Genomic DNA, 56291 nt, shown 5'->3' on the forward strand with positions numbered 1-56291 from the left:
CCCGCAACACGCCCTGACGCAGGCTGATATCGCTCATCGTCAGGCCAACCAGTTCCGAGACGCGCAGGCCGGTGGCATACAGCACTTCCAGCATCGCCTTATCGCGTAACTCCAGCGGCTGCTCCACCAGCGGCGCCTGCAGCAGACGTTCAACCTGCGCCTCGCTGAGATCCTTCGGCAACCGCTGCGGTAGCTTCGGCGAAGCCAGCAGCGCGCTGGGATCGTCCGGGCGAATTTTTTCCCGGTACAGATGCTGGAAGAACCGGCGCACGGCGCTGAGCAGACGTGCGGTGCTCGTTGCTTTGTAGCCGCCGGTTTGCCGCTCAGCCAGCAGCGCCTGCAGATCGTCGCTGCCGACGCTGGCCAGCGACAGGCCGCGATGGTGCAGCCACTCGACTAACATCGTCAGATCGCGACGGTAAGCGCTGAGCGTATTCTCCGCCAGATTCCGCTCCAGCCAAAGGGCATCGAGAAACTGTTCGATTTGTGCCAGATCCTGTTTCACATCGGCCTCTTTGTTCGTTATAGGGTCTCATTATGCCTTAAGAGGCCGCCTTTCTGGTACACTAGGCGCAATTCACGGCAAGAATTGAGACGTTTACGCGATGAATATAGGTCTTTTTTACGGCTCCAGTACCTGCTATACCGAAATGGCTGCGGAGAAAATCCGCGATATCATCGGCCCTGAGCTGGTGACGCTGCACAATCTGAAAGACGATTCCCCCGCGCTGATGAGCCAGTACGACGTACTGATCCTCGGCATCCCGACCTGGGATTTCGGCGAAATTCAGGAAGACTGGGAGGCGGTCTGGGAGCAACTGGATACCCTGGACCTGGAAGGCAAAATCGTCGCACTGTACGGCATGGGCGATCAGCTGGGCTATGGCGAATGGTTCCTTGACGCACTGGGCATGCTGCACGACAAGCTGGCGACCAAAGGCGTGAAGTTTGTCGGCTACTGGCCAACCGAAGGCTATGAGTTCACCAGTCCAAAACCGGTTATCGCCGATGGCCAACTGTTCGTTGGCCTGGCGCTGGATGAAACCAATCAGTACGACCTGAGCGACGAGCGCATCCAGAGCTGGTGCGAGCAGATCCTCGGCGAAATGGCCGAACACTTCTCCTGACGCCGCTTACTCCTGCGCCGGTTTTTGCAGCACCAGCCGGCGCAGATCGCGCCATTCTCCGGCATCCATGCTATCCGCCGCCAGCCACAGATGCTGCCCGCGCCGGGTATCGACATGGCGTAAACGCAGCAGCATACCGCTATTGATGACCCACGGCGTCCCGAGGATCTCCCATTCGGCGTTTTGCCAGCGAAGACGGGAATCGGTGAGCAGTTTTATCTCTCCGCGACGGGCATGGATCCGCCGCTGGCTGCGTACGCAGTCAAACACTACCAGCGACAACAGCAGCAGCCAGATCGGGGTGTAGCTTAGCGGCCAGGGAACCAACAGCACCAGCGCCGCCACAACGCCGTGGAGCAGCAGGGAAAACCACTGCGCGCGCCAGGAGATACGGAGATCAGATTGCCACAGGACCACGTTCCCGATTCCGTGTCTGAATTAAGGTTACCATCCGCTGCAGCTCCGCATCGGCCGGTTTGCCGTGGTTCATCAGCCAGTTGAACAGATCCGGATCGTCATTTTCCAGCAGGCGAATGAACAGCTGTTTGTCAGCGTCGCTGAGGGTATCGTACTCATACTCAAAGAACGGCATGATGGAGATGTCGAGTTCGCGCATCCCGCGGCGGCATGCCCAGTGGATACGTGCTTTATTGTTAATGTCCATGTTGACCTTCCAGCAGCAAAATATAGGTTAGTTTAACCCGTTTTCTGCCGTAACTTTACAGGAATATCGCTGAATGCGAGCATCCTTCCATAAAAACCATAAAATAATGATGGGCTTATTGATTCCCTGCGTCAGGCGGCTGTCTCACGCCAGCGCACAAATGGCCTGTTGAAAGCACTTGCAATGCACTATAGCTCTTTTACCATTGGTCACACACACTGCGTTAAGCGATTCAGGATATGACTATGGCTTTTACACCTTTTCCTCCGCGTCAGCCTTCCTCTTCCGCTCGTCTGCCGTTAACGCTGATGACCCTGGATGACTGGGCGCTGGCGACGATTAGCGGGCCGGATAGCGAAAAATATCTGCAGGGGCAGATTACCGCCGATGTGAGCAATCTCACCGATGCTCAGCATCTGCTTGCCGCCCACTGTGACGCCAAAGGCAAGATGTGGAGCAATCTGCGCGTATTCCGCCGCGACGGCGGCTTCGCATGGATCGAGCGCCGCAGCCTGCGCGACGTACAGCTGACCGAACTGAAAAAATATGCCGTCTTCTCTAAAGTCACCATCGCCGCCAACGACGATCTGGTTCTGTTGGGGGTGGCCGGCTTCCAGGCGCGCGCCGCGCTGGCGCCGCTGTTCGCTGCCCTGCCCGACGCGGCCGCCCCGGTGGTCAGCGAAGGCGCCACCAGCCTGCTGTGGTTTGAACATCCAGGTGAACGCTTCCTGCTGGTGACTGATGTCGACACCGCCAATCGCGTTACCGATGCGCTGCGCGGCGAAGCGCAGCTCAATAACAGCCAGCAGTGGCTGGCGCTGAATATTGAAGCCGGTCTGCCGGTTATCGACAGCGCCAACAGCGGGCAGTTCATTCCGCAGGCGACCAACCTGCAGGCGCTGGGCGGTATCAGCTTCAGGAAAGGCTGCTACACCGGTCAGGAGATGGTGGCGCGGGCGAAATTCCGCGGCGCCAATAAGCGCGCGCTGTGGACGCTGTCAGGGACCGCCAGCCGGGTGCCGGAAGCGGGGGAAGATCTGGAGCTGAAAATGGGCGACAACTGGCGCCGCACCGGGACGGTGCTTGCGGCGGTTCAGCTGGATGATGGCCAGTTGCTGGTGCAGGTGGTGATGAATAACGATATGGAGCCGGACAGCATCTTCCGCGTGCGCGACGATGCCGGAAGCCTGCGCATCGAACCGCTGCCCTATTCGCTGGAAGACGTGTAATAAAGCGTTATGACTCCCGGCTTGCGGCGCTCGCGCCTTAGCCGGGCTACTTGACTGCAAATACCGTAGCCACGGTAAGCGTAGCGCCACCGTGGGATTTCCAGGCCGCAGATAACCGTAGCCACGGTAAGCGCAGCGCCACCGTGGAATGTTTATCAGGACTGGCCGACGTACAGATAGATCGCCAGGAAGTGACACACGCTGCCGCCGAGCACGAAGCCGTGCCAGATAGCGTGGTTATAGGGAATACGTTTGCAGACGTAGAAGATGACCCCCAGCGAGTACACCACCCCGCCGACCGCCAGCAGCGTTACGCCGCCCACCGCCAGCTTCACTGCCAGCTGATAGACCACGATAAGCGACAGCCAGCCCATGGTCAGATAAGTCACCAGCGACAGAATTTTAAAGCGGTGCGCGATGGTCAGCTTAAACAGGATCCCCAGCAGGGCCAGGCTCCAGATGACGATCATCAGCCCCTTTGCCAGCGGTGAATTCAACCCCACCAGCAAAAACGGCGTGTAGGTCCCGGCAATCAGCAGGTAGATAGCGCAGTGGTCGAACTTTTTCAGCCACTGTTTCGCCCGCTGATGCGGGATCGCGTGATAGAGCGTAGAGGCGAGGAACAGCATAATCATGCTGCCGCCGTACAGGCTGTAGCTGGTGATCGCCGTCGCGCTGGCGTTGGTGTCTACCGCCTGCACCAGCAGCAACACGAGGCCGACAATACCGAACACCAGCCCGATCCCGTGGCTGATGCTGTTGGCAACTTCCTCTGCCAGAGAATATCCCTGAGTGATTAATGGTTTGCGCACCATATTTGACTCCGTGAAAACAAGAACGCTTTCATTGCCCACTTAGGGTAACTGAGAATGATTCCAGTGAACACCTGTTAGCTAAAATAAAACGATGTATATTTGTAAATACATTAAAATCATAATGTTACAATGTTATTTCAACTAACAGTTGTGCTGGTTTTATTTAAAGGCGTTTGAATTCAATAACATAAAACCGATCTTCCGCAGGATAGATTTCACTGATGACCTGCCGCAGTTGTTCGAGGGTCATATTCTCCTGTTGAGCATGCTGTTCAGTTAGCGTGTCGAGGGTCACCGTTGAGGTCGCGGTAACGGCGATAGTGCAGAAGTAGCCGTCATCTTCATAGCGTCCGACGCGCAGCACATCACCGGGCTTAAAGTGCGACTCCGCTGCATCGCGAATGGTGATCGTTTTGCGCCCGGCGAGGATGTCGTCCTGAAAACGCTGAAAAAAGGTAATGTCATTGGCCTGCATGATATAATTCCGTCCTGGTCATTATGAATTGTGAGTTCGCCACTGTGAGTATGTTCTCCCACGCCGCTGTCGCCAGTCTCAATAATCTTGAGATGATGGTCTATCACTATGTCATTAAGAATCGTGACAAAGTGATGTACATGACCATCCGCGAACTGGCCGAGGCCGCCGGGGTCTCCACCACCACCGTGTTGCGCTTCTGCCGCAAACTGCAGTGCGAGGGCTACTCTGAATTTCGCGTACGCTTTAAATTATATCTTGAGCAGAATGAGCCTCAACAGGCAAATATCGGCGCCAGCGAAATTATGAGCTTTTTTAAAAGCGTCAATAATGACGAGTTCGATGAATTACTCGAGCAGGCCGTGGATATTATTCTCGCTTCGGAACGTATTATTTTCGTCGGCGCCGGCACCTCCGGCGCGCTGGCGAAATATGGCGCACGCTTCTTTTCCAACGTCGGTAAATTCAGCAACCATATTGACGACCCCTATTTTCCGGTAACCAATGATATGGCCCGTAACGCGCTGGCGATCGTGCTTTCCGTCTCCGGCGAAACCGAAGAGATCCTGCGCTTCGCCAGCCAGTTCAGCCTGCACCGCTGCAAGGTGATGTCGATTACCAGCCACGAGCATTCGCGACTGGCGAAACTGGCTGATTTCAATCTCTCCTGGCACGTGCCGCAGACGCGCATCGGCGGCGTCTACGATATTACAACGCAAATTCCGGTGATCTATATCCTTGAATCGCTGGGACGTAAATTAGCGCGCAAAATCAGCTAAAAATAACAGCCTGTTTTTTCGATGTAACATATTACCTTTAGCGGAATTTGTTATATCGTGACATTCAATTTCGCTTTGCTAGACTCAATCGCAATAGTTATTCAGAGAGATTAGCAAAGATGAAAAAATTGACTCTTCCAAAAGACTTTTTGTGGGGCGGCGCGGTCGCCGCGCATCAGGTTGAAGGCGGCTGGAATAAAGGCGGCAAAGGCCCGAGCATCTGCGACGTGCTGACTGGCGGGGCGCACGGCGTGCCGCGCGAAATCACCCACCAGGTCGAAGCGGGTAAATATTACCCTAATCATGAAGCGGTTGATTTTTACGGCCACTACAAAGAAGACATCAAACTGTTCGCCGAGATGGGTTTCAAATGCTTCCGCACCTCTATTGCCTGGACCCGCATCTTCCCGCAGGGCGACGAAACCCAGCCAAATGAAGAAGGGCTGAAATTCTACGATGACATGTTTGATGAACTGCTGAAGTACAACATCGAGCCGGTGATCACCCTTTCCCACTTTGAAATGCCGCTGCATCTGGTACAGCAGTACGGCGGTTGGACCAACCGCAAAGTGGTCGATTTCTTTGTGCGCTTCGCCGAGGTGGTCTTCGAGCGCTATAAGCACAAAGTGAAATACTGGATGACCTTCAACGAGATCAATAACCAGCGCAACTGGCGCGCGCCGCTGTTCGGCTACTGCTGTTCCGGCGTGGTCTATACCGAGCATGAAAATCCGGAAGAGACCATGTACCAGGTGCTGCATCACCAGTTTGTCGCCAGCGCGCTGGCGGTGAAAGCGGCCCGTCGTATCAACCCGGATATGCAGGTCGGCTGCATGCTGGCGATGGTCGCCCTCTACCCTTATTCCTGCAAACCGGAAGATGTCATGTTCGCCCAGGAGTCGATGCGCGAACGCTACGTCTTTACCGATGTCCAGTTGCGCGGTTACTACCCGAGCTATGTGTTGAATGAATGGGAACGCCGCGGCTTCAACATCAAAATGGAAGACGGCGACGCGCAGATCCTGCGCGAAGGCACCTGCGCCTACCTCGGCTTCAGCTACTACATGACCAACGCGGTGAAAGCCGAAGGCGGCACCGGCGATGCCATTTCCGGTTTCGAAGGCAGCGTGCCGAACCCGCACGTCAAAGCCTCCGACTGGGGCTGGCAGATTGACCCGGTTGGCCTGCGCTACGCCCTGTGCGAACTGTATGAGCGCTACCAGAAGCCGCTGTTTATCGTGGAAAACGGCTTCGGCGCCTACGACAAAGTCGAAGCTGACGGCAGCATCAACGATGACTACCGCATCGATTATCTGCGCGCCCACGTCGAAGAGATGATCAAAGCGGTGACTTATGACGGCGTCGATCTGATGGGCTATACCCCATGGGGCTGCATCGACTGCGTCTCCTTCACTACCGGGCAGTACAGCAAACGCTACGGCTTCATCTACGTCAATAAACACGATGACGGCACCGGCGACATGTCCCGCTCGCGCAAGAAGAGCTTTAACTGGTACAAAGCGGTTATCGCCAGCAACGGTGAGAATCTGTAACTGACCGCCCTCTCCCGGCCGGGAGGGGGCAAATCACTTATCCGCCAGACACTTCTTTACAGCTTTACCATTGCCAAAACGCGTTCGCCCGATAAGATAGGCCGCGTGAATATTTGAGGCGATCATGATTAAGCGACAACGCAAAGCCATTCTTTTTGTCCTCCTGGCCTGTCTGGTGGTGCTGACCTGCACCGCCCAGCGGATGGCCGGGATGCACGCGCTGGTCATGAACCTCACCGCCGACAGCCCGTCGCTACAGCAAAACCCGGATAAGGCCGAGGCGCCGGTCACGCCGTGCGAGCTCAGCGCCAAGTCGCTGATGGCCGTTCCGCCGATGCTGTTTGAAGGGGCGCTGTTGGCTATCACTCTGCTGCTGGCGGTGCTGGCGGCGATCCCGCCGCGTATCGAACGCCAGTGGCCTCCCCGCGTTATCTCCCCACCCCGATTGCGGGTGCATCTGCGATTATGCGTCTTCCGTGAGTGATTAATTCTCCTGACAGCTCAGGTTAATTTATTACTTACGGAGAAAATTTATGTTTATGGTATTCAGGCGACTGCTGGTCTGCCTGCTTTGGCTATGGCTGCCCGTCAGCCAGGCCGCCGATAGCGGCTGGCTGCGCGTCGCCGACAATCAACACGCCAGCGTGCGCCTGCGGGCGCAAAGCGGAAGCAATGGCGACACCCGCCTGCTTTTAGACGTAGCGCTGGGAAAGGGCTGGAAAACCTACTGGCGTTCGCCGGGCGAAGGCGGCATCGCGCCAGCTATCGCCTGGCACACGCCGCTGGAGGTTAACTGGCGCTGGCCGACGCCGCAGCGCTTCGACGTCGCGGGTATTTCCACTCAGGGGTATCACGGCGACGTCAGCTTCCCGATGACCCTGCGCGGGAAAATACCGCCGACGCTTAGCGGCGTCCTGACGCTCTCTACCTGCAGCAATGTCTGCATTCTCACTGACTACCCCTTTTCGCTGGATATGACGGCTCCGGCGGGGGAGCAATTTAATTACGATTTCACCCGCGCGATGGGCACGCTGCCCCTGCGCGACGGTCTCACCTCGGCGCTTAGCGCCAGCTACGTCAGCGGAAAGCTGACGGTAACCGCCCGCCGCGATGCCGGCTGGCAGCAGCCAGCGCTGTTTATCGACAGCATGGAGGATGTCGATTTCGGCACGCCGAGTTTTACCAGCCGCGGCGATACGTTAACCGCCACCGTACCGGTCACCGATAGCTGGGGCGAAGCGGCGCCGGACCTGAGCGGCAAAACGCTGTCGCTGGTGCTGGCCGATAGCGGCCAGGCGCAGGAAAGCCAGATCGCCATCAGTGCCGGCAGTACCGCGCCGGGGCTGGCGTTAGGCTGGGTGCTGCTGATGGCGCTGGCCGGCGGGCTTATTCTCAACGTCATGCCTTGCGTGCTGCCGGTGCTGGCGATGAAACTCGGCTCATTGGTGCAAACCGAACGTCGTGAACGCGGCGCGGTGCGGCGGCAGTTCCTCGCCTCGGTATGCGGGATCGTCGTCTCCTTCCTGGCGCTGGCGCTGATGATGACCGCGCTACGCTTAGGTAATCAGGCGCTCGGCTGGGGGATCCAGTTCCAGAACCCGTGGTTTATCGGCGCGATGGCACTGGTGATGGTGCTGTTCAGCGCCAGTTTATTGGGACTATTCGAAATCCGTCTCTCCTCCAGCGCCAGTACCTTCCTCGCCACCCGCGGCGGTAACGGCTTGATGGGCCATTTTTGGCAGGGCGCCTTCGCCACCCTGCTGGCGACGCCCTGTACCGCGCCGTTCCTCGGTACCGCCGTGTCGGTGGCGCTGGTGGCGCCGTTGCCGCTGCTGTGGGGGATTTTCTTCGCCATGGGGATCGGCATGAGCCTGCCGTGGCTGCTTATTGTCGCCTGGCCGGGGCTGGCGCAACGACTTCCACGTCCAGGCCGCTGGATGAATCATCTGCGCGTGGTGTTGGGGCTAATGATGCTTGGTTCAGCACTATGGCTGGTTAGCCTGCTGACGATCCACATCGGCCGCACGCCGGTGCTTACCCTGCTGGTGATTCTGGCCATCGGCCTGCTATTGGCCACCGCCTGGCGCTACCGCTGGCGTACGGCGCTGCGCGCGGGCGCTCTGGCCATCGTTGTGGCGGGCGCCGTCGCCTTTGTCGTCCAACAGGACGGCCAGGGCCCGCGCCGCGACCGGGTTAACTGGCAGCCGCTCAGCGAGCAGGCTATCGCTAACGGCCTTGCGGAGCATAAACGGGTATTTATTGATGTCACCGCCGACTGGTGCGTGACCTGTAAAGCCAATAAATACAACGTGCTGCTGCGCGACGACATCCAGCAGGCGCTATCAGCGCCAGACGTGGTCGCCTTACGCGGCGACTGGAGCCGACCCTCCGCCGACATTAGTCAGTTTTTAACCGCACGCGGCAACGCCGCGGTGCCGTTTAACCAGATTTACGGACCGGGATTGCCGCAGGGAGAGATCCTGCCTGCGCTGTTAGACCGCGAACAACTTCTCGCCACCCTGTCCGCCGCTAAAGGAAAATAACATGAGAGCTATCACCGCCTTATTACTGCTGTGCGTATCGGCCTTCAGCTTCGCCGCGCCGGCGGAAAAACCGCAATCGAACGGTAATGACCAGTTAGCCCAGCTGCTGTTTAACGATCCGAATAGCCCGCGCACCGGCGCGAAAGAGCCAAAACTCACAATCGTCTCGTTTACCGATTACAACTGTCCTTACTGCAAACAGTTTGATCCGCTGCTGGAAAAAATCGTCCACGATAATCCGGATATTCAGCTCATCGTTAAGCTGCTGCCGTTTAAAGGGCAGAGTTCGGTGAATGCCGCTAAAGCCGCGCTCTCCACCTGGCGTCAGCAGCCCGATAAATTCTGGGCGCTGCATCAGCGGCTGATGGCAAAAAAAGGCTATCACGATGACGCCAGTATCGCCGCCGCACAGAAGAAAACCGCCACCGATGGCGTCAGTATTGATGACAAGACCATGGATTCGCTGAAGATGAACCTGATTTTGTCACAGGTGCTGAATATTCAGGGCACCCCGGCGACCATCATCGGCGATCAGATGGTGGCCGGCGCGATCCCTGCTGAAGACCTGGAGGGGCTGGTGAAAGAACAGCTGGCGAAAGCCCGTGGCCAGTAAAATCAGGCGCTGGCTGCGCGAGCTGGCGGTGTGGCTGCTGATTGGCGCGGCGGTGAGCCTGGCGGTGGATTATTTTCGCCAGCCCGCGCTGCCGCAAAACGTCAGCGCCACATCGCTGCAGACACTCGACGGCAGGACGCTGGATCTGAACGCCATGAGCCAGCAAAAGCCGCTGCTGCTGTACGTCTGGGCGACCTGGTGCGGAGTCTGTCGCTATACCACGCCGTCGGTGGCATCACTTGCCGCCGACGGCGGCAATGTGCTGACGGTAGCCCTGCGTTCCGGCGATAACGCCGCGCTGGAGAAGTGGCTGACCAGGAAGAAAATGACGCTGCCGACGGTGAATGACCCGAGCGGCCAACTGGCGCGGCAGTGGGATATCCAGGTAACGCCAACGCTGGTGGTCATTTCTCAAGGCGAGGTGAAGTCGGTTACCACCGGCTGGACCAGCCGTTGGGGAATGCGCCTGAGGCTGTGGCTGGCCTCCTGGTAGACCGTCGGTTTCCCCGGCTCGCGCTGCGCTTAGCCGGGCTACGGGTAGGCATCGTTGGGTAGCCCGGATAAGGCGTAGCCGCATGCGGGAAGGTTACCCGGCTCGCGCTGCGCTCAGCCGGGCTACGGGTACGCATCGTTGAGTAGCCCGGATAAGGCGTAGTCGCCATCCGGGAAGGTTACTCTGTAGGCCCGGCAAGCGCAGCGCCGCCGGGCAATAGACATCTATGGGTTATTTACCGCCCGCCAGTTCAAGAAAACTGCCCGTCACATACGACGCTTTGTCGCTCAGCAGCCAGGCAATGGCCTGAGCGACCTCTTCCGGCTGGCCGCCGCGCTGCATCGGTAGCGAATTTTTTACCCGGTCCACGCGTCCCGGTTCGCCGCCGGAGGCGTGCATCTCGGTATAAATCAGCCCCGGACGCACGCCGTTCACCCGGATCCCTTGCGCCGCCACTTCCAGCGCCAGCCCGGTGGTCAGGGTATCTACCGCCCCTTTCGACGCGGCATAGTCAACGTACTCGCCCGGCGCGCCAAGGCGCGAGGCCGCCGACGACACGTTAACTATCGCCCCGCCCTTGCCGCCATGCCGATGCGCCATGCGCTTTACCGCCTCACGACAACAGAGGAAGTAGCCGGTGACGTTGGTGGCCAGCACGCGGTTAATACGCTCGGCGCTCAGGCTCTCCACCGTACATTGGGTAAACAGGATCCCGGCATTGTTGACCAATGCCGTCAACGGTTCGCCCATGCGGTCAACCGCCTCAAACATCGCCATCACCTGCGCTTCATCGCTGATATCCGCCCGCAGCGCCGTGGCTTTGCCGCCAGATTCAACAATGGTATTGACCACTTCGGTGGCGGCGTTAATGTTGTGATGATAATTAACCGCGACGGTATACCCTTCCTGCGCCAGCAGCAGCGCCGTCGCCCGGCCTATGCCGCGGCTCGCGCCGCTAATCAGAGCTATCGCCATACCTTCCCTCCAAAAAATAAAGGCGCCGCAGCGCCTTTAAAAGTTTAGCTAATTCACCACTTACTGGTATTCGCTCATCGGCACGCAGGAGCAGAACAGGTTGCGGTCGCCGTAGACATCATCCAGACGTTTCACCGTCGGCCAGTACTTGTTGTGCAACCCAGCCGGGAATACCGCCAGCTCGCGGCTGTACGGATGGTTCCACTCGCTCACCAGCTCACCCTGGGTGTGCGGCGCGTTCACCAGCGGGTTGTCTTCCAGCGGCCATTCACCGGCTTTGACGCGGTCGATTTCCGCGCGGATCGCCAGCATGGCGTCAATAAAGCGGTCCAGCTCTACCTTGCTTTCCGATTCTGTCGGCTCAACCATCAGCGTCCCGGCAACCGGGAAGGACATGGTCGGCGCATGGAAACCAAAGTCGATCAGGCGTTTAGCAATATCCAGCTCGCTAATGCCGGTCTCTTCTTTCAGCGGACGAATATCGAGAATACATTCGTGCGCCACGCGACCATCGCGGCCGGTATAGAGCACCGGGTAAGCCTCTTTCAGCCGGGTAGCGATATAGTTGGCGTTAAGGATCGCGTTCTGGCTCGCCTGCTTCAGGCCTTCCGCGCCCATCATGCGGATATACATCCAGCTGATCGGCAGAATGGAAGCGCTGCCGAACGGCGCGGCGGAAACCGCGCCCTGACGGGTCAGCATACCTTCAATCTGTACCACGCTGTGGCCCGGTACAAACGGCGCCAGGTGCGCTTTCACACCGATAGGGCCCATACCCGGACCGCCGCCGCCGTGCGGAATGCAGAAGGTTTTATGCAGGTTGAGGTGCGAAACGTCGGCGCCGATAAAGCCCGGAGAAGTGATCCCGACCTGGGCGTTCATGTTGGCGCCATCGAGATAAACCTGGCCGCCGAACTGGTGCACGATCTCGCACACTTCACGGATGGTCTCTTCATACACGCCGTGGGTTGACGGATAGGTGACCATGATGCAGGAGAGATTCGCCCCTGCCTGCTCTGCTTTTTCACGCAGGTCGGCAAGATCGATGTTGCCGTTTTTGTCGCAGGCAACGACCACGACCTGCATACCCGCCATCTGCGCGGAAGCCGGGTTGGTGCCGTGCGCGGAGCTTGGGATCAGGCAGATATCGCGATGGCCTTCGTTGCGGCTTTCGTGATAGTGGCGAATCGCCAGCAGGCCAGCATACTCGCCCTGCGCGCCGGAGTTCGGCTGCATACAGACGGCGTCATAGCCGGTCAGTTTCACCAGCCAGTCAGAAAGCTGGGCGATCATCTGATGATAACCTTCCGCCTGCTCGACCGGACAGAACGGGTGCAGCTCGGCAAATTCCGGCCAGGTGATCGGGATCATCTCCGCCGCGGCGTTCAGTTTCATGGTGCAGGAGCCCAGCGGGATCATCGCCTGGTTCAGCGCCAGATCTTTACGCTCCAGCGCATGCATGTAGCGCATCATCTCGGTTTCGCTATGGTAGCGGTTAAACACCGGATGGGTGAGGATCGCATCGTCGCGCAGCATCGCCGCCGGGATCGAACGGCTATCCAGCGCCACGTCTTTATCCAGGGTATCGATATCCAGACCGTGATCGTCGCCGACGATGGCGCGGAACAGGTTCAGCACATCTTCGCGGGTGGTCGCTTCATCGAGCGTAATGCCAACCGCGCCGTGAATATCGCTACGCAGGTTAATCTGCAGCGCTTCGGCACGCGCCAGCACCGCAGCTTTATCCGCCACTTCGACGCACAGGGTATCGAAGTAGTGCGCATGACGCAGCTTCAGCCCTTTCTTCTGAAGGCCGTCGGCCAGAATATCGGTCAGGCGATGAATGCGGCCAGCGATACGTTTCAGGCCCGCCGGGCCGTGGAATACCGCGTAGAGGCTGGCGATGTTGGCCAGCAGAACCTGCGAGGTACAAATGTTGGAGTTCGCTTTCTCGCGGCGGATATGCTGCTCGCGAGTCTGCATCGCCATGCGCAGCGCGGTATTACCCGCCGCATCTTTCGATACGCCGATAATCCGGCCCGGCATGGAGCGTTTGAATTCATCTTTCGCCGCGAAGAAGGCCGCGTGCGGGCCGCCATAGCCCATCGGCACGCCGAAGCGTTGGGCGGAACCGAAGACAATATCCGCGCCCTGCTTGCCCGGCGCCGTCAGCAGCACCAGCGCCATAAAGTCGGCGGCGACGCTGACAATCACTTTGCGCGCTTTCAGCTCGGCGATCAGTTTGCTGTAATCGTGGATTTCACCGGTGGTGCCCACCTGCTGCAGCAGCACGCCAAAGACATCCTGGTGATCGAGCACTTTGTCGGCGTCATCGACGATCACGTCGAAGCCGAAAGTTTCCGCGCGGGTGCGCACCACGTCCAGGGTTTGCGGATGGACGTCGGCGGCAACGAAGAAACGGTTGGCGTTCTTCAGTTTACTGACGCGTTTGGCCATCGCCATCGCTTCGGCGGCGGCGGTGGCTTCATCAAGCAGCGAAGCGGAAGCGATATCCAGCCCGGTCAGATCCAGCGTGACCTGTTGGAAGTTGAGCAGCGACTCCAGACGGCCCTGGGAGACTTCCGGCTGGTAAGGGGTATAGGCGGTGTACCAGCCCGGGTTTTCCAGCATGTTGCGCTGAATGACCGGCGGCAGCTGCACGGCGGTATAGCCCATGCCGATGTAAGACTTGAAGCGCTTGTTGCGACCGGCAATCGCCTTCAGCTCCGCCAGCGCGGCGAATTCGGTAGTCGCGTCGCCCACCTGCGGTGGGGTCGCCAGCTGGATATCCTGCGGCACAATCTGGCCAATCAGGGCGTTAAGCGAATCCGCGCCGACGGTCTTCAGCATCTCTTGCTGCTGCTGAGCGTCCGGGCCAATGTGACGTTCAATAAAGGCGTCGCGGTTTTCAAGCTGACTTAAAGTCTGAGTCATGAGCGATGGTTCCTGAAACGTGCGGTGAATCGTGATTGTCTGACTGGTTTGCCCGGCAAGCGCTGATGCTTACCGGGCCAGAATACGCAAAATCATTCGCGTTGCAGGAAGGCGGCGACACAGCGACTCCCCGGGAGCTTACAAAAGTAAGTGACCGGGGGAGCCAGGAAGCCAACGCCCCTGCAGCGTGAAGGATGAAGCGTATTTATTCGTCTTCTAACAGAGCTTCATAAGCGGTCGCATCCAGCAGCGCGGCAACCTGCGCTTCGTCGCTGGCTTTAATTTTGAAGATCCAGCCGTCGCTATACGGGTCGCTGTTGACCAGTTCCGGAGAGTCGTTCAGCTCTTCGTTGACGGCAACGATTTCACCGCTAATCGGCGCGTAGATATCGGAAGCCGCTTTCACGGATTCGGCAACGGCGCAATCAGCGCCCGCTTCAACGGTGGCGCCCACTTCCGGCAGGTCAACGAAAACCATATCGCCCAGCAGCTCCTGCGCATGCTCGGTGATCCCGACGGTATAGGTGCCGTCTGCTTCTTTACGCAGCCATTCGTGTTCTTTGCTGTATTTCAGTTCTGCTGGTACGTTGCTCATCAATTCATCTCCAAAAAAGGGAAATCACACAATGGCTTTGCCATTGCGTACAAAACCAGGTTTAGTCACTTTTACCGGCATTTCACGGTTACGAATTTGCACCACCGCGGTGTCGCCAATCCCGGCCGGTACGCGAGCCAGCGCGATGCTGTAGCCCAGGGTCGGCGAGAAGGTGCCGCTGGTGATAATGCCTTCTTTTTGATTACCGTCGCTATCGGTAAAACGGACCGGCAGGCCGCCGCGCAGGACGCCTTTCTCGGTCATCACCAGGCCAACCAGCTGCTCGGTGCCTTTTTCGCGCTGCATCTCCAGCGCTTCGCGACCGATAAAGTTACGATCGGCGGGCTCCCAGGCGATAGTCCAGCCCATGTTCGCCGCCAGCGGGGAGACGCCTTCGTCCATCTCCTGGCCATACAGGTTCATCCCGGCCTCCAGGCGTAGGGTGTCACGCGCGCCGAGACCGCACGGCTTAACGCCAGCGTCCAGCAGACCGCGCCAGAAATCAGCCGCCTGCTCGTTCGGCATCGCAATTTCATAGCCCGCTTCGCCGGTATAACCGGTGGTGGCGATAAACAGGTCGCCGGACTGCACGCCAAAGAACGGCTTCATGCCTTCCACGGCCTGACGCTGCGCATCAGTAAACAGCGTTGCCGCCTTCGCTTTCGCCTGGGGGCCCTGCACCGCGATCAGCGACAGATCGTCGCGAACGGTAATTTCAAGGCCGTAAGGTTCAGCTTGTTCGGAGATCCAGGCGAGGTCTTTTTCGCGGGTGGCGGAGTTAACAACGAGGCGGAAATAATCTTCAGAAAGGAAATAGACAATCAGGTCATCGATGACGCCAGCGGAGGCGGTAAGCATTCCCGTGTAGAGCGCTTTGCCTGGGGTGGTCAGCTTCGCCACATCGTTGGCCAGCAAATAGCGCAGGAACTCGCGGATCCGGCTGCCGTGGAAATCGACGATGGTCATATGCGACACATCGAACATCCCTGCATCGCCGCGCACCGCATGGTGCTCATCAATCTGGGATCCGTAATGCAGCGGCATCATCCAGCCATGGAAATCCACCATGCGAGCGCCACATAGCGTGTGTTGTTCATACAACGGAGTCTGTTGAGCCATCTTTTCCTCATCGAATAAAACGGAACCAGCCACGAGATTGTCGGCGATTTTGCGCCACGAAATTCGGCGACGGCACCGCTGACGGACGCCGACGCAAACGTTCTCTTTTGCCTGAACTTACCACCGAACCCGGCGCTAAACCATAAGCTCATTCAGGGCATCACATTAGCTTATGACTAAAATCCGCCGAAAAGCCTACAGAGTTATTGACTGGAAAAAAGCGATTTATGCCACATAAAATTAACATCAAGCTTTCATCGATAAGGTAATGATGGTGTTTTATGCGATTTTACGGGCCTAATTTCTTTAACAAAAAAAAGAGCGCATTAATAAAACTAATGCGAAAAAAGAGGTGAAATTAGAATATTTCAAATGAGGGAGAAAACCCGGCACGCAGGCCGGGTAAAAGAAGTGTGACGGGGTTAACGTAACCAGGCGGGGAGATCGTTGAGGCCCATCGCCTGACGAATCAGCTGCGGTTTTACGCCAGGCAGCGAATCGGCCAGTTTGAGCCCCATGTCGCGGAGGAATTTCTTCGCCGGATGGCTGCCGGAGAACATTTCGCGGAATCCCTGCATACCCGCCAGCATCAGCGCGGCGCTGTGTTTGCGGCTGCGCTCATAGCGGCGCAGGTACAAATGCTGGCCGATATCTTTCCCCTGCGCATGCAGGCGCCTCAACTCGTCGATAAGCTCGGCGGCGTCCATAAAGCCAAGGTTCACCCCCTGCCCGGCCAGCGGGTGGATGGTATGCGCGGCATCGCCGACCAGCGCCAGGCGGTGGGCGGCAAACTGACGGGCATAGCGGCCGGTCAGCGGGAAAACTTCACGTTCGCTTGCCAGCTGGCAGAGGCCGAGGCAATTATCGAAGGCGATATTCAGCGCCTGGTTGAAAGTGGCTTCATCAGCCTCCTGCATCCGCTTCGCTTCCGCTGGCGACAGCGACCAGACGATCGAGCACAGGTGCGGATCGCTGAGCGGCAGGAAGGCCAGAATACCCTCGCCATGGAACGCCTGGCGTGCCACCGCCTGATGCGGCTCAGCGGTGCGAATCGTCGCCACCAGCGCATGATGGTGGTAATCCCAGAAGGTCAGCGGAATATCGGCCTTATTACGCAGCCATGAATTCGCGCCATCAGCGCCCACCACCAACCTCGCGGTCAACATGCTGCCGTCCTGCAGGCTGAGAAAGGCTTCGTTTTCACCCCACGCCACCTGCTGTAGTTCCGCAGGCGCCAGCAGGGTGACGTCAGCGCAGCGCTGCGCTTTCTGCCACAATGCGTGATGCACCACGGCATTTTCAATAATATGGCCCAGATGGCTAAAGCCCATGCTCTGGTCATCGAAGCTAATGCGGCCGAAGCTGTCTTTGTCCCACACTTCCATACCGTGATAGCAGCTGGCGCGCTGGGCGACGATCTCGCGCCAGACATCCAGCTTAGTCAGCAACTTTTCGCTGGCGGCATTGATCGCCGAAACGCGCAGCGCCGGCGGCGCATCGGCGGCCAGAGGCTGCGGCGCTGCTTTCTCCAGCACCGCGACGCGCAGGCCGCTGCCCTGTAAACCGCAGGCTACCGCCAGTCCCACCATTCCACCGCCAACAATGGCAACATCAACACTTTGCACGTTTTACTCCTTAACGGGGAACCCAACCGAGGGTACGCTGCGCCAGCGCATCGCGCGCCGGGGTAAATAAGTCCATGGCCATCAGACCGACGTTGCGCCCCGCCACCAGCGGCGCCCAACGGTTGGCAAACAGATGCACCAGCCCATCGGTGACACCGATAGTGGCGGCTTTATCACCTGCCCGCCGTGCCTGGTAGCGGCACAGCAGGGAATAATCGCCCACATCGTCGCGGGCCACATGCGCATCGGCAAGCATCTCCGCCAGGCTCATCACGTCGCGCAGGCCGAGGTTAAAGCCCTGCCCGGCGATCGGATGCAGCGTCTGCGCCGCATTACCGACCAGCGCCAGGCGATGCGACACCGCACGGGTGGCGGTGGTTAAGGCTAACGGATAGACGCTGCGCTTACCGGCATGGGTAATACGCCCTAGCCGCCAGCCGAATGCCTGCTGTAACGCCTGACAAAAATGTTCGTCAGACCAGCTCTGTACCTCGTCGCGCCGCGACTGCGGATGGCACCACACCAGCGAACAGCGCCCTTGCGACATCGGCAGCATCGCCAGCGGACCATGCTCGGTAAAGCGCTCGAAGGCGCGGCCTTCGTGCGGCAACGCAGTGCTAACGTTAGCAATGATCGCTATCTGCTCATACGGCTGCTGCTGCCAGCTGATGCCGCAGTGAGCGCCCAGCGACGAACGGGAACCGTCCGCCGCCACCAGCAGCTTACCGTTGATGATTTCGCCGCCCTCAAGCGTAAGGCTGACGCTCTCCTCGCGGCGGCTGACCGCTTCCACTTTCGCCGGACAGTGCAGGGTGACGCCCGGCGCCTCGCGCAGCAGACTAAACAGCCGCTGGCCGACATCGTGGAGTTCAACCACCTGCCCCAGCGCCGACAAGCCGTAATCGGCCGCCGCCAGGTTCACAAAACCAGCGTGACCACGGTCGCTGACATGGACCCGCTGGATGGGCGTCGCTCGTTTAGCCAGGGTCTGCCAGATACCAATGCGCGCCAGCTGCTGGCAGGTACCGGCCGCCAGGGCAATTGCCCGATCGTCAAAACCGGGATGGCGTGACGAATGCGGATCCTGCGCCTCAATCAGATGGACCGGCAGGGCACCGCCGGTCAAACGGGAGATGGCCAGCGCGAGCGTCGCCCCGGTCATCCCGCCGCCGACGATCAGCACGCTCATGACTGGCGCGCCGCCGCCATCAGCGCCTCGATCTCATCCGCCTTCTTCACCACGCTGGCGGTGAGATTTTCGTTGCCGTCTTCGGTAATGACGATGTCATCTTCAATACGAATGCCGATGCCGCGATATTGGGCCGGCACGTCGGCATCGGTGGCGATATACAGTCCCGGCTCGACGGTCAGCACCATTCCCGGTTCCAGTACCCGCGAACGGTCGGTGTCGTAATTACCGACATCGTGCACATCCAGACCCAACCAGTGGCTCAGGCCATGCATAAAGTACGGGCGGTGGGCGTTGTTGGCGATGAGCTCGTCAATCTCGCCTTTCAGGATCCCCAGCCGCACCAGGCCGGTAATCATAATGCGCACCACTTCCTGATTAACTTCATAAATGGAGGTGCCCGGACGATAAAGCTCCAGCGCGGTTTCCAGCGACTCCAGCACGATGTCGTAGATTTCACGCTGCGGTTTGCTGAATTTACCGTTAACCGGGAAGGTGCGGGTGATATCGCCCGCATAGCCGCGGTATTCGCAGCCGGCGTCAATCAGCACTAAATCGCCATCGCGCAGCTCGGATTCGTTTTCGGTGTAGTGCAGAATGCAGCCGTTTTCGCCGCCGCCAACGATGGTGTTATAGGACGGGAAACGCGCGCCGTGGCGGTTGAATTCATGGAGAATTTCGCCTTCCAGCTGATACTCGAACATGCCAGGGCGACATTTTTCCATCGCCCGGGTATGGGCAAGGGCGGAAATTTCGCCGGCGCGGCGCATCACTGCCAGCTCTTCCGCAGATTTAAACAGGCGCATCTCATGCACGATGGGCCGCCAGTCGATGACCGAGTTCGGCGCCTGCAGATTCTGGCGAGAGCCTTTGCGCAGTTTTTCGAGGGCGTTAAACACAATCTCATCGGCATAGGCATATTCACCCTGGGCGAAGTAGATAGCATCCAGGCCGTTGAGCAGCTGATACAACTGCTGGTTGATTTCGCTAAACGCCAGCGCACGATCCACACCGAGCTTCGCCGGCGCGGCATCCTGGCCCAGACGGCGACCGAACCAGATCTCAGCGGTCAGATCGCGAACCCGGTTAAACAGCACGCTATGATTGTGCGTTTCATCGCTTTTAATCAACACCAGCAGCGCTTCCGGTTCGTTAAAGCCGGTGAAGTACCAAAAATCGCTGTTCTGCCGGTAGGGATACTCTGAATCTGCGCTACGCACCGCTTCCGGTGCGGCGAAAATCAGCGCCGCGCTGCCTGGCTGCATCTGCGCCAGCAGCGCCTGGCGACGCGAGAGAAATTCCTGCTGAGTCATGACGCCCCCTGAACGAATTTTAGTTAGTGTAATGTCGGTTTGCGGACTTCCGGTGCGGTTGGCTGCTGACGAGAAAAAGTGTCGTGGCACAGCAGTGCGGCAACGCGGACATACTCGATAATCTCCTCCAGAGACATCTCCAGCTCTTCCTGATCTTCGTCTTCATCGTAGCCCAGCTGGGCAATATTACGCAGATCGTCAATCGCTTCCCCGGTCTCGTCTTTCACTTTATCCAGCTTCGGTTGGCTGACGCCAAGGCCGAGCAGGAAATGGTTGACCCAACCGGCGAGAGCGTCGGCGCGGTCGAAGACGCTTACCGCATCGCCTTCCGGCAGATACAGTTGAAAGAGGAAACCGTCGTCATCCAGTGAATCGCTGATGGCGGAATGCATGTTACGCAGCGCCTGGGCCAGTTCATGACCAAAGGCGAGCCCTTCGTTGGTCAGGTCGTGCACCAGCGGCAGCCAGCTGCTGTCCGTGTTGCCGCCGCACAGCAATCCGCTGATCAAACCGTGCATTTCGGCTGGGGTGAGGCCGACCCCTTGTTGGTTCAGTAACTGGTCTACATCGTTGTAACCAGGCATTTCGTTCTGTATAGACATGCGCATTCGTCATCGTTGGGAGGAATATTCATGATATGCTACCACTTTGGACCCTGGTGAACCAGAAAAGGGCTTGTATCCCTGCACCAGGGTAGCTATAGTGTCGCCCCTTCGCAGACCCAGGCTCGGATGTGAAGGCAGCGCAGTCAATCAGCAGGAAGGTGGCATGTCTGCACAACCCGTAGATCTCCAAATTTTCGGCCGTTCACTGCGAGTGAATTGCCCGCCTGAACAAAGGGATGCCCTGAATCAGGCAGCTGAAGACCTTAATCAGCGGTTGCAAGATTTAAAAGAACGCACTAGAGTCACAAATACTGAGCAGCTGGTCTTCATCGCCGCGTTGAACATCAGCTATGAGTTGACTCAGGAAAAAGCGAAGACCCGCGACTACGCTTCGAGCATGGAGCAGCGCATTCGGATGCTTCAGCAGACCATTGAACAGGCATTGCTTGAGCAAGGTCGCATAAGCGAAAGACCAGGGTCAAAGTTTGAATAACACTTTGCAGTTAACTGTGTTAGAGTAATTCCAGAACAAAATTTCTCTGAGATGTTTGCAAGCGGGCCAGTCCCCTGAGCCGATATTTCATACCACAAGAATGTGGCGCTCCACGGTTGGTGAGCATGCTCGGTTCGTCCGAGAAGCCTTAAAACTGTGACGACACATTCACCTTGAACCAAGGGTTCAAGGGTTACAGCCTGCGGCGGCATCTCGGAGATTCCCTTCTTTAGTTCGCATTATCCCAACACTCCTGTTTTCGGCTGCTGCCGCCCTGTATTACACTTCCTCGTACTGTTTCGCTTGCTCGTAATGAGACCTGTATGACCCTACAGCCTGATATCCCGCTCTCCAGACAGCATATTCGCCAGCAGATCCGCGAGCGTCGCCGCGCGCTCAGCCCGGAGCAACAGCGCCTGTTTGCCCAACAGGCCGCGGAGCGGATGATGGCCTGGCCGCCGGTCGTACTCGCTCATACCGTGGCGCTGTTCCTCTCCTTTGACGGCGAGCTGGACACCCAGCCGCTGATCGACCAGCTCTGGCGCGCCGGCAAACGGGTGTATCTCCCGGTGCTGCATCCGTTTAGCCCCGGAAACCTGTTGTTTTTACACTACCATCCACAGAGCCAACTGATAGTGAATCGCCTGAAAATCCGCGAACCGAAGCTCGATGTGCGGGACGTACTGCCGCTCGCTGAACTCGATGTGCTGGTGACCCCGCTGGTGGCCTTCGATGGCAGTGGCCAACGGCTGGGAATGGGCGGCGGTTTTTACGACCGGACGCTGCAAAACTGGCAGCAGTATCGCCTGCAGCCGGTAGGCTACGCGCACGACTGCCAGCAGGTGGATAGTCTGCCAAGCGAAGAGTGGGATATCCCGTTACCAGCGGTGATCACCCCGGGAAAAACCTGGAGTTGGTAGGTACGCGAGGACGAGAATTTCAGCCTGGAAAGTATTAACAAAAAAACGGGCAGGTACGCGACCTGCCCGAGAGGCAAAAATAATTAGAACAGCAGACGGGCGCGGATAGTCCCCGGGATCGCTTTCATTGCCTGCAGCGCCTGCTGGGCAACATCTTCTTCCGCTTCAATATCAATAACCACGTAGCCCATCTGCGGCGACGTTTGCAGATACTGCGCGGCAATGTTGATGCTCTGCGCGGCGAAGATCTGGTTGATGGCGGTCAGGACGCCCGGCCGGTTCTCATGGATATGCAGCAGACGGCGGCCGCCATGCAGCGGCAGAGAAACTTCCGGGAAGTTAACTGCCGACAGGGTTGACCCGTTGTCAGAGTACTTCGCCAGCTTGCCAGCCACTTCCAGACCGATGTTCTCCTGCGCTTCCTGGGTCGAACCGCCGATATGCGGAGTCAGGATCACGTTATCAAACTCGCACAGCGGCGAAGTGAAGGGGTCGCTGTTGGTGGCGGGTTCTGTCGGGAAGACGTCGATAGCCGCCCCGGCCAGATGCTTACTCGCCAGCGCATCGCATAGCGCCGGAATATCCACCACGGTACCGCGGGAGGCGTTGATCAGCAGCGCGCCCGGCTTCATCAGCGCCAGCTCTTCCGCACCCATCATGTTTTTGGTGGAGGCGTTTTCCGGCACGTGCAGGCTGACCACATCGCTCATGTTCAGCAGGTCGGAGAGATGCTGAACCTGGGTGGCGTTGCCGAGCGGCAGTTTATTTTCAATATCATAGAAGAAGACATGCATCCCCAGCGATTCCGCCAGAATGCCGAGCTGGGTACCGATATGGCCGTAACCGATAATCCCCAGTTTCTTGCCGCGCGCTTCAAAGCTGCCGACCGCCAGCTTATTCCATACACCGCGATGCGCCTTGGCGTTGGCTTCCGGCACGCCGCGCAGCAGCAGCAGCAGCTCACCGATGACCAGCTCGGCCACCGAACGGGTATTCGAGAATGGCGCGTTAAACACCGGAATACCGCGCTTCGCGGCGGCGTTCAGATCGACCTGGTTGGTACCGATGCAGAAGCAACCCACGGCAACCAGTTTTTCCGCCGCAGCGAAAATCTCTTCAGTCAGATGGGTACGGGAACGCAGGCCGATGAAATGGGCATCACGGATCGACGCTTTCAGCTGTTCGGAGTCCAGCGCGCCTTTATGAAATTCAATGTTGGTGTAACCTGCTGCGCGAAGGCTATCGATTGCCTTTTGATGCACACCTTCAACCAGCAGAAATTTAATCTTGTCTTTTTCCAGTGATACCTTAGCCATTTCCCCGTCCTGTTTTGTCTTAACTGATGTCGTGCTGAACGAAAGTTCGTCTCAGCAACATATCAAAAAAAACTATCGCGGCAATATGAACGTTTGCGTCGCCGTCCTGAAGAAATGTCATCCAGAGGGAAATGACAGGACAAAACACCAGAAAGAAGATTAATGGTAGCGTGTTAATCAGAATGGTTGCATAAATGTGACAGAAGTCACCAAATTGCACCAGGTGAAAAAATATTTGCGAGGGAGCCGACTGGCTCCCTGCGGACAGACTATTTTACGATGGTTTTCACGCCATCGGCCGTACCGATCAGTGCCACGTCGGCCCCGCGGTTGGCGAACAGCCCTACGGTCACGACGCCAGGGATGCCGTTGATGGCATTCTCCAGCGCGACAGCATCAAGAATTTCCAGGCCATGCACGTCCAGGATGACGTTGCCGTTATCGGTCACCACGCCCTGACGGTACTCCGGACGACCGCCCAGCTTGACCAGTTGACGCGCGACGGCGCTGCGCGCCATCGGAATGACTTCAACCGGCAGCGGGAATGCGCCGAGAATATCAACCTGCTTGGAGGCATCGGCGATGCAGATAAATTTATCGGCGACCGAAGCGATAATCTTCTCGCGGGTCAGCGCCGCGCCGCCGCCTTTGATCATTTGCATATGGCCGTTGATCTCATCCGCGCCATCAACATAGATCCCCAGGCGATCGACGCTGTTGAGATCGAAGACGGGGATCCCGAGGCTTTTGAGCTTTTCGGTAGAGGCATCGGAGCTGGAGACCGCGCCTTCAATCTGCCCCTTCATCGTGCCCAGCGCGTCAATAAAATGGGCCGCCGTCGAGCCGGTACCTACGCCGACAATGGTCCCTGGCTGTACGTATTGCAGCGCCGCCCAACCTACTGCTTTTTTCAGTTCATCCTGCGTCATAATTATGGTCCGAGATGTGAATGCCTGTGGCGCATTATAGAACATCGACAGTGGAAATGTCCCTGCGATGCAGATCACACAACTGAGCAGACCAATTTCGTCTGTATCAAATAAAAATTTATGTCATAGTGCGAGATAACGATTAGTTATGGGGGCACGCCAGAATAATGAAACGACCGGACTACAGGACACTACAAGCGCTGGATGCGGTGATTAGGGAACGAGGATTTGAGCGCGCCGCGCAGAAGCTATGTATTACCCAGTCCGCCGTCTCACAGCGTATTAAGCAGCTGGAAAATATGTTCGGTCAACCGCTGCTGGTGCGCACCGTGCCGCCACGCCCCACCGAGCAGGGGCAAAAGCTGCTGGCCCTGTTACGCCAGGTTGAACTGCTGGAAGAAGAGTGGCTGGGCGACGAGCAGACCGGCTCCACGCCGCTGCTGTTGTCGCTGGCGGTGAACGCCGACAGTCTGGCCACCTGGCTGCTGCCGGCGCTGGCCAATGTTCTGTCAGACTCCCCTATTCGTCTTAACCTGCAGGTGGAAGATGAAACCCGCACCCAGGAGCGCCTGCGCCGTGGGGAAGTGGTGGGCGCAGTGAGTATCCAGCCGCAGGCGCTGCCAAGCTGCCTGGTGGATCAGCTCGGCGCGCTCGATTACCTGTTTGTCGCCTCAAAAGAGTTTGCGCAACGCTATTTCCCGAACGGCGTGACGCGTTCTGCGCTGCTGAAAGCGCCGGTCGTCGCCTTTGATCATCTGGACGATATGCATCAGGCGTTCCTGCAGCAAAACTTCGACCTGCCGCCGGGTAGCGTCCCCTGCCACATCGTTAACTCATCAGAAGCCTTCGTGCAGCTGGCGCGCCAGGGCACTACCTGCTGTATGATCCCGCATCTGCAAATCGAAAAAGAGCTGAAAAGCGGCGAGCTTATTGACCTCACGCCCGGTCTGTTCCAGCGTCGTATGCTGTACTGGCACCGCTTTGCGCCGGAAAGCCGCATGATGCGCCGGGTGACCGATGCGCTTATTGATTACGGCCACAAAGTGCTGCGTCAGGATTAAATCGCCGGCATAAAAAAAGCCACTTCCCGGAAGTGGCTTTTTTGTTTCTATCGCTTACTGCGCTGGTTTCGGCTCTTCCGCCGGTTTCGCCGGCGCGGCGGCCTGAGCTGGCTGCAGCTCAAAGACCACGTCAACCTGGTCGTCAAACTGGATAGTCGCCTGCTCGTAGGTTTCCTGGGCTGAAACCGGCGCAGCGTCAGCGGCCTTCATCATACGCACCATCGGGCTCGGCTGATAGTTGGAGACGTGGTAGCGCACGCTGTAGACCGGCCCCAGCTTGCTGTGGAAGCCAGCCGCCAGCTCCTGTGCCTGATGCACCGCGTCATCGATCGCCGCTTTACGCGCCTTATCTTTGTAGGCATCCGGTTGCGCAACGCCCAGCGAAACGGAGCGGATTTCGTTCAGTCCCGCCTTCAGCGCGCCGTCCAGCAGGCCGTTAAGTTTATCCAGCTGGCGCAACGTCACTTCCACGGTGCGCACCGCCCGATAGCCTTTGAGAATGCTTTTCCCGTTCTGATAGTCATAATCAGGCTGGGTACGCAGATTCGCCGAGCTAATGTCTTTTTTGGCGATACCGCTCTTTTCAAGGAAAGAGAGATACTGCGCGACGCGATCGTCTGCCTGCTTTTTCGCCGATGCGGCATCTTTCGCCGCGACGTTCACTTCGATCGCCAGGGTGGCAATATCCGGAACCGCGGCAACGCTTGCTGTGCCTGAAGTCACAATGTGCGGACCGTCTGGCAATTCGTTTGCCTGTGCCGCCATTGTGCTAAATCCGAGTGCTGCCGCCAGGGCTAAGACTTTTAACTTCACTGTCGTTTCTCCATGTTACTTAAATCGCCCTTACGGGACGCATGCCAGCAAGCTTAGCGCGTACAGCAGGAAAGTCCATCGGACAACGCTTAGTTGAGCAACGCCAGGATATGGCCGACGCCCTCTTTTGCCAGCTGAAATGCAATAAACCACATGACGGCGCCGACCACAATATTGATGATCCGCTGGGCTTTGGCGGTACGCAGCCGCGGCGCCAGCCAGGCGGCTAACAGCGCCAGGCCAAAGAACCACAGGAAAGAGGCGCTAATGGTCCCCAGCGCAAACCAGCGCTTCGGCTCCACCGCCAGCTGCCCTCCCAGGCTGCCCAGCACCACAAAGGTATCCAGGTAAACATGCGGGTTCAGCCAGGTGACCGCCAGCATAGTTATAATGATTTTCCAGCGCCCCTGCTGCATCACCTCGGCGCTGGCGAGCTCAAGATTCTGACTGAACGCCGTTTTCAGTGCGCCGAAGCCATACCACAACAAAAAGGCCACGCCGCCCCAGGTCACTATCGCCAGCAGCCATGGGGATTGCATCAGCAGCGCGCTACCACCAAAAATACCGGCGCAGATCAACAGCAAGTCGCTGACCGCGCACAGCAGGGCAATCATCAGGTGATACTGACGACGGATCCCCTGATTCATCACAAAAGCATTTTGCGGGCCAAGCGGCAAAATCATTGCCGCTCCCAGGGCAAGGCCCTGAAAGTAATAGGTAAACATAAGGATTTTTCCGCTGTGTTCGAGAGTGGCGCTGACTATAACGCGAATGGATTATTAGCGGAAATTGAAAGTATTAATCATTAATAAGCTAAGCTAATAGTGAGCCATTAAAAAAGGCCGGCATGGCCGGCCTGACTCTGTCAGTGATGATTTACTCTGCTTTTTCCGGCAGTTGTACCACATGAACATCCATCTGCGGATACGGGAAACTGATGCCGTTAGCGTCGAAATCACGCTTAATACGCTCCAGCACGTCCCAGTAGACGTTTTGCAGATCGCTGCTTTTGCTCCACACGCGAACCACGAAGTTCACCGATGAGGCGCCAAGTTCGTTCAGGCGTACGGTCATTTCGCGATCGCGCAGAATACGATCGTCAGATTCGATAATCGAGGTCAGCAGCTGCTTCACCTTGTCGATATCAGCATCGTAGGATACGCCAATGATAAACTCATTGCGGCGCGCCGGTTCGCGGGAGAAGTTAATGATGTTGCCGGCGATGATTTTGCCATTCGGCACCACCACGATTTTGCCATCTGCGGTACGCAGGGTGGTGGAGAAAATCTGCACGTTCTGCACGGTGCCGGCGATACCGCCGAGATCGACATATTCACCCGCGCGGAACGGGCGGAACATCACCAGTAGTACGCCTGCGGCAAGGTTCGACAGCGATCCCTGCAGTGCTAAACCCACCGCCAAACCGGCGGCACCCAGCACAGCAATGACCGAGGCGGTCTGCACGCCTACCCGGCCCAGGGCGGCAATCAGGGTGAAGGCGATAACCGCGTAACGCACCAGCGCCGAGAGAAAATCAGCAACGGTGGCATCAATCTTACGCGCCAGCATCAGGCGGTTGACGGTGTTAGAGACGATGCGCGCCACGATCATCCCGATGACCAGGATAACGATCGCCGCCACGATGTTGACGGCATAGCTCAGCAGCAGCTCCTGGTTGCGTGCCAGCCACGTCCCGGCGTTGTTGATGCTATCGACAACGTTCAAATCTTCCATTTAACATTCCTTATGAATCCCCGAACGGGGAAGTAAATAACTCAGCCTGCAACAGGGCAGTCAGGTTATAGGGTAAACAATAAGTGCACGTTTTGCCAAATGGATCACAGTTTTCCTGCACGCTATCCTGTTGTTAAAGTAATAAAAAAGCCCGCATTGCTGCGGGCTTCAGGGTAAGAAACAGATTTTTCTTACAGAACGTCGATCGCGTTCAGCTCTTTAAATGCCTGCTCCAGACGGGTCACCATGGAAGTCTGTGCAGCACGCAGCCATACGCGCGGATCGTAGTATTTCTTGTTCGGCTGGTCTTCGCCTTTCGGGTTGCCCAGCTGGCCCTGCAGGTAAGCTTCGTTAGTTTTGTAGTACTGCAGGATACCGTCCCAGGTCGCCCATTGGGTGTCGGTATCGATGTTCATTTTCACTACGCCGTAGCTGACGGAGTCTTTGATTTCCTGAGCGGAAGAACCGGAACCGCCGTGGAAGACGAAGTTCAGGCTGTTGTGCGGCAGGTTGTGTTTCTTGGAAACATATTCCTGAGAGTCGCGCAGGATGGTCGGAGTCAGAACCACGTTACCCGGTTTGTACACGCCGTGTACGTTACCGAAGGAAGCGGCAATGGTGAAGCGCGGGCTGATTTTGCTCAGCTCGGTGTAGGCGTAATCCACATCTTCCGGCTGAGTGTACAGGGCGGAAGCGTCCATGTGGCTGTTGTCCACGCCGTCTTCTTCGCCGCCGGTGCAACCCAGTTCGATTTCCAGGGTCATGTCCATTTTGGCCATGCGCGCCAGGTATTTAGAGCAGATTTCGATGTTTTCGTGCAGGGACTCTTCAGACAGGTCGATCATGTGAGAAGAGAACAGCGGTTTACCGGTAGCGGCGAAGTGTTTTTCACCGGCGTCCAGCAGACCGTCGATCCACGGCAGCAGTTTCTTCGCGCAGTGGTCAGTGTGCAGGATAACCGGCACGCCGTAGTGCTCAGCCATCTGGTGCACGTGGTGCGCGCCAGAGATAGCGCCGAGGATAGCAGCACCCTGAGGAACGTCAGTTTTCACGCCTTTACCTGCGATGAACGCGGCGCCGCCGTTAGAGAACTGAACGATAACCGGAGAGCGAACTTTCGCAGCAGCTTCCAGAACGGCGTTGATGGAGTCAGTACCTACGCAGTTTACCGCCGGCAGTGCAAAGTTGTTTTCTTTCGCTACCTGGAACACTTTCTGAACGTCGTCGCCAGTGATGACGCCCGGTTTTACGAAATCAAAAATTTTAGACATGTTACTTAGTCCTGTATCTGTATCTTCGACCGTTGAAGAAGGTTCGCGAGCCCTTAAGCGCGCTGAAAAACAGGCGGGTTTCCCCGCCTGAACTGAATTACTGCTTAGCGCGCTCTTCGAGCATCGCTACTGCCGGCAGGACTTTGCCTTCGACGAATTCAAGGAATGCGCCGCCGCCAGTGGAGATGTAGGAGATTTTGTCAGCGATGCCGAACAGGTCGATCGCTGCCAGGGTGTCACCGCCGCCGGCGATGGAGAAACCTTCGCTGTCCGCGATAGCGTTAGCCACGATTTCAGTCCCTTTACGGAAGTTCGGGAATTCGAATACGCCAACCGGGCCGTTCCACAGGATGGTTTTGGCGTTTTTCAGGATGTCGGCCAGTTTCTGTGCGGAAACGTCGCCAAGGTCCAGAATCTGCTCGTCATCTTTGATGTCGTTAACAGATTTCAGGGTTGCCGTTGCGGTTTCGGAGAACTCGGTCGCGACGCGAACGTCCGTCGGAACCGGGATATCACAGGTGCTCAGCAGGCGCTTAGCTTCATCAACCAGGTCTGCTTCGTACAGGGATTTACCGACGTTGTGGCCCTGGGCAGCAACGAAGGTGTTGGCGATACCGCCGCCGACGATCAGCTGGTCAGCGATTTTAGACAGGGAATCCAGCACGGTCAGTTTGGTGGACACTTTAGAACCACCCACGATAGCGACCATTGGACGAGCCGGCTCTTTCAGCGCTTTACCCAGCGCGTCCAGTTCAGCGGCCAGCAGCGGGCCTGCGCACGCCACGTCAGCAAATTTGCCGATGCCGTGGGTGGAAGCCTGCGCGCGGTGCGCAGTACCGAAAGCATCCATCACGAACACGTCGCACAGCGCGGCGTATTTTTTGGACAGCGCTTCGTCGTCTTTTTTCTCGCCTTTGTTGAAGCGAACGTTTTCCAGAACCACCAGCTCACCGGCAGCCACTTCCACGCCGTCCAGGTAGTCTTTAACCAGACGTACCGGGTTGGACAGTTTGTCTTTCAGGTAATTAACAACCGGCAGCAGAGAGAATTCTTCGTTGTACTCGCCTTCGGTCGGACGACCCAGGTGAGAAGTAACCATGACTTTCGCGCCCTGCTTCAGCGCCAGTTCAATGGTCGGCAGAGATGCACGGATACGTGCGTCGCTGGTTACTTTCCCGTCTTTAACTGGTACGTTCAGATCCGCACGGATAAAAACGCGTTTACCAGCCAGATCCAGATCGGTCATCTTAATTACAGACATGGTGAATCCTCTCGTTGATTCATAAAGTTTTGTCGACGTTTATGCGTCGAACCTGAAACCAATAGCCGCCATCGCTAACGTCGTGTCGAGCATTCGGTTAGCAAAGCCCCATTCGTTATCGCACCAGACCAGCGTTTTGATCAGATGCGCGCCACTGACCCGGGTTTGCGTGCCATCAACAATAGCACTGTGCGGATCGTGGTTAAAATCTGTCGAGACCAACGGTAATTCCGTATAGTCAACTATACCATGAAATGCACCTTGTGCTGCTTTTTGCAGCAACTGGTTGACTTCACATGCTTTTACCGGTTTTTTCACCGTCACGCTCAGGTCAATTGCCGTCACGTTTATCGTCGGCACCCGCACGGCAATCGCTTCAAAACGGTCATTAAACTGCGGGAAAATACGGGTGATCCCTGCCGCCAGTTTGGTATCCACCGGAATGATCGACTGGCTGGCCGCGCGGGTACGCCGCAGATCCGGATGGTAGGCGTCAATCACCTGCTGGTCATGCATCGCCGAATGAATGGTGGTGACGGTGCCGGACTCAATGCCATAGGCATCATCGAGCAGTTTAATGATCGGAATAATGCAGTTGGTGGTGCAGGAGGCGTTGGAGACAATGCGGTGCTCGGCGCGGAGCTCATCCTGATTGACGCCATAGACCACCGTCGCGTCGAGATCGTTGCCGCCAGGATGGGAGAAGAGCACTTTCTTCGCGCCAGCCTGCAGATGGGCTTCGCCGTGTTCACGACTCCCATATACGCCGGTACAGTCGAGCACCACGTCTACCGCCAGCTCGCGCCACGGCAGCGCCGCAATGGTCGGCTCGTGTAGCAGGCGGATGGCATCATCGCCAACAAACAGCTGTTCGCGCTCCTGACGGACATCCCAGGCGAAGCGGCCATGGCTGGTATCATATTTCAACAAATGCGCGATCCCTGCCGCATCCGCCAGCTCATTGATTGCCACCACGGTGATTTCCGCACGACGCCCGGACTCATATAGCGCACGAACCACGTTGCGTCCAATACGACCGAAGCCATTAATCGCGATGCGAATGGTCATAGATCTCCTGCAAGGCTGACCCTTTTTTGAGGTGGCTGACAGAGTAATCCAGCAACGCTCTGAGGGGAACCTTACCAGCTGCAAACTGCGACTGATTGATTAATTGTCGAACATTTAAACGACTGAAACGCTTCAGCTAGAATAAGCGAAACAAGGAATAAAAGGAATGTTTGTCCAGCGCAATAAACCAGCTATATGACTTGTGTCACATTTCTTTTGGAATAATTCACAGGGTGGTTACATGTTCGAAGAATAGTGCATACAAAAAGCCGGGTGGCGAGGTAACAGCAAAACGGTAACCCAGGGGTTACCGTTTTTGGGGTTTGCACCCTCTCCTGTGGGGGAGGGTTGGGGTGAGGGCATCAGCCCGCACCGTACCAGCCATTACAGCAGCGCTTTCGCTTTAGCGACCACGTTGTCGACGGTGAAGCCGAACTCTTCGAACAGCTGCTCAGCCGGCGCAGACTCACCGAAGGTGGTCATGCCAACGATAGCGCCGTTCAGGCCAACGTATTTGAACCAGTAGTCCGCGATACCGGCTTCTACCGCGACGCGGGCAGAAACGGCTTTCGGCAGTACGGATTCACGATAAGCGGCATCCTGCTTGTCGAACGCGTCGGTGGACGGCATGGAGACCACGCGCGCCTTCACGCCTTCGGCAGTCAGTTTGTCCCACGCGGCCACTGCCAGCTCCACTTCGGAACCGGTGGCGATGAAGATCAGCTCCGGCTGGCCGGCACAATCTTTCAGCACGTAACCGCCGCGAGCGACGTTTGCCAGCTGCTCTGCGGTACGCTCCTGCTGCGCCAGGTTCTGACGGGAGAGGATCAGCGCGGTCGGGCCGTCCTGACGCTCTACGCCATATTTCCACGCAATCGCGGATTCAACCTGGTCACACGGACGCCAGGTGGACATGTTCGGCGTCACGCGCAGGGAAGCCACCTGCTCTACCGGCTGATGAGTCGGGCCGTCTTCACCCAGACCGATGGAGTCGTGGGTGTAGACCATCACCTGACGCTGTTTCATCAGCGCGGCCATACGTACCGCATTACGCGCGTATTCCACGAACATCAGGAAGGTGGAGGTGTACGGCAGGAAACCGCCGTGCAGCGCGATACCGTTGGCGATAGCGGTCATACCGAATTCACGCACGCCGTAATGAATGTAGTTACCCGCGGTGTCTTCGTTGATCGGCTTAGAACCAGACCACAGGGTCAGGTTGGACGGCGCCAGGTCAGCGGAGCCGCCGAGGAATTCCGGCAGCAGCGGGCCGAAGGCTTCGATAGCATTCTGCGACGCTTTACGGCTGGCGATTTTCGCCGGGTTAGCCTGCAGCTTCGCGATGAACTCGTTAGCTTTGGCGTCGAAGTCAGACGGCATCTCACCTTTCATACGACGGGTGAATTCGGCCGCTTCCTGCGGGAAGGCTTTCGCGTAGGCAGCAAACTTCTCATTCCACGCCGCTTCTTTCGCCTGGCCGGCTTCTTTGGCATCCCACTGGGCATAGATGTCAGACGGGATGTCAAACGGCGCGTGTTTCCAGCCCAGCGCTTCGCGGGTCAGGGCGATTTCGGCGTCGCCCAGCGGTGCGCCGTGGGAGTCGTGGGTACCGGCTTTGTTCGGCGAACCGAAACCAATGATGGTTTTGCACATCAGCAGGGACGGTTTGTCGGTAACTGCACGCGCTTCTTCTACTGCGCGTTTGATGGCGTCAGCGTCGTGACCGTCAACGCCGCGTACCACGTGCCAGCCGTAGGCTTCAAAGCGTTTCGCGGTATCGTCGGTGAACCAGCCTTCAACGTGGCCGTCGATGGAGATGCCGTTGTCATCATAGAAGGCCACCAGTTTGCCCAGTTTCAGAGTACCGGCCAGGGAGCACACTTCGTGAGAGATGCCTTCCATCATGCAGCCGTCGCCCATGAAGGCGTAGGTGAAGTGGTCGACGATGTCGTGGCCCGGACGGTTGAACTGCGCCGCCAGAGTTTTCTCGGCAATAGCCATCCCGACCGCGTTAGCGATACCCTGGCCCAGCGGACCGGTGGTGGTTTCCACGCCCGCGGTGTAGCCGACTTCCGGGTGACCCGGGGTTTTGGAGTGCAGCTGGCGGAAGTTTTTCAGCTCTTCAATCGGCAGATCGTAGCCAGTGAGGTGCAGCAGGCTGTAAATCAGCATCGAACCATGGCCATTTGACAACACAAAACGGTCACGGTCAGCCCAGGCCGGATTGTTCGGGTTATGGTTCAGGAAATCACGCCACAGCACTTCGGCAATGTCAGCCATACCCATCGGGGCCCCCGGGTGGCCGGATTTGGCTTTCTGTACAGCGTCCATGCTCAGCGCACGAATAGCGTTAGCAAGCTCTTTACGTGAGGACATTTTGACTCCAGTTCGGACTGTTGAAGGCCATGCCCTTAACGACTTGACGAGAGCGCGTTTTGGGCTACGCCGGAAAAAAGTGTGAACAATGTAACCCAAGCGACAAGTCATGTACATGGAGCATCCTTTTGCCCTTTAAGAAATCTCTGGAACAGGTTGTGCTACCCCGGAATCCGCTCGCCCGCATCCTGCGATACTCTTTATAATTTACGCAGAATACGGTTCCCTGCCGTCGCCGTATTGTCGGATAAACAACCATAAGATTGTGGAAGATAAAAAAATGAAAATTCGCTCAACCGTACTTGCTCTTGGGATCGCAGCAACCCTCACCGGATGTCAGAACATGGACTCCAATGGTCTGCTCAGCTCAGGCGCCGAAGCCTTCCAGGCGTACTCCCTCAGCGACGCGCAGGTGAAAACCTTAAGCGACCAGGCCTGTAAAGAGATGGACGCCAAAGCGAAAATCGCCCCGGCCAGCAGTGAATACAGCCAGCGTTTGAGCAAAATCGCGACCGCGCTGGGCGATAACATCAATGGCCAGCCAGTGAACTACAAGGTCTATGAGACCAAGGATGTGAACGCCTTCGCGATGGCGAACGGCTGCATCCGCGTTTACAGCGGGCTGATGGACCTGATGAACGATAATGAAGTTGAAGCGGTTATCGGCCACGAAATGGGTCACGTTGCGCTGGGCCACGTGAAGAAAGGCATGCAGGTCGCGCTGGGGACCAACGCCGTGCGTGCGGCGGCGGCCTCCGCCGGCGGCATCGTCGGCAGCCTGTCGCAGTCGCAGCTGGGCGATTTAGGCGAAAAACTGGTGAACTCGCAGTTCTCCCAGCGTCAGGAATCGGAAGCGGATGACTACTCTTATGACCTGTTGCGTAAGCGCGGCATCAATCCGTCGGGACTGGCCACCAGCTTCGAAAAACTGGCCAAGCTGGAAGCCGGTCGTCAGAGCTCTATGTTTGACGATCACCCGGCCTCCGAAGCTCGCGCCCAGCATATTCGCGATCGCATGAAAGCCGACGGGATTAAATAATCGACAGCGGGAGGCATTATCGCCTCCCTTTTTTATATCCCTGTAAAAATATTTAGCCGCATGAATTGATAACTTAAGCGCACAAACCGTTAATTATTGCTGCACCTCGTCACAGCCAATTATTTTAAGCGCTGTCACTCAGCAAGATATTATTTGGCAAATAAAAAACAGCGTACACAATCCGCCTTTCAGAACCGCGTTCCTCCAGATAATAAATAGTCCACCCCTCTTCGCCAAACGCAGCCGGCATGCGCCACACAGCTTGTTTCCTGGCGATACCATTGCTCACACAATGATTGCTTTCGACATTATTTCAGGAGAATATCGCGACTGCAGTGATCCCCTTGAATATATCGACAGACAGAGAAGTGCCTTCAGTGAAAAAAGAATTATCGTTAATCGCACTTGGCATTATTGCCGCCACGCCGACTTTCGCCAGCCAACAATCCGCCAGTCAGGGCTTTATTGACGACAGCCATCTGGATCTCTTTTTGCGTAACGCTTATATCAAACGTGATTATCGCGATGGGTTGCCGGATAAAGCCGAATGGGGCCAGGGGATTATCGCCACCTTCGAATCGGGCTTTACCCAGGGACCGGTCGGCTTTGGCGTGGACGGTATCGCCCAGTATGCGGTGCGCCTTGACGGCGGTCGCGGGCGCAGCGGCGCGGGCGGGATCGACTTTTTCGCCCAGGATGACGACGGCCGCGCGAAATCCGACCTCGCCAAATTCGGCGCTACCGGCAAAATGCGCTTTTCGAATACCGTGCTCAGCTACGGCAGCCAGCGGCCGATGCTGCCCATCGTCTACGCTGACGATTCACGCCTGCTGTACGAGAGCTATACCGGCACCATGCTCACCTCGCGCGAAATCGACGGCCTGGAAATTAACGCCGGTTATCTCACCGACCAGCAGCGCAAAAGCGACGACAGCCATAACAGCGGCCTGAAAAGCCTGACCTTCGGCGGGGCAAGCTACCGGTTCAACGACCAGCTCAGCGGCGCGCTGTACGCGTCACACGTCGAAGATGTGCTGAACAAACAGTATCTTGGCCTGAACTATAAGCAGCCGTTCGCCGCCAACCAACAGCTGGTTCTCGATTTCAACGGCTATAACTCACGCCTGGATCAAGAATATGCCGATGCCAATGACACCGGTCGCAGCAATAGCATCTGGAGCCTGGCCGCCAGCTACATCTGGGATATTCATACCTTTAAAGTCGCTTATCAGCAAAGCAGCGGCAGCACCGGTTACCACTACGGCGGCTACCAGAACCAGGGCGGCGTCGGCGATGGCGGGAACACCATCTGGCTGGCCAACTCCTACTGGTCTGATTTTAACGGGGAAGATGAACGCTCCTGGCAGGCATCGTACGGACTGGATTTTGCCGGGCTGGGATTACCGGGGCTGACCTGGACCACCGCCTATGTGCGCGGTGATAACATTAAAACTTCAGAGACCAGCAACGGCAAAGAACACGAATGGTTCAACCAGGTTCAATACCAGGTACAAAACGGCGTGGCGAAAGATTTGAAATTCAGACTACGCTATTCGGTGCTGCGCGTTTCCAGCAACGCCAGCGACTATAACGTCAGCGGGAATGAAGTCCGGTTCTACGTCGAATATCCGTTTAACGTGTTTTGACGCGATAATGACCCCTCTCCTGCGCGCCGGCCCTCTCCCGGCGCACAGGAGCACTCGCCCGGCGCCTTGATAACCCCTCTGTGCCGCGCGCAACCCTCTCCCGGGAAGGGAGAGGGTCGGGGTTACCCGGCTTATTCGCCCTTCTTCGCCGCCTGGATGTAGAGCATTTCCAGAGCGAGAGTCGCCGCCGCCAGAGCGGTAATTTCGGACTGATCGTAGGCCGGAGCGACTTCCACTACGTCCATCCCCACGATGTTCAGATCCTTCAGGCCACGCACCAGTTTGATCGCCCGGTCTGAGGTCAATCCGCCGATAACCGGGGTCCCGGTGCCTGGCGCAAACGCCGGATCCAGACAGTCGATATCAAAGGTCAGGTACACCGGCATGTCGCCGACGATCTGCTTCACCTGGGCAATGACGTCATCAACGCTGCGGTCGTTAACCTGGCCGGCGTCCAGCACCGTAAAGCCATTATCTTTGTCGAACTCGGTACGGATACCAATCTGCACGGAGTGGTTCGGATCGATAAGCCCTTCGTTCGGCGCGGTGTAGAACATGGTGCCGTGGTCGAACTCGCAGCCGTTGGCGTAAGTGTCGGTGTGGGCATCGAAGTGCACCAGCGCCATTTTACCGAAGTGCTTAGCGTGGGCGCGCAGCAGCGGCAGGGTAACAAAGTGGTCACCGCCGAAGGAGAGCATGCGCTTGCCTGCCGCCAGCAGTTTCTCGGCGTGGGCCTGCAGCTTCTCGCTCATTTCGCGCGCGTCGCCGAAGGCGTACACCAGATCGCCGCAGTCCACCACGTTCAGGCGTTCGCGCATGTCAAAGTTCCACGGGAAACGGTTGTGCTCCCAGGCGAGGTTAGTGGAAACCTGACGGATAGCCGCCGGGCCATGACGGCCACCCGCGCGCCCGGAGGTCGCCATATCGAACGGCACGCCGGTGATGACCCAGTCCGCATCGCTTTCATACGGCATGAAGTTCATTGGCAAACGCAGAAAGCCAAAGGCATTGGATACCAGGGAGTTATCGTATTGATGACCTAAAGTGCTCATGGATATGACCTCTTTTCGCAGTCGTGGAACGTAAAAAATAAGTATAAAAAAACCCCTCCGCGTCGTTAGGCCCGACGAGGAAGGGTTTGATAGATAAATCGCTTATTGGCGTGAATTATCGCCGGTAATGCATACGGGTTCAAGTAAGTATCGCATTCCGCCGGATGACGGCTTCGCCTTATCCGGCCTACCTTCGCAGGCCCGGTAAGCGCTACGCCACCGGGCATCAATGGTTACTCGTCTTCCAGATAAGTATAGCCGTACAGTCCCGCCTCAAACTCTTCGAGGAACTGCTGCTGCAGCGCGTCGTCCAGGCCGGTATTTTTCACCTGATCGCGGAACTGGGTCAGCAGCGTGTTCGGATCCAGCTGCACATACTGCAGCATATCCGCCACGGTATCGCCCTCGTCGGACAGCTCAACCTCAACGCTGCCGTCAGGGAAGACGAACACGTCCACCGCCTCGGTATCGCCAAACAGGTTATGCATGTTGCCAAGGATCTCCTGATAGGCGCCGACCATAAAGAAGCCCAGCATCGGCGGGTTCTCCGGGTCGTACTCCGGCATCGGCATGGTGGTGGCGATCCCGTCGCCGTCCACGTAGTGATCGATGGCGCCATCGGAGTCGCAGGTGATGTCCAGCAGCACCGCACGGCGCTCCGGCGACTTGTTCAGCCCTTCCAGCGGCATCACCGGGAACAGCTGATCGATCCCCCAGGCATCCGGCATCGACTGGAACAGCGAGAAGTTGACGTAGATTTTATCCGCCATCCGCTCCTGCAGCTCATCGATGATGGGACGATGCGCGCGGTTGCTCGGGTCGAGCTGCTTCTGCACTTCATGACACATGTTCAGATACAGCTGCTCGGCCCAGGCGCGCTCCTGCAGGTTGAAGGTGCCAGAGGAGTAGCCGATATGGATATCGTGCAGGTCCATCTGGCTGTCGTGCAGCCATTCGCGCAGCGAGCGGCGGTTGCCGGTCTCGTGCATCTCCAGCCAGGTTTCCCACATGCTCTGTAGCGGACGCGCGGCGTCTTCCGCCGGCGGGGTCGCCTCAGTGTATTCGTTACGCTCCACGCCGATGATGTTGGAAACCAGCACGGTATGGTGCGCGGTCACCGCGCGGCCGGATTCGGTGATCACCGTCGGGTGCGGCAGGCCGTTCTCTTCGCAGGCATCGCCGATCGCCCAGATGATGTTGTTGGCGTATTCGTTCAGACCGTAGTTCACCGAGCAGTCAGACTGCGAGCGGGTCCCTTCATAGTCCACGCCCAGACCGCCGCCGACGTCAAAGCACTGAATGTTGACGCCCAGCTTATGCAGTTCGACGTAGAAACGCGCGGATTCACGCACGCCGGTGGCGATATCGCGAATATTGGCCATCTGCGAACCGAGGTGGAAGTGCAGCAGTTGCAGGCTCTCAAGGTGCCCTGCGGCACGCAGGATCTCGACCAGCTGTAGTACCTGGGTCGCCGCGAGGCCAAACTTGGACTTCTCTCCGCCGGAGGATTGCCATTTGCCGGAGCCCTGCGAGGCCAGACGCGCACGCACGCCAAGGCGCGGCACCACGTTCAGGCGCTCGGCCTCTTCCAGCACGATGGCGATCTCGGACATCTTCTCGATGACCAGATAGACCTTGTGGCCCATCTTCTCGCCCACCAGCGCCAGGCGGATGTATTCGCGGTCTTTATAGCCGTTACAGACGATGACGCTGCGGGTCATCCCGGCGTGCGCCAGCACGGCCATCAGTTCGGCTTTCGAACCGGCTTCCAGTCCCAGCGGCTCGCCGGAATGGATCAGCGATTCAATCACGCGACGGTGCTGGTTAACCTTAATCGGGTAGACAAGGAAGTAATCGCCATTATAACCGTACGATTCACGCGCGCGTTTGAAGGCGGCGTTGATCGAGCGCAAGCGGTGCTGCAGGATCTGCGGGAAGCAGAACAGCGCCGGCAAACGTTGCCCTTGCGCCTCGCGGGCTTTGACTAATTCCGCGAGGTCCACGCGCGCTTCCGGGACGTCCGGATCCGGGCAAACGCTGATGTGGCCCAGTTCGTTGACGTCATAATAGTTATTGCCCCACCAGGCAATATTATAAGTACGCAGCATCTTGCTGGCTTCCTGGGAGCTCATCGCTACCTCCTGCATGGAACGTAGTACACCGTGTTCGCCTGCTGACGAAGGCGAAACCATAGACATGTCGTCAGACATAGCGAACCTCAATTTTTAATAATAAGTGTAAGACAGTTAACTACTATCGCAGTCCAAAGATGCGATAACAACCCATGAACAGTCCTAAAGCCCAGCACTATCTGCTGGTTTTGCGACTGCGCGACCGGTTTCTTATTCATATCATCGTAAAACACGTAGCCGAACAGAGTATGACAGTCCGGAGAAACCACGAGAAAACTCTTGCCTGGCAAGAGCGCCCTTGTTCAGTTTTCTAACGACCGACCGGCCCTGGAATCCTGAGAAGCGCCGAGATGGGGTGAACATCGGCTGGTTTGCATGAGAGAGATGCAGGTTGCGGAGTGCTGACGCGCGACAGAACGACGCGACGAATCAAGCGAAAAACATTGGTTCATTATCTGGTATCACCTCCACACCGCCCTGCGACAGGGTCGGCGACAAGCCAAAGCTATACATACCGGGCAACAGGCGCTACGCCGCTGCGAGATTCTGTAAATACAGACTGCTTAACCCGGCTGGAAGTGGCACCACAGGGCGATGCCCCGTGCGCTTTTTTAATGAGCCGCGCGCGGCGTTTTATACCGAGAAGCAGGGTAAAAAGCAAAATAAAAATGTGTGCGTTTGCGCGGTTGTCAGGAAAATTTGCCAGGCGGGTTTTCCCATAAATGCGACCGCCATCAAAAAAGGCTGGAAATGGGCTCAAGAATTGACCTAAAATAGCCATCCAGAAGTTAATCCGTCTATACTGATTAACACTCAGACTGCTCGTGTCGCTACCTGCGCGGCTTTGCGCTGATTATCCACCAAAGCCACATTACACAACAGTATGAGCTATCCGAATCGTCCACAGGTGAAATAAAATATGGCAAAACACCTTTTTACGTCTGAGTCCGTATCAGAAGGGCATCCTGACAAAATTGCTGACCAAATCTCTGATGCCGTGCTGGATGCGATCCTCAAGCAGGATCCGAAAGCGCGTGTCGCATGTGAAACCTATGTCAAAACCGGCATGGTGCTGGTAGGCGGCGAAATCACCACCAGCGCATGGGTTGATATCGAAGAGATCACCCGCAACACCGTCCGCGAAATTGGCTACGTGCATTCCGATATGGGCTTTGACGCCAACTCGTGTGCCGTTCTGAGCGCCATTGGTAAACAGTCTCCGGACATCAACCAGGGCGTCGACCGTGCCGACCCGCTGGAACAGGGCGCAGGCGACCAGGGTTTGATGTTTGGCTATGCGACCAACGAAACCGACGTGCTGATGCCGGCGCCGGTGACCTATGCTCACCGTCTGGTGCAGCGCCAGGCTGAAGTGCGTAAAAACGGCACCCTGCCGTGGCTGCGTCCGGATGCGAAAAGCCAGGTGACCTTCCAGTATGACGACGGCAAAATCGTCGGCATCGATGCGGTGGTTCTGTCCACGCAGCACGCGGAAGACATCGACCAGAAATCCCTGCAGGAAGCGGTGATGGAAGAGATCATCAAGCCGACCCTGCCGACCGAATGGCTGAACGCTTCGACCAAATTCTTCATCAACCCGACCGGACGTTTCGTTATCGGCGGCCCGATGGGCGACTGCGGTCTGACCGGTCGTAAGATCATCGTTGATACCTACGGCGGCATGGCTCGTCACGGCGGCGGCGCGTTCTCCGGTAAAGATCCGTCTAAAGTTGACCGTTCCGCAGCCTACGCGGCGCGCTATGTGGCGAAAAACATCGTTGCTGCGGGCCTGGCCGATCGTTGTGAAATTCAGGTCTCCTACGCTATCGGCGTCGCTGAACCGACTTCGATCATGGTGGAAACCTTCGGCACCGAGAAAGTGCCTTCTGAACAGCTGACCCTGCTGGTGCGCGAGTTCTTCGACCTGCGTCCGTACGGCCTGATTCAGATGCTGGACCTGCTGCACCCGATCTACAAAGAAACCGCGGCTTACGGTCACTTTGGTCGCGAGCATTTCCCATGGGAAAAAACCGACAAAGCGGCTCTGCTGCGCGAAGCGGCCGGTCTGAAATAACCCCTGCTTCCTCTCTTCAAGGCCAGCCTCGCGCTGGCCTTTTTGTTTCCGTCTCCCTCCCCCCTGCGCTTCGCTTCAGCGAAACGCGGTAACGCGATGAAAGCGATTACATTATGATGACTGCCCCTTTGTTTCCATAACAGGCATAGCGTGCGGGTATTTTTCACAATGTTACATATTGTTTCGGTCAACTCTGATTACCGTTTTTCAAAATGTCGACTATCCTTGTATATACTGCTGATTTAAAAAGCATTTAATGGATTACGTTTCTTTACCTTTGTGTAAACGATTACACAGCCGTGACTATAATCACGTTTTTTTACCGTCGAGTGTCCTACCCTAACCATCGACAGAATCAATAACTCAACTGGAGGGCGTTATGCCTGACAACAAAAAACAAGGGCGTTCGAACAAGACTATGACGTTCTTCGTCTGTTTCCTCGCCGCGCTGGCTGGCCTGCTGTTCGGCCTTGATATCGGTGTTATTGCGGGTGCCTTACCCTTTATTGCCAATGAGTTCCAGATTTCAGCCCACACCCAGGAGTGGGTGGTCAGCTCCATGATGTTCGGGGCTGCCGTCGGTGCGGTCGGCAGCGGCTGGCTCTCCTTCAAACTGGGCCGTAAAAAAAGCCTGATGATCGGCGCCATCCTCTTTGTCGCCGGCTCTCTGTTCTCCGCTGCCGCGCCAAACGTCGAGATCCTGCTGGTTTCCCGCGTGCTGCTGGGCCTGGCGGTGGGCGTCGCTTCATACACGGCTCCGCTGTATCTGTCGGAAATCGCGCCAGAGAAAATCCGCGGCAGTATGATTTCGATGTACCAGCTGATGATCACCATCGGGATCCTCGGCGCCTATCTCTCTGACACCGCTTTCAGCTACAGCGGCGCGTGGCGCTGGATGCTCGGCGTGATCATTATTCCGGCGGTATTGCTGCTGATCGGCGTTATCTTCCTGCCGGACAGCCCGCGCTGGTTCGCCGCCAAACGTCGTTTCGTCGATGCCGAACGCGTGCTGCTGCGCCTGCGCGATACCAGCGCCGAAGCGAAACGTGAGCTCGACGAAATCCGCGAAAGCCTGAAGGTGAAACAGTCCGGCTGGTCGCTGTTCAAAGACAACAGTAACTTCCGCCGCGCGGTGTTCCTCGGTATTCTGCTGCAGGTGATGCAGCAGTTCACCGGCATGAACGTCATCATGTACTACGCACCGAAGATTTTTGAACTGGCGGGCTATGCCAACACCACCGAGCAGATGTGGGGGACGGTGATCGTCGGTCTGACCAACGTGCTGGCCACCTTTATCGCTATCGGTCTGGTCGACCGCTGGGGCCGTAAACCAACGCTGATCCTCGGCTTTATCGTGATGGCCGCGGGCATGGGCGTGCTGGGTAGCATGATGCACATCGGCATTCACTCCTCTACCGCGCAGTACATCGCCGTCCTGATGCTGCTGATGTTCATCGTCGGTTTCGCCATGAGCGCCGGTCCGCTGATTTGGGTACTGTGTTCCGAAATCCAGCCGCTGAAAGGCCGCGACTTCGGCATCACCTGCTCCACAGCGACCAACTGGATTGCCAATATGATTGTCGGCGCCACCTTCCTGACCATGCTCAACTCGCTGGGCAGCGCCAACACCTTCTGGGTGTACGGCGGTCTGAACGTGCTGTTTATCCTGCTGACTATCTGGCTGATTCCGGAAACCAAAAACGTCTCGCTGGAACATATTGAACGTAACCTGATGCAGGGTCGTCCGCTGCGTGAAATCGGCGCCCGCGACTAACCCGCCTGAGCTTCCTCCCCTCCCGGGAGGAAGCTTCCTCTTGCTCTCCCCCGCCCGTCGCACTATCCTCTGGCGCTATGAAAACACCCCGTATTCCCATCGCTATTCAGCAGGCCGTGATGCGCAGCCTGCGGGAGCATCTCGCCAAAGCGAACCTCAAACTGGAACGCCGCTACGCTGAGCCGACGCTGGTCTACCAGCAGCGCGGTACCTCCGCCGGCACCGCCTGGCTGGAGAAAAACGAAATTCGTTTAAATCCGGTGCTGCTGCTGGAAAATCAGCAGGAGTTTATCGATGAAGTGGTGCCGCACGAGCTGGCGCACCTGCTGGTCTGGCAGCACTTTGGCCGCGTCGCGCCGCACGGTAAAGAGTGGAAATGGATGATGGAGAACGTCCTTGGCGTTCCCGCGCGTCGCACTCACCGTTTTGAACTCGATTCGGTCCGCCAGAACACCTTCCCCTACCGCTGTCGCTGTCAGCAGCATCAGCTCACCGTCCGTCGCCATAACCGGGTGGTGCGCGGCGAGGCCACCTACCGCTGCGTTCACTGCGGCGATCTGCTGGTGGCTGAAAAATAACCATCAGAATTTATTAGAAACTTTCTGATCTGACTGATTGCATCCAGCACCCTCATTCGCTACGTTGCGGGCTCGTTTTGACACGGAGTTAACGATGTCCCGTATGCATATTTTAGCCGTTGCGGTATTGAGCACGGCAGTCAGTGGCCCGCTCGCGGCCGCCGGTATTAATAGTTTTTCCCAGGCCAAGGCCGCTGGCGTCAAAGTGAACGCCGACGTTCCGGGCGACTTTTATTGCGGCTGTAAAATCGACTGGCAGGGTAAAAAAGGCGTTATCGATCTGGAATCTTGCGGCTATAAAGTGCGTAAAAATGAGAACCGCGCCAGCCGGGTTGAATGGGAACACGTGGTGCCGGCGTGGCAGTTCGGCCATCAGCGCCAGTGCTGGCAGGAAGGCGGGCGGCAAAACTGCGCCAAAGATCCGGAGTACCGCAAGATGGAAAGCGATATGCACAACCTGCAGCCGGCGGTAGGGGAAGTCAATGGCGATCGCGGCAATTTTATGTACAGCCAGTGGAACGGCGGTGAAGGCCAGTACGGCCAGTGCACCATGAAGGTCGATTTTAAAGATAAAGTCGCCGAGCCCCCTGCCCGCGCCCGCGGCGCTATCGCCCGCACCTACTTCTATATGCGCGACCGCTACCAACTGAATCTTTCCCGCCAGCAAACTCAATTGTTTACCGCCTGGGATAAACAGTACCCGGTCACCGCCTGGGAATGTGAGCGCGATGAGCGCATCGCGAAAGTGCAGGGCAACCATAATCCGTATGTCCAGCAGGCTTGCCAGGCGCAAAAGAGCTAACCTACACTAGCGGCAATTGTTAATTTGCAGCCCTGTGCTTCCCGCCCGGTGGCGGGAAGCTGGCATCTGCGCAACGAACGGAATATCAAGCATGCGCATTCCTCGCATCCATCATCCAGAACGCCTCACTGTCGGCAGCCAGATTGCGCTGAGCGATGACGCGGCCAACCACGTCGGTCGCGTCCTGCGCATGACCGCCGGTCAGCACCTACAGCTTTTTGACGGCAGTAACCAGGTATTTGACGCCGTCATCACTGAGGCCGGCAAGAAAAATGTCACGGTTGAAGTGCTCAGCGGCGAACCCGACGATCGTGAATCGCCGCTGCATATTCACTTAGGCCAGGTGATGTCGCGCGGTGAAAAAATGGAATTTACTATCCAGAAATCGATCGAACTCGGGGTAAGCCTCATAACGCCACTGTTTTCCGAGCGCTGCGGCGTTAAACTGGACGCCGAACGTTTGCAGAAGAAGATCCAGCAGTGGCAGAAAATCGCTATTGCCGCCTGCGAACAGAGCGGTCGTAATGTGGTACCGGAAATACGTCCGGCCATGCAGCTGGAAGAGTGGTGCGCCGAGCAGGACAGCGGGCTGAAGCTCAACCTGCACCCGCGCGCCAGCGCCAGCATTAATACGCTGCCGCTACCGGTTGAACGCGTCCGTTTGCTGATTGGTCCGGAAGGTGGGCTATCGGCAGAAGAGATAGCGATGACCGCGCAATACCAGTTTACTGATATCCTGTTGGGACCGCGCGTTCTGCGTACAGAGACTACTGCGCTCACCGCCATCACCGCATTGCAGGTGCGTTTTGGCGACTTAGGTTGAGGCGTTAACGGAGAAGAACCATGATCAAGCTCGGCATCGTGATGGATCCCATCGCAACCATCAACATCAAGAAAGACACCAGCTTCGCTATGTTGCTGGAAGCGCAACGTCGCGGCTATGAACTCCATTATATGGAGATGAACGACCTCTATTTGATCAACGGCGAAGCCCGCGCCCGTACGCGCACGCTGAGCGTCGAACAGAACTACGATAAATGGTATGACTTCACCGGTGAGCAGGATCTGCCGCTGGCCGATCTTGACGTTATTTTGATGCGTAAAGATCCGCCGTTCGATACCGAATTTATTTATGCCACCTACATCCTGGAGCGGGCGGAAGAGAAAGGCACGCTTATCGTCAACAAGCCGCAGAGCCTGCGCGACTGTAACGAGAAGCTGTTCACCGCCTGGTTCTCTGAACTGACGCCGGAAACGCTGGTCACCCGCAATAAAGCCCAGCTGAAAGCCTTCTGGGAAAAACACGGCGATATCATTATGAAACCGCTCGACGGCATGGGCGGTGCCTCTATTTTCCGCGTCAAAGCCGGCGATCCGAACCTTGGCGTGATCACGGAGACCCTGACCGAGCTCGGCAGCCGCTACTGCATGGCGCAGAACTATCTGCCCGCGATTAAAGATGGCGACAAGCGCGTGCTGGTGGTGGACGGCGAGCCGGTGCCTTACTGCCTGGCGCGTATTCCGCAGGGTGGCGAGACCCGCGGTAATCTGGCCGCCGGCGGCCGTGGCGAAGCTCGCCCGTTGACCGAAAGCGACTGGGAAATTGCCCGCCGCGTCGGCCCGACGCTGAAAGCCAAAGGCCTTATCTTCGTCGGCCTGGATATTATCGGCGACCGTCTGACGGAAATTAACGTCACCAGCCCCACCTGCGTACGCGAAATCGAAGCCGCCTTCCCGGATATTTCGATCACCGGCATGCTGATGGACGCTATCGAAAGACGTATCACCAAATAAACACCAGGGCGGATAAACGTCCGCTCATGGCGCAGCGAGCGCGGTTGACCGCGCTCGTGAAACGCCGCCAGCCAAGCGCCACTCGGGCGCCAGCCAGATAAAGTGCATCGACACTATTCTACTTTGCCCGCATACTGGGTGTTGCTTTTTGAACCAGGAACAGAACCTCTGACAATGAATTTACAGCATCACTTTCTGATTGCCATGCCTGCGCTTCAGGACCCGATTTTCCGCCGCTCCGTGGTCTATATCTGCGAGTATAACGACGAGGGAGCCATGGGCATTATTATCAATAAGCCGCTGGAAAATCTGCAGGTGGAAGGGATCCTTGAGAAGCTCAAGATTGTTCCGGAGCCGCGCAATCCGGAGATCCGTCTGGATAAACCGGTGATGCTGGGCGGCCCGCTGGCGGAAGACCGCGGCTTTATTCTGCATACCCCGCCCTCGGACTTCTCCTCGAGTATCCGCATTTCGGATAACACAGTAGTCACCACCTCGCGGGATGTTCTTGAAACCTTAGGTACCGACAGACAGCCGGGCAACGTACTGGTTGCGCTGGGCTACTCCTCATGGGAGAAAGGACAACTGGAGCAGGAGATTTTAGATAATGCCTGGCTCACCGCCCCTGCCGACCAGAATATTCTCTTCCGCACGCCCATCGCCGATCGCTGGCGCGAGGCGGCTAAACTGATTGGTATCGACATTGTGACGATGCCTGGCGTCGCGGGGCATGCATGATGAGCGGAACCTTTCTCGGCTTTGATTTCGGCACCAAAAGCATCGGCGTGGCGGTGGGGCAACGCATCACCGCTACCGCGCGACCGTTACCGGCGCTGAAGGCGCAGGACGGTAAACCGGACTGGAATGTCATCGAAAAACTGCTCAAAGAGTGGCAGCCTGAGGCGGTGATCGTTGGCCTGCCGCTGAATATGGACGGCACCGAGCAACCGCTGACGGCGCGCGCGCGGAATTTCGCCAATAAAATTCATGGCCGCTTTGGCGTCGCGATCGTCCTTCACGATGAACGTCTGAGTACGGTGGAGGCTCGGGCAGGCTTATTTGAACACGGCGGCTACCGGGCGCTGAATAAAGGTAGCGTTGATTCGGCCTCAGCCGTGGTCATTCTGGAAAGCTACTTCGAGCAGAGCTTTTAGGCTCTGCTCTCCTGCGCCGCCGGCAAATTGCTGACGGCGCGCTTCCGACCGCTTAGTGGCGCAGATGTTCGTTCGCCCAGCTCACCGCTTGAGTGCGATTCTTCACGCTCAGTTTACGAAACACATTGTACAGGTGCGTACGCACCGTGTTCTCGCTGATAAACAGGGCGCGGGCAATATCCAGATTCGTCGCCCCACAGCGCAGCTCGTTGAGGATCTCACATTCCCGCTCGGTGAGTGGCGAGTTCTCAACGGGCGCCGATGCATGGTCCGCAGCGTACATCGCCGGGTGCATCACGCTCAATTCAGCCGTCTGTTCGCCGTTCAGTACGGCCTTAACGCCCTCAATTAAGCGCGATTCATCATCGTCATGGCGGAACACGCCATATAAAGCCGGCCACTGCGCCATTTCGTATAACTCATACTTTTGTGCGCTATTAATAATCAACAAACGAGGATTATCTGCCTGCAGTCGAATAATGTCTCGCCATACCCCATTTAATTTCTTATTTGACACTGCGATATCAAATAATATTACAGAATCTTTCGCCAGGCGCTGCGCCAGTGGTTTATTAATATTTTGTAAAACCACTGATGCCATCAGGGTTTCGCTCAGATAGCTGGCAAAAGCTTTGCTCTGAATTGACGGATGGGTAATAAATGTGACCTGACGAGAAGATGATGAATTTCCATTTAAATTAATCACTTAAAACTCTCCTTAGCTGCTACCCACCGCCATGGTGGTTAAATGAATAAAAAAATATACAAACAGTCGTGAATTTATAAATAGCCTTGGCAATTTACAAACTGAAACGTTATTCCATGAGAATCATCCTATTCCCGTAAACAGCATAAATCGAATACCTCAAAGCTGTCAAAAGGTAATCAAACTTTTTTCCTGGAAATGCGTATTCACTGTCGACATTTCGCAACTGAATGTGTTATTTGAATTTATTCATAATGATTATTTGTATTACCAAATAATATAAAGAAACAGCAATCAAACATTCAGTTAACATATCATTTAACCCGCCCAGTCTGCTTCACGCTGCTCTTACAGCTCGCCTGCGGCGACACGTTGCTGAAAACTCTGCGTAAATGTCAGCATTCCGGCCTGCATCCCGGTCTGCATTATGCCGGGCAACTGGTGCACTTTTCCTTCACGGATCAAGTTAGCTACTGCGGGGGTATTGACCAAAAGCTCGTATAGCGCAACTCTGCCGCCCTGACGCGCAGGCAACAATTTTTGCGCCAGCACCGCGCACAGGCTTCCGGCCAGCTGACTACGAACCTGATCTTTCTCCTCTGCCGGAAAGACATCGATCAATCTCTCCACCGCCGGCGCCGCGCCGCGGGTATGTAATGTCGCCATTACCAGATGTCCGGTCTCCGCAGCCGTTAACGCCAAACGAATGGTTTCGCTGTCGCGTAGCTCCCCGAGCAGGATCACATCCGGATCCTGGCGCAGCGCCACGCGGAGCGCCGCGGCGAACGAAGGACAATGACGGCCAATCTCCCGCTGCAGGATCAGGCAGCGCTCGCTGTGATGAATAAACTCCACCGGGTCCTCCAGGGTCAGAATATGGCCATCAAGACGCTGGTTGAGATGCCCCACCATCGCCGCCAGGGTGGTCGACTTGCCGCTGCCCGTCGCTCCGGTGACCAGCAGCAGGCCACTCTCTTCCGCCAGCAGCTCGCTCAGCGCAGGCGGGGCGCCCAGCGTCTCCAGACGCGGGCACTGTTCAGGCAGAAGGCGTAGCACCAGCGATATTCCACGCGTATGGGCGAAAGCGCTGGCGCGCAGCCGCAAACCGCAGGCCAGGGTCAGCGCAAAGTCAATCTGGCCCTGTTCCTGCCAATGCTGTAACTGTGCGGCATCAAGCCAGCAGTTGAGTAAATCCGGGATATCCGGCGCGGGAAACGGGGCGGGCTCCAGCTTGCCCTGCCGCCGCCAGCGCGGTGCGGCGGAATTGCACAGGTGTAGATCGGAGACATTATGCTTTACACTAAGGGCTACGATTTCTTCCAGCTTCATAACTCATCCTCGGAATATGAACGATATTGCGCATAACCTGGCACAGGTCCGGGACAAAATCTCCGGTGCCGCCGCTCGTTGCGGGCGTGCGCCAGAAGAAGTGACATTGCTTGCAGTGAGTAAAACAAAACCTGCGAGCGCGATCGAAGAAGCCATCGCGGCAGGCCAGCGGGCATTTGGTGAAAACTACGTCCAGGAGGGCGTGGAGAAGATTAACCATTTCCAGCAGGCCGGCATCAGTGGACTACAGTGGCACTTTATTGGCCCCCTGCAGTCCAACAAAAGCCGGCTGGTGGCAGAGCATTTTGACTGGTGCCACACCGTCGATCGGCTGAAAATCGCCACCCGCCTGAACGAACAGCGCCCGGCGCATCTGCCGCCGCTGAAGGTGCTGATTCAAATCAACATTAGCGATGAGCAGAGCAAATCCGGCATCCCGCTGGAAGCGCTCGATGGATTAGCGGCAGAGATCGCTGAGTTACCTCATCTGGAGCTGCGCGGTCTGATGGCCATCCCCGCGCCTGAGTCAGAATATGTAAGGCAGTTTGCCGTCGCCCAGCAAATGGCGGTAGCATTTGCGCGATTAAAAACGCGGTACCCCACGGTCGATACGTTGTCTCTGGGAATGTCGGACGATATGGAAGCCGCAATCGCGGCGGGAAGCACGATGGTGCGCATCGGCACAGCTATTTTTGGTGCGCGCGACTACAGCAAATAATAAGGAATCTGAGGAACGCCATGAAGACGTTGACTTTCCTGCTTTCAACGGTCATTGAGCTTTACACGATGGTCGTGTTGTTACGCGTCTGGATGCAGTGGGCGCGCTGCGACTTTTACAACCCGTTTTCGCAGTTTGTGGTGAAGGCCACCCAGCCGATTGTCGGGCCGCTGCGCCGGATTATCCCGGCGATGGGGCCAATTGACAGCGCCTCGCTGCTGGTGGCATTTATTCTCTGCGTCATCAAAGCGATCGTGCTGTTTATGGTGATCACCTTCCAGCCGATCATCTGGATCTCCGCCCTGCTTATTCTGCTGAAAACCATCGGCTCATTGATCTTCTGGGTGCTGCTGTTGATGGCGATCATGAGCTGGGTCAGCCAGGGCCGTAGTCCGGTGGAGTACGTGCTGATGCAGCTGGCGGACCCGCTGCTGCGCCCTATCCGCAACCTGCTGCCATCGATGGGCGGTATCGATTTCTCACCGATGGTGCTGGTGCTGCTGCTGTACGTGATTAATATGGGTGTCGCCGAGGTGCTGCAGGCCACCGGTAACGTGCTGCTGCCGGGGCTGTGGATGGCGCTATGAGTGCCGTTGAAACCTGCGCTGACGGGCTGGTGCTGAGGCTGTACATTCAGCCGAAGGCCAGCCGCGATAGCATCGTGGGCGTACATGGCGACGAGCTTAAAGTCGCCATTACCGCCCCGCCCGTTGATGGCCAGGCCAATGCCCACCTGGTGAAATTTCTCGCCAAACAGTTCCGCGTCGCCAAATGCCAGGTACTGATTGAAAAAGGCGAGCTGGGTCGCCATAAGCAAGTTAAAATCATCGCCCCACAACAGATCCCGACTGCGGTCGCGGCGCTAACTGAATAAACAGGATTCATCATGCAAAAAGTCGTCCTCGCGACCGGCAACGCCGGTAAAGTGCGCGAACTGGCCTCGCTGCTGGAAGATTTTGGTCTCGATATCGTCGCTCAGACCGAGCTGGGCGTGGACTCTGCGGAAGAGACCGGCCTGACCTTTATTGAAAACGCGATTCTGAAAGCGCGTCATGCGGCACAGATCACCGGCCTGCCGGCCATCGCTGACGATTCCGGTCTGGCCGTCGATGCTCTTGGCGGCGCGCCGGGTATTTACTCCGCCCGCTATTCCGGCGTCGACGCCACCGACCAGCAGAATCTTGAAAAGCTGCTCGACGCGTTAAAGGACGTGCCGGACGACCAGCGTCAGGCGCAGTTCCACTGTGTGCTGGTCTATCTGCGCCATGCCGAAGATCCCACGCCGCTGGTGTGCCACGGCAGCTGGCCTGGGGTAATCACCCGACAGGCCGCTGGTACAGGTGGCTTCGGCTACGACCCGATCTTCTTCGTCCCGTCCGAAGGGAAAACCGCGGCCGAACTGAGCCGTGAAGAAAAGAGTACGATTTCCCATCGTGGGCAAGCGCTAAAACTGTTACTGGAAGCATTACGTAATGGCTAATTTGCCGCCGCTGAGTCTCTATATTCATATTCCCTGGTGCGTGCAGAAATGCCCGTACTGCGACTTTAATTCGCATGCGCTGAAAGGCGAGGTGCCGCATGACGATTACGTCCAGCATCTGCTAAACGACCTGCAGGCCGATGCGCAATATGCCCAGGGACGGGAAATAGGCACTATTTTTATCGGCGGCGGTACGCCGAGCCTGCTGTCCGGCCCGGCCATGCAAACCCTGCTGGATGGCGTCCGCGCCTGCCTGCCGCTGGCCGCCGGGGCGGAAATCACCATGGAAGCCAACCCGGGCACCGTGGAGGCCGATCGCTTCGTTGATTACCAGCGCGCCGGGGTGAACCGTATCTCCATCGGCGTACAAAGCTTTAGCGAACCGAAGCTGCAGCGCCTGGGGCGGATCCACGGTCCGGAGGAGGCCAAGCGCGCAGCACGTCTCGCCAGCGGTCTCGGCCTGCGCAGCTTCAATCTCGACCTGATGCACGGTCTGCCGGACCAGTCGCTGGAGGAGGCGCTGGACGATCTGCGTCAGGCGATTGCCCTCAACCCGCCGCACCTGTCGTGGTACCAGCTGACCATTGAGCCGAACACCTTGTTCGGCTCCCGGCCGCCGGTGCTGCCGGATGACGACGCGCTATGGGATATTTTCGAGCAGGGGCATCAGCTGCTAAGCGCCGCTGGCTATCAGCAGTACGAGACGTCCGCCTACGCTAAACCGGGCTTCCAGTGTCAGCATAATCTCAACTACTGGCGCTTTGGCGACTACCTCGGCATCGGCTGCGGCGCGCACGGTAAGATAACCTTCCCTGACGGACGCATTCTGCGGACCGCCAAAACCCGCCACCCGCGCGGGTATATGGAAGGCCGTTACCTCGAGCGTCAGCATGATGTGGAAGAGGCGGATAAACCGTTTGAGTTCTTTATGAACCGTTTCCGCCTGCTGGAGGCCGCGCCGCGCGCAGAATTTAGTCGCTATACCGGTCTTGATGAAGCGGCGATCCGCCCGCAGCTGGACGCGGCGATAGCCCAGGGCTATCTGCAGGAAGACGAGCAGAACTGGCAGATTACCGAGCACGGTAAGCTGTTTTTGAATTCCCTGCTTGAGTTATTTCTGAACGAGTAAACGCAGAGGCGGTCCTGCCGGAAAGCGGACCGCCATGTCATTATTTCAGCGAGCCAACCAGCGATTTCCGGCTATCCTCCAGCGAGACCACCCGGCTGCAGACGTCCTTACCAAACTGCTGGAAATCGGCCTCCTGGTTTTTCCATTCATCCTGAATCGCCGTTTGCAGGCCGCCGAGGCTGCCGAGAATGCCCTGCAGCGGGTTGCCGCCGCCTTTGAGCACTGCTTTCGCGCCCATCTCGTTAATACTGTCCTGCAGAATGCCGCCCATCGCCTGATTCACCAGCTGCTGACCATCGGCACGTACCTGGTCGATAGCTTTATAGTGGAAGGTCAGGCCATCGCTGCGGCGCTCAATGATGCGGTTCATCTGTTCTTTCAGCTGCGCATCCAGCTTGGTCAGGCGACCATGCATGCTGCTGTTGGCGCCAACCTGTTCGGTAATGATTTTATCCAGCGCCTTGCGGCCTTTTTCGACTCTCGAGCGCGCGCCTTCGTCAATCCACGGCAGGCTGCTGCGCAGACTGGCCTGATAGTCCTGCGCCTGCTCGCGCTGGGCAGCGCTGAGAGTATAGGTTTTACCGTTAAAGGTCAGGTTGCCGTCCGGTTTTATCACCAGATTGCCGTTTTCCCCTTTCACCTGCACCTGCTGTGGGCTGAGGATCACATCGTCACGCGGCGTGACGCTACACTGGTAGTCCGCATGGGCAGACAAAGCGGTGACGGAGAGCGCCACCGCCAGCAGCGTTTTACGCATCATAAAACTCCCTTAAGACAAAACGGGCCGGCAGTTGCCGACCCTTGTCAAACTTAGTCCCACCAGACGTCAAAAAGTTCGCTGGTGCGCACATCCTCTAACTTACGCGCTTCCAGCCATTGGCGTACGATGGCCTGATGCTCTTCGGTGCACTTACCGATCTCCTGCATGCAGATGAGCCCTTCCCAGGAGAGATAGCCGCTACCGTCGAAGGCCAGCTTGTTCGGCTCAATCACCTCTTCGATCAGATCGTTGACCGTCTGGTCGATCTGCTCTTCGGTGGTCCCTTCCGGGAAACGCCAGGCGACGGAGAAGCCTAACTCCTGAAACTCATCGATATGCATTTTTTTACGCAGACGACGGCTACGATTCTTGGCCATTATTTCACCCTCTCGAACATTAAGTCCCATACGCCGTGGCCGAGACGATGGCCACGCTGTTCAAATTTGGTTACCGGGCGCGATTCCGGGCGCGGTACGTAATCGTTGCTTGCCGACTGGTTACGATAGCCTTCCAGCGAGGACATCACTTCCAGCATATGCACGGCATAGGCTTCCCAGTCGGTCGCCATATGGAAGACGCCGCCGAGTTTCAGTTTGCTTTTGACCAGCTCGGCGAAAGGCGGCTGCACGATACGACGTTTATTATGACGCGCTTTATGCCACGGGTCAGGGAAAAACAGCTGCACCATATTCAGTGAGTTATCCGGGATCATGGTATGCAGCACTTCCACCGCATCGTGACACATCACGCGCAGATTTTGCACACCTTCTTCTTCAGCAGAAGCCAGACAGGCGCCAACGCCCGGGGAGTGCACTTCAATGCCGAGGAAATTCTGTTCCGGTTTGGCTTTTGCCATCGCCACCAGCGAAGCCCCCATGCCGAAACCAATTTCTAGTGTGACCGGCGCGTCGCGGCCAAACAGGGCAGCGAAATCGAGCGGCGCATCGTTGAATTCAACGCCCATCACCGGCCAAATGTTATCCAGCGCATGCTGCTGCCCTTTCGTCAGGCGCCCCTGGCGACGGACGAAGCTACGAATACGGCGCAGCGGGCGGCCGTTTTCATCGAATTCCGGAGAAATGACGTCGTTTTTCATAAAAGTTAAGTCTGCTAGTGAAAGTGTTCGGAAAACGGGCATTATCCAAAGTTACCCGGCGGATGCAAGGGTTTACAGCCACTCGCCCTTGTGCTGCAATCTGCCACCCTGTAATCGCGATCCCGGAGCCATAGCTTTGACTTTTCTCGCCGCGCAATTTTCAGCCCAGGTCCTGGACTGGTACGACAAATACGGGCGTAAAACCCTGCCCTGGCAAATCGCCAAGACGCCCTACAAAGTATGGCTCTCCGAAGTGATGTTGCAACAAACCCAGGTGACCACGGTAATCCCGTATTTTGAACGCTTTATGGCGCGTTTCCCAACGGTGGTTGATTTAGCCAACGCGCCGCTGGATGAGGTGCTGCATCTGTGGACCGGCCTTGGCTACTACGCGCGGGCGCGCAATTTACATAAAGCCGCCCAGCAGGTGGCGACACAGCATGGCGGCATCTTCCCGCAATCCTTTGAGGAAGTGGCCGCGCTGCCCGGCGTCGGGCGTTCAACGGCAGGGGCGATTTTGTCGCTTTCGCTCGGTCAGCATTATCCGATTCTCGACGGCAACGTGAAGCGCGTGCTCGCCCGCTGCTATGCTGTCAGCGGCTGGCCGGGAAAAAAAGAGGTCGAAAAACGGCTGTGGGATATCAGCGAAGAGGTGACCCCGGCGCAAGGGGTAGAACGCTTCAACCAGGCGATGATGGATCTCGGGGCGATGGTTTGCACCCGCTCGAAGCCGAAGTGCGAGCTGTGCCCGTTGAGCAATGGCTGCGTGGCCTACGCGAATCATTCATGGGCGGAATATCCGGGTAAAAAACCGAAGCAGACCATCCCGGAACGCACCGGCTATTTCCTGCTGATGCAGCACGGCGACGAGGTGTTTCTCTCCCAGCGTCCGCCGGTGGGTTTGTGGGGCGGACTATTCTGTTTTCCGCAGTTTGCAGACGAAGCGGAGCTGCGCGAGTGGCTGGCGCAGCGTCAGATAAAGGCCGATAATCTGACGCAATTAACCGCCTTTCGCCACACTTTCAGCCATTTCCACCTGGATATTGTGCCGATGTGGCTTACAGTGCACTCATCTGGCGCATGCATGGATGAAGGCAACGCACTCTGGTATAACTTAGCGCAGCCGCCGTCGGTCGGACT

General features: G+C 57.2%; 58 protein-coding genes and 1 other RNA gene (2 of these 59 only partly in view). 28 read left to right on the top strand and 31 right to left on the bottom strand.

Features of this window, described 5'->3' with window-relative positions; genetic code table 11:
• Nucleotides 1-505, bottom strand: the 5' portion of a protein-coding gene (xerD, locus tag N438_RS11865; RefSeq protein WP_008806426.1) for a site-specific tyrosine recombinase XerD. 392 nt of this gene lie to the left of the window's left edge; only the first 505 of its 897 coding nucleotides appear in the window; the start codon lies at nucleotides 503-505; the stop codon falls past the left edge of the window.
• 100 nt (nucleotides 506-605) lie between these two features.
• On the opposite strand from xerD, the gene fldB reads away from it, so the two are divergent.
• Nucleotides 606-1127, top strand: a complete 522-nt coding sequence (gene fldB / locus N438_RS11870) for a flavodoxin FldB (protein WP_008806427.1) — start codon at nucleotides 606-608, stop codon at nucleotides 1125-1127.
• A gap of 6 nt (nucleotides 1128-1133) precedes the next feature.
• Here fldB and N438_RS11875 read toward each other — a convergent pair whose 3' ends face one another.
• Together N438_RS11875 and sdhE are read right to left on the bottom strand one after the other, a co-directional pair.
• The gene (locus N438_RS11875; protein ID WP_002916310.1) at nucleotides 1134-1544 is read right to left on the bottom strand and encodes a protein YgfX; all 411 of its coding nucleotides are present in this window, start codon (nucleotides 1542-1544) and stop codon (nucleotides 1134-1136) included.
• A complete protein-coding gene (gene sdhE / locus N438_RS11880; RefSeq protein WP_002916312.1) occupies nucleotides 1525-1791 on the bottom strand; it encodes an FAD assembly factor SdhE in 267 nt (88 codons plus the stop codon). Before sdhE ends, N438_RS11875 begins: the two co-directional genes overlap by 20 nt.
• A 245-nt stretch (nucleotides 1792-2036) precedes the next feature.
• On the opposite strand from sdhE, the gene ygfZ reads away from it, so the two are divergent.
• On the top strand, nucleotides 2037-3020 hold the full coding sequence (gene ygfZ / locus N438_RS11885) for a tRNA-modifying protein YgfZ (RefSeq protein WP_008806428.1): 984 nt from the start codon (nucleotides 2037-2039) through the stop codon (nucleotides 3018-3020).
• A gap of 155 nt (nucleotides 3021-3175) precedes the next feature.
• Here the strand turns inward: ygfZ and N438_RS11890 are convergent, their stop codons facing one another.
• Both N438_RS11890 and yqfB read right to left on the bottom strand, forming a co-directional pair.
• Complete coding sequence (locus N438_RS11890; protein WP_008806429.1) at nucleotides 3176-3835, bottom strand: hemolysin III family protein; 660 nt, start codon at nucleotides 3833-3835, stop codon at nucleotides 3176-3178.
• A 163-nt stretch (nucleotides 3836-3998) separates the two neighbouring features.
• Nucleotides 3999-4310 (bottom strand): N(4)-acetylcytidine aminohydrolase, encoded by a 312-nt coding sequence (gene yqfB, locus N438_RS11895; protein ID WP_015369789.1) that lies wholly within the window; start codon nucleotides 4308-4310, stop codon nucleotides 3999-4001.
• 50 nt (nucleotides 4311-4360) lie between these two features.
• Between yqfB and N438_RS11900 the strand changes: the two genes are divergently transcribed.
• From N438_RS11900 to N438_RS11925, 6 genes are all read left to right on the top strand, one after another.
• On the top strand, nucleotides 4361-5089 hold the full coding sequence (locus N438_RS11900; protein ID WP_012967245.1) for a MurR/RpiR family transcriptional regulator: 729 nt from the start codon (nucleotides 4361-4363) through the stop codon (nucleotides 5087-5089).
• 119 nt (nucleotides 5090-5208) lie between these two features.
• Complete coding sequence (gene bglA / locus N438_RS11905) at nucleotides 5209-6642, top strand: 6-phospho-beta-glucosidase BglA (RefSeq protein ID WP_063105732.1); 1434 nt, start codon at nucleotides 5209-5211, stop codon at nucleotides 6640-6642.
• A gap of 124 nt (nucleotides 6643-6766) precedes the next feature.
• Nucleotides 6767-7126 carry a hypothetical protein gene (locus tag N438_RS11910; protein WP_012967243.1) on the top strand — a complete coding sequence of 120 codons (360 nt, stop codon included), beginning with the start codon at nucleotides 6767-6769 and terminating at the stop codon, nucleotides 7124-7126.
• Between the two features lie 49 nt (nucleotides 7127-7175).
• Nucleotides 7176-9185: a protein-disulfide reductase DsbD domain-containing protein gene (locus N438_RS11915; RefSeq protein WP_116696308.1), complete on the top strand. Its 2010-nt coding sequence runs from the start codon at nucleotides 7176-7178 to the stop codon at nucleotides 9183-9185.
• A 1-nt stretch (nucleotide 9186) separates the two neighbouring features.
• On the top strand, nucleotides 9187-9798 hold the full coding sequence (locus N438_RS11920; protein WP_043876069.1) for a DsbA family protein: 612 nt from the start codon (nucleotides 9187-9189) through the stop codon (nucleotides 9796-9798).
• Nucleotides 9788-10291, top strand: coding sequence for a protein disulfide oxidoreductase (locus N438_RS11925; protein WP_110244889.1), 504 nt, complete (start codon nucleotides 9788-9790; stop codon nucleotides 10289-10291). The genes N438_RS11920 and N438_RS11925 overlap by 11 nt, the downstream gene beginning before the upstream one ends.
• 231 nt (nucleotides 10292-10522) lie before the next feature.
• Here N438_RS11925 and N438_RS11930 read toward each other — a convergent pair whose 3' ends face one another.
• From N438_RS11930 to N438_RS11965, 8 genes are all read right to left on the bottom strand, one after another.
• Complete coding sequence (locus tag N438_RS11930; protein ID WP_008806437.1) at nucleotides 10523-11266, bottom strand: SDR family oxidoreductase; 744 nt, start codon at nucleotides 11264-11266, stop codon at nucleotides 10523-10525.
• A 60-nt stretch (nucleotides 11267-11326) separates the two neighbouring features.
• A complete protein-coding gene (gcvP, locus tag N438_RS11935) occupies nucleotides 11327-14200 on the bottom strand; it encodes an aminomethyl-transferring glycine dehydrogenase (protein WP_012540583.1) in 2874 nt (957 codons plus the stop codon).
• 205 nt (nucleotides 14201-14405) lie between these two features.
• Nucleotides 14406-14795, bottom strand: coding sequence for a glycine cleavage system protein GcvH (gene gcvH, locus N438_RS11940; RefSeq protein WP_008806439.1), 390 nt, complete (start codon nucleotides 14793-14795; stop codon nucleotides 14406-14408).
• Between the two features lie 24 nt (nucleotides 14796-14819).
• The gene (gene gcvT / locus N438_RS11945; RefSeq protein ID WP_008806440.1) at nucleotides 14820-15914 is read right to left on the bottom strand and encodes a glycine cleavage system aminomethyltransferase GcvT; all 1095 of its coding nucleotides are present in this window, start codon (nucleotides 15912-15914) and stop codon (nucleotides 14820-14822) included.
• A 422-nt stretch (nucleotides 15915-16336) separates the two neighbouring features.
• On the bottom strand, nucleotides 16337-17539 hold the full coding sequence (gene ubiI / locus N438_RS11950) for an FAD-dependent 2-octaprenylphenol hydroxylase (RefSeq protein ID WP_012540581.1): 1203 nt from the start codon (nucleotides 17537-17539) through the stop codon (nucleotides 16337-16339).
• Nucleotides 17540-17549: 10 nt separating this feature from the next.
• The gene (gene ubiH / locus N438_RS11955; protein ID WP_008806442.1) at nucleotides 17550-18728 is read right to left on the bottom strand and encodes a 2-octaprenyl-6-methoxyphenyl hydroxylase; all 1179 of its coding nucleotides are present in this window, start codon (nucleotides 18726-18728) and stop codon (nucleotides 17550-17552) included.
• Nucleotides 18725-20041 carry a Xaa-Pro aminopeptidase gene (gene pepP / locus N438_RS11960; protein ID WP_008806443.1) on the bottom strand — a complete coding sequence of 439 codons (1317 nt, stop codon included), beginning with the start codon at nucleotides 20039-20041 and terminating at the stop codon, nucleotides 18725-18727. The genes ubiH and pepP overlap by 4 nt, the downstream gene beginning before the upstream one ends.
• A 23-nt stretch (nucleotides 20042-20064) precedes the next feature.
• Nucleotides 20065-20643 carry a YecA family protein gene (locus tag N438_RS11965; RefSeq protein ID WP_008806444.1) on the bottom strand — a complete coding sequence of 193 codons (579 nt, stop codon included), beginning with the start codon at nucleotides 20641-20643 and terminating at the stop codon, nucleotides 20065-20067.
• A 166-nt stretch (nucleotides 20644-20809) separates the two neighbouring features.
• Between N438_RS11965 and zapA the strand changes: the two genes are divergently transcribed.
• The 3 genes from zapA to N438_RS11980 all read left to right on the top strand — a co-directional run bounded on the left by zapA (nucleotide 20810) and on the right by N438_RS11980 (nucleotide 22059).
• Nucleotides 20810-21139, top strand: coding sequence for a cell division protein ZapA (gene zapA / locus N438_RS11970; RefSeq protein WP_004205298.1), 330 nt, complete (start codon nucleotides 20810-20812; stop codon nucleotides 21137-21139).
• A gap of 40 nt (nucleotides 21140-21179) precedes the next feature.
• A non-coding RNA gene (ssrS, locus tag N438_RS11975) (6S RNA) lies at nucleotides 21180-21363 on the top strand.
• Nucleotides 21364-21462: 99 nt separating this feature from the next.
• Nucleotides 21463-22059 carry a 5-formyltetrahydrofolate cyclo-ligase gene (locus N438_RS11980; protein ID WP_049008741.1) on the top strand — a complete coding sequence of 199 codons (597 nt, stop codon included), beginning with the start codon at nucleotides 21463-21465 and terminating at the stop codon, nucleotides 22057-22059.
• A gap of 83 nt (nucleotides 22060-22142) precedes the next feature.
• Here N438_RS11980 and serA read toward each other — a convergent pair whose 3' ends face one another.
• Nucleotides 22143-23375, bottom strand: a complete 1233-nt coding sequence (serA, locus tag N438_RS11985; RefSeq protein ID WP_008806446.1) for a phosphoglycerate dehydrogenase — start codon at nucleotides 23373-23375, stop codon at nucleotides 22143-22145.
• A gap of 269 nt (nucleotides 23376-23644) precedes the next feature.
• Entirely contained in the window at nucleotides 23645-24304 is a 660-nt protein-coding gene (gene rpiA, locus N438_RS11990) for a ribose-5-phosphate isomerase RpiA (protein ID WP_008806447.1), read from the bottom strand.
• A 167-nt stretch (nucleotides 24305-24471) separates the two neighbouring features.
• Between rpiA and argP the strand changes: the two genes are divergently transcribed.
• Nucleotides 24472-25365: a DNA-binding transcriptional regulator ArgP gene (gene argP, locus N438_RS11995; RefSeq protein WP_008806448.1), complete on the top strand. Its 894-nt coding sequence runs from the start codon at nucleotides 24472-24474 to the stop codon at nucleotides 25363-25365.
• A gap of 54 nt (nucleotides 25366-25419) precedes the next feature.
• Here the strand turns inward: argP and N438_RS12000 are convergent, their stop codons facing one another.
• From N438_RS12000 to tkt, 7 genes are all read right to left on the bottom strand, one after another.
• Nucleotides 25420-26178, bottom strand: coding sequence for an oxidative stress defense protein (locus tag N438_RS12000; protein ID WP_044649678.1), 759 nt, complete (start codon nucleotides 26176-26178; stop codon nucleotides 25420-25422).
• Between the two features lie 89 nt (nucleotides 26179-26267).
• The gene (argO, locus tag N438_RS12005) at nucleotides 26268-26903 is read right to left on the bottom strand and encodes an arginine exporter ArgO (RefSeq protein WP_008806450.1); all 636 of its coding nucleotides are present in this window, start codon (nucleotides 26901-26903) and stop codon (nucleotides 26268-26270) included.
• A 151-nt stretch (nucleotides 26904-27054) separates the two neighbouring features.
• The gene (locus tag N438_RS12010) at nucleotides 27055-27912 is read right to left on the bottom strand and encodes a small-conductance mechanosensitive channel MscS (protein WP_012967232.1); all 858 of its coding nucleotides are present in this window, start codon (nucleotides 27910-27912) and stop codon (nucleotides 27055-27057) included.
• A 191-nt stretch (nucleotides 27913-28103) separates the two neighbouring features.
• Complete coding sequence (gene fbaA / locus N438_RS12015; protein ID WP_008806452.1) at nucleotides 28104-29183, bottom strand: class II fructose-bisphosphate aldolase; 1080 nt, start codon at nucleotides 29181-29183, stop codon at nucleotides 28104-28106.
• A 97-nt stretch (nucleotides 29184-29280) separates the two neighbouring features.
• Entirely contained in the window at nucleotides 29281-30444 is a 1164-nt protein-coding gene (pgk, locus tag N438_RS12020) for a phosphoglycerate kinase (protein ID WP_008806453.1), read from the bottom strand.
• 39 nt (nucleotides 30445-30483) lie between these two features.
• Nucleotides 30484-31512: an erythrose-4-phosphate dehydrogenase gene (gene epd / locus N438_RS12025; RefSeq protein ID WP_004205289.1), complete on the bottom strand. Its 1029-nt coding sequence runs from the start codon at nucleotides 31510-31512 to the stop codon at nucleotides 30484-30486.
• A 384-nt stretch (nucleotides 31513-31896) separates the two neighbouring features.
• A complete protein-coding gene (tkt, locus tag N438_RS12030) occupies nucleotides 31897-33888 on the bottom strand; it encodes a transketolase (RefSeq protein ID WP_023323261.1) in 1992 nt (663 codons plus the stop codon).
• Between the two features lie 280 nt (nucleotides 33889-34168).
• Between tkt and N438_RS12035 the strand changes: the two genes are divergently transcribed.
• Entirely contained in the window at nucleotides 34169-34927 is a 759-nt protein-coding gene (locus N438_RS12035) for a M48 family metallopeptidase (RefSeq protein ID WP_012540572.1), read from the top strand.
• A gap of 377 nt (nucleotides 34928-35304) precedes the next feature.
• Entirely contained in the window at nucleotides 35305-36573 is a 1269-nt protein-coding gene (locus N438_RS12040) for an OprD family outer membrane porin (protein WP_008806455.1), read from the top strand.
• A 131-nt stretch (nucleotides 36574-36704) separates the two neighbouring features.
• Here N438_RS12040 and speB read toward each other — a convergent pair whose 3' ends face one another.
• From speB to N438_RS28760, 4 genes are all read right to left on the bottom strand, one after another.
• Nucleotides 36705-37625 carry an agmatinase gene (speB, locus tag N438_RS12045; RefSeq protein ID WP_002916572.1) on the bottom strand — a complete coding sequence of 307 codons (921 nt, stop codon included), beginning with the start codon at nucleotides 37623-37625 and terminating at the stop codon, nucleotides 36705-36707.
• Nucleotides 37626-37858: 233 nt separating this feature from the next.
• Entirely contained in the window at nucleotides 37859-39835 is a 1977-nt protein-coding gene (gene speA, locus N438_RS12050; protein ID WP_008806456.1) for a biosynthetic arginine decarboxylase, read from the bottom strand.
• A gap of 8 nt (nucleotides 39836-39843) precedes the next feature.
• Nucleotides 39844-39975: an acid stress response protein YqgB gene (gene yqgB / locus N438_RS12055; protein ID WP_002916578.1), complete on the bottom strand. Its 132-nt coding sequence runs from the start codon at nucleotides 39973-39975 to the stop codon at nucleotides 39844-39846.
• Between the two features lie 287 nt (nucleotides 39976-40262).
• Nucleotides 40263-40538 (bottom strand): hypothetical protein, encoded by a 276-nt coding sequence (locus N438_RS28760; protein ID WP_136047534.1) that lies wholly within the window; start codon nucleotides 40536-40538, stop codon nucleotides 40263-40265.
• Between the two features lie 138 nt (nucleotides 40539-40676).
• Here N438_RS28760 and metK point away from each other — a divergent pair, with 138 nt between their 5' ends.
• The 8 genes from metK to ruvX all read left to right on the top strand — a co-directional run bounded on the left by metK (nucleotide 40677) and on the right by ruvX (nucleotide 47933).
• Nucleotides 40677-41831, top strand: a complete 1155-nt coding sequence (gene metK, locus N438_RS12065) for a methionine adenosyltransferase (RefSeq protein WP_110244886.1) — start codon at nucleotides 40677-40679, stop codon at nucleotides 41829-41831.
• Between the two features lie 379 nt (nucleotides 41832-42210).
• A complete protein-coding gene (locus tag N438_RS12070; protein ID WP_008806458.1) occupies nucleotides 42211-43605 on the top strand; it encodes a sugar porter family MFS transporter in 1395 nt (464 codons plus the stop codon).
• Between the two features lie 77 nt (nucleotides 43606-43682).
• On the top strand, nucleotides 43683-44183 hold the full coding sequence (locus N438_RS12075; RefSeq protein WP_008806459.1) for a SprT family zinc-dependent metalloprotease: 501 nt from the start codon (nucleotides 43683-43685) through the stop codon (nucleotides 44181-44183).
• Nucleotides 44184-44277: 94 nt separating this feature from the next.
• Entirely contained in the window at nucleotides 44278-44985 is a 708-nt protein-coding gene (gene endA, locus N438_RS12080) for a deoxyribonuclease I (protein ID WP_008806460.1), read from the top strand.
• A 91-nt stretch (nucleotides 44986-45076) separates the two neighbouring features.
• Nucleotides 45077-45808 (top strand): 16S rRNA (uracil(1498)-N(3))-methyltransferase, encoded by a 732-nt coding sequence (gene rsmE / locus N438_RS12085; RefSeq protein ID WP_023323263.1) that lies wholly within the window; start codon nucleotides 45077-45079, stop codon nucleotides 45806-45808.
• Between the two features lie 20 nt (nucleotides 45809-45828).
• On the top strand, nucleotides 45829-46779 hold the full coding sequence (gene gshB, locus N438_RS12090) for a glutathione synthase (protein WP_008806462.1): 951 nt from the start codon (nucleotides 45829-45831) through the stop codon (nucleotides 46777-46779).
• Nucleotides 46780-46953: 174 nt separating this feature from the next.
• A complete protein-coding gene (locus N438_RS12095; RefSeq protein WP_012540566.1) occupies nucleotides 46954-47517 on the top strand; it encodes a YqgE/AlgH family protein in 564 nt (187 codons plus the stop codon).
• Entirely contained in the window at nucleotides 47517-47933 is a 417-nt protein-coding gene (gene ruvX / locus N438_RS12100; RefSeq protein ID WP_012540565.1) for a Holliday junction resolvase RuvX, read from the top strand. Before N438_RS12095 ends, ruvX begins: the two co-directional genes overlap by 1 nt.
• A 52-nt stretch (nucleotides 47934-47985) precedes the next feature.
• Here the strand turns inward: ruvX and N438_RS12105 are convergent, their stop codons facing one another.
• A complete protein-coding gene (locus N438_RS12105; protein ID WP_008806465.1) occupies nucleotides 47986-48639 on the bottom strand; it encodes a LuxR C-terminal-related transcriptional regulator in 654 nt (217 codons plus the stop codon).
• Nucleotides 48640-48987: 348 nt separating this feature from the next.
• Entirely contained in the window at nucleotides 48988-49968 is a 981-nt protein-coding gene (locus N438_RS12110; protein WP_042948086.1) for a type IV pilus twitching motility protein PilT, read from the bottom strand.
• Between the two features lie 16 nt (nucleotides 49969-49984).
• On the opposite strand from N438_RS12110, the gene N438_RS12115 reads away from it, so the two are divergent.
• Genes N438_RS12115 through hemW form a run of 5 tightly spaced genes read left to right on the top strand, consistent with a single transcriptional unit; the run spans nucleotide 49985 to nucleotide 53295 of the window.
• A complete protein-coding gene (locus N438_RS12115) occupies nucleotides 49985-50686 on the top strand; it encodes a YggS family pyridoxal phosphate-dependent enzyme (protein ID WP_023298214.1) in 702 nt (233 codons plus the stop codon).
• Nucleotides 50687-50706: 20 nt separating this feature from the next.
• Nucleotides 50707-51273, top strand: coding sequence for a YggT family protein (locus N438_RS12120; RefSeq protein ID WP_004205182.1), 567 nt, complete (start codon nucleotides 50707-50709; stop codon nucleotides 51271-51273).
• Complete coding sequence (gene yggU / locus N438_RS12125; RefSeq protein WP_043876042.1) at nucleotides 51270-51560, top strand: DUF167 family protein YggU; 291 nt, start codon at nucleotides 51270-51272, stop codon at nucleotides 51558-51560. The genes N438_RS12120 and yggU overlap by 4 nt, the downstream gene beginning before the upstream one ends.
• Before the next feature lie 12 nt (nucleotides 51561-51572).
• The gene (locus N438_RS12130; RefSeq protein ID WP_116696309.1) at nucleotides 51573-52166 is read left to right on the top strand and encodes an XTP/dITP diphosphatase; all 594 of its coding nucleotides are present in this window, start codon (nucleotides 51573-51575) and stop codon (nucleotides 52164-52166) included.
• On the top strand, nucleotides 52159-53295 hold the full coding sequence (gene hemW, locus N438_RS12135) for a radical SAM family heme chaperone HemW (protein WP_016161832.1): 1137 nt from the start codon (nucleotides 52159-52161) through the stop codon (nucleotides 53293-53295). Before N438_RS12130 ends, hemW begins: the two co-directional genes overlap by 8 nt.
• 40 nt (nucleotides 53296-53335) lie before the next feature.
• Here hemW and N438_RS12140 read toward each other — a convergent pair whose 3' ends face one another.
• The 3 genes from N438_RS12140 to trmB are packed head-to-tail and all read right to left on the bottom strand — an operon-like array spanning nucleotide 53336 to nucleotide 55151.
• A complete protein-coding gene (locus N438_RS12140) occupies nucleotides 53336-54055 on the bottom strand; it encodes a DUF2884 domain-containing protein (protein ID WP_008806471.1) in 720 nt (239 codons plus the stop codon).
• 50 nt (nucleotides 54056-54105) lie between these two features.
• Complete coding sequence (locus N438_RS12145; protein ID WP_012967224.1) at nucleotides 54106-54432, bottom strand: YggL family protein; 327 nt, start codon at nucleotides 54430-54432, stop codon at nucleotides 54106-54108.
• On the bottom strand, nucleotides 54432-55151 hold the full coding sequence (trmB, locus tag N438_RS12150) for a tRNA (guanosine(46)-N7)-methyltransferase TrmB (protein WP_002916627.1): 720 nt from the start codon (nucleotides 55149-55151) through the stop codon (nucleotides 54432-54434). The genes N438_RS12145 and trmB overlap by 1 nt, the downstream gene beginning before the upstream one ends.
• 136 nt (nucleotides 55152-55287) lie before the next feature.
• On the opposite strand from trmB, the gene mutY reads away from it, so the two are divergent.
• A protein-coding gene (gene mutY, locus N438_RS12155; protein WP_008806473.1) for an A/G-specific adenine glycosylase crosses the window boundary here: on the top strand, nucleotides 55288-56291 show its 5' portion. It continues 55 nt past the right edge of the window; the window shows 1004 of its 1059 coding nt (coding positions 1-1004); its start codon is at nucleotides 55288-55290; its stop codon lies off the right edge, out of view.

It is taken from the genome of Klebsiella sp. GL120222-02, assembly GCF_003097195.1.
Lineage (GTDB): Bacteria > Pseudomonadota > Gammaproteobacteria > Enterobacterales > Enterobacteriaceae > Klebsiella > Klebsiella variicola.

What these genes read in the sequence shown, in the direction of transcription:
- fldB (WP_008806427.1), top strand. Translation starts at nt 606, where the DNA reads ATGAATATAGGTCTTTTTTACGGCTCCAGTACCTGCTATACCGAAATG.
- sdhE (WP_002916312.1), bottom strand. Translation starts at nt 1,791, where the DNA reads ATGGACATTAACAATAAAGCACGTATCCACTGGGCATGCCGCCGCGGG.
- ygfZ (WP_008806428.1), top strand. Translation starts at nt 2,037, where the DNA reads ATGGCTTTTACACCTTTTCCTCCGCGTCAGCCTTCCTCTTCCGCTCGT.
- N438_RS11890 (WP_008806429.1), bottom strand. Translation starts at nt 3,835, where the DNA reads ATGGTGCGCAAACCATTAATCACTCAGGGATATTCTCTGGCAGAGGAA.
- yqfB (WP_015369789.1), bottom strand. Translation starts at nt 4,310, where the DNA reads ATGCAGGCCAATGACATTACCTTTTTTCAGCGTTTTCAGGACGACATC.
- N438_RS11900 (WP_012967245.1), top strand. Translation starts at nt 4,361, where the DNA reads ATGTTCTCCCACGCCGCTGTCGCCAGTCTCAATAATCTTGAGATGATG.
- bglA (WP_063105732.1), top strand. Translation starts at nt 5,209, where the DNA reads ATGAAAAAATTGACTCTTCCAAAAGACTTTTTGTGGGGCGGCGCGGTC.
- N438_RS11910 (WP_012967243.1), top strand. Translation starts at nt 6,767, where the DNA reads ATGATTAAGCGACAACGCAAAGCCATTCTTTTTGTCCTCCTGGCCTGT.
- N438_RS11915 (WP_116696308.1), top strand. Translation starts at nt 7,176, where the DNA reads ATGTTTATGGTATTCAGGCGACTGCTGGTCTGCCTGCTTTGGCTATGG.
- N438_RS11920 (WP_043876069.1), top strand. Translation starts at nt 9,187, where the DNA reads ATGAGAGCTATCACCGCCTTATTACTGCTGTGCGTATCGGCCTTCAGC.
- N438_RS11930 (WP_008806437.1), bottom strand. Translation starts at nt 11,266, where the DNA reads ATGGCGATAGCTCTGATTAGCGGCGCGAGCCGCGGCATAGGCCGGGCG.
- gcvP (WP_012540583.1), bottom strand. Translation starts at nt 14,200, where the DNA reads ATGACTCAGACTTTAAGTCAGCTTGAAAACCGCGACGCCTTTATTGAA.
- gcvH (WP_008806439.1), bottom strand. Translation starts at nt 14,795, where the DNA reads ATGAGCAACGTACCAGCAGAACTGAAATACAGCAAAGAACACGAATGG.
- gcvT (WP_008806440.1), bottom strand. Translation starts at nt 15,914, where the DNA reads ATGGCTCAACAGACTCCGTTGTATGAACAACACACGCTATGTGGCGCT.
- ubiH (WP_008806442.1), bottom strand. Translation starts at nt 18,728, where the DNA reads ATGAGCGTGCTGATCGTCGGCGGCGGGATGACCGGGGCGACGCTCGCG.
- pepP (WP_008806443.1), bottom strand. Translation starts at nt 20,041, where the DNA reads ATGACTCAGCAGGAATTTCTCTCGCGTCGCCAGGCGCTGCTGGCGCAG.
- N438_RS11965 (WP_008806444.1), bottom strand. Translation starts at nt 20,643, where the DNA reads ATGTCTATACAGAACGAAATGCCTGGTTACAACGATGTAGACCAGTTA.
- zapA (WP_004205298.1), top strand. Translation starts at nt 20,810, where the DNA reads ATGTCTGCACAACCCGTAGATCTCCAAATTTTCGGCCGTTCACTGCGA.
- N438_RS11980 (WP_049008741.1), top strand. Translation starts at nt 21,463, where the DNA reads ATGACCCTACAGCCTGATATCCCGCTCTCCAGACAGCATATTCGCCAG.
- serA (WP_008806446.1), bottom strand. Translation starts at nt 23,375, where the DNA reads ATGGCTAAGGTATCACTGGAAAAAGACAAGATTAAATTTCTGCTGGTT.
- rpiA (WP_008806447.1), bottom strand. Translation starts at nt 24,304, where the DNA reads ATGACGCAGGATGAACTGAAAAAAGCAGTAGGTTGGGCGGCGCTGCAA.
- argP (WP_008806448.1), top strand. Translation starts at nt 24,472, where the DNA reads ATGAAACGACCGGACTACAGGACACTACAAGCGCTGGATGCGGTGATT.
- argO (WP_008806450.1), bottom strand. Translation starts at nt 26,903, where the DNA reads ATGTTTACCTATTACTTTCAGGGCCTTGCCCTGGGAGCGGCAATGATT.
- N438_RS12010 (WP_012967232.1), bottom strand. Translation starts at nt 27,912, where the DNA reads ATGGAAGATTTGAACGTTGTCGATAGCATCAACAACGCCGGGACGTGG.
- fbaA (WP_008806452.1), bottom strand. Translation starts at nt 29,183, where the DNA reads ATGTCTAAAATTTTTGATTTCGTAAAACCGGGCGTCATCACTGGCGAC.
- pgk (WP_008806453.1), bottom strand. Translation starts at nt 30,444, where the DNA reads ATGTCTGTAATTAAGATGACCGATCTGGATCTGGCTGGTAAACGCGTT.
- epd (WP_004205289.1), bottom strand. Translation starts at nt 31,512, where the DNA reads ATGACCATTCGCATCGCGATTAATGGCTTCGGTCGTATTGGACGCAAC.
- tkt (WP_023323261.1), bottom strand. Translation starts at nt 33,888, where the DNA reads ATGTCCTCACGTAAAGAGCTTGCTAACGCTATTCGTGCGCTGAGCATG.
- N438_RS12035 (WP_012540572.1), top strand. Translation starts at nt 34,169, where the DNA reads ATGAAAATTCGCTCAACCGTACTTGCTCTTGGGATCGCAGCAACCCTC.
- speB (WP_002916572.1), bottom strand. Translation starts at nt 37,625, where the DNA reads ATGAGCACTTTAGGTCATCAATACGATAACTCCCTGGTATCCAATGCC.
- speA (WP_008806456.1), bottom strand. Translation starts at nt 39,835, where the DNA reads ATGTCTGACGACATGTCTATGGTTTCGCCTTCGTCAGCAGGCGAACAC.
- yqgB (WP_002916578.1), bottom strand. Translation starts at nt 39,975, where the DNA reads ATGAATAAGAAACCGGTCGCGCAGTCGCAAAACCAGCAGATAGTGCTG.
- N438_RS28760 (WP_136047534.1), bottom strand. Translation starts at nt 40,538, where the DNA reads ATGGCTATTTTAGGTCAATTCTTGAGCCCATTTCCAGCCTTTTTTGAT.
- metK (WP_110244886.1), top strand. Translation starts at nt 40,677, where the DNA reads ATGGCAAAACACCTTTTTACGTCTGAGTCCGTATCAGAAGGGCATCCT.
- N438_RS12070 (WP_008806458.1), top strand. Translation starts at nt 42,211, where the DNA reads ATGCCTGACAACAAAAAACAAGGGCGTTCGAACAAGACTATGACGTTC.
- N438_RS12075 (WP_008806459.1), top strand. Translation starts at nt 43,683, where the DNA reads ATGAAAACACCCCGTATTCCCATCGCTATTCAGCAGGCCGTGATGCGC.
- endA (WP_008806460.1), top strand. Translation starts at nt 44,278, where the DNA reads ATGTCCCGTATGCATATTTTAGCCGTTGCGGTATTGAGCACGGCAGTC.
- rsmE (WP_023323263.1), top strand. Translation starts at nt 45,077, where the DNA reads ATGCGCATTCCTCGCATCCATCATCCAGAACGCCTCACTGTCGGCAGC.
- gshB (WP_008806462.1), top strand. Translation starts at nt 45,829, where the DNA reads ATGATCAAGCTCGGCATCGTGATGGATCCCATCGCAACCATCAACATC.
- N438_RS12095 (WP_012540566.1), top strand. Translation starts at nt 46,954, where the DNA reads ATGAATTTACAGCATCACTTTCTGATTGCCATGCCTGCGCTTCAGGAC.
- ruvX (WP_012540565.1), top strand. Translation starts at nt 47,517, where the DNA reads ATGAGCGGAACCTTTCTCGGCTTTGATTTCGGCACCAAAAGCATCGGC.
- N438_RS12110 (WP_042948086.1), bottom strand. Translation starts at nt 49,968, where the DNA reads ATGAAGCTGGAAGAAATCGTAGCCCTTAGTGTAAAGCATAATGTCTCC.
- N438_RS12115 (WP_023298214.1), top strand. Translation starts at nt 49,985, where the DNA reads ATGAACGATATTGCGCATAACCTGGCACAGGTCCGGGACAAAATCTCC.
- N438_RS12120 (WP_004205182.1), top strand. Translation starts at nt 50,707, where the DNA reads ATGAAGACGTTGACTTTCCTGCTTTCAACGGTCATTGAGCTTTACACG.
- yggU (WP_043876042.1), top strand. Translation starts at nt 51,270, where the DNA reads ATGAGTGCCGTTGAAACCTGCGCTGACGGGCTGGTGCTGAGGCTGTAC.
- N438_RS12130 (WP_116696309.1), top strand. Translation starts at nt 51,573, where the DNA reads ATGCAAAAAGTCGTCCTCGCGACCGGCAACGCCGGTAAAGTGCGCGAA.
- hemW (WP_016161832.1), top strand. Translation starts at nt 52,159, where the DNA reads ATGGCTAATTTGCCGCCGCTGAGTCTCTATATTCATATTCCCTGGTGC.
- N438_RS12140 (WP_008806471.1), bottom strand. Translation starts at nt 54,055, where the DNA reads ATGATGCGTAAAACGCTGCTGGCGGTGGCGCTCTCCGTCACCGCTTTG.
- N438_RS12145 (WP_012967224.1), bottom strand. Translation starts at nt 54,432, where the DNA reads ATGGCCAAGAATCGTAGCCGTCGTCTGCGTAAAAAAATGCATATCGAT.
- trmB (WP_002916627.1), bottom strand. Translation starts at nt 55,151, where the DNA reads ATGAAAAACGACGTCATTTCTCCGGAATTCGATGAAAACGGCCGCCCG.